The 57,671-nt window shown below is 40.9% G+C and carries 48 protein-coding genes (1 of these 48 cut by a window edge); 33 read left to right on the top strand and 15 right to left on the bottom strand.

The features are described 5' to 3' along the window. From HPC41_RS04910 to HPC41_RS25680, 4 genes are all read left to right on the top strand, one after another. Positions 1 to 376, top strand: partial view of a sterol desaturase family protein gene (locus HPC41_RS04910; RefSeq protein WP_172392876.1) — the 3' portion only. It extends 83 nt beyond the left edge of the window; only the last 376 of its 459 coding nucleotides appear in the window; its start codon lies beyond the left edge, outside the window; it ends in the stop codon at positions 374 to 376. After that, positions 376 to 1,107 (top strand): lycopene cyclase domain-containing protein, encoded by a 732-nt coding sequence (locus HPC41_RS04915; protein ID WP_216660660.1) that lies wholly within the window; start codon positions 376 to 378, stop codon positions 1,105 to 1,107. The genes HPC41_RS04910 and HPC41_RS04915 overlap by 1 nt, the downstream gene beginning before the upstream one ends. Positions 1,108 to 1,111: 4 nt before the next feature. Then, complete coding sequence (gene idi / locus HPC41_RS04920; protein ID WP_172392879.1) at positions 1,112 to 1,639, top strand: isopentenyl-diphosphate Delta-isomerase; 528 nt, start codon at positions 1,112 to 1,114, stop codon at positions 1,637 to 1,639. Positions 1,640 to 1,894: 255 nt separating this feature from the next. Beyond that, positions 1,895 to 2,935, top strand: a complete 1,041-nt coding sequence (locus HPC41_RS25680) for a sensor histidine kinase (RefSeq protein WP_343043788.1) — start codon at positions 1,895 to 1,897, stop codon at positions 2,933 to 2,935. 150 nt (positions 2,936 to 3,085) lie between these two features. Here the strand turns inward: HPC41_RS25680 and HPC41_RS04930 are convergent, their stop codons facing one another. Beyond that, positions 3,086 to 3,796 (bottom strand): NIPSNAP family protein, encoded by a 711-nt coding sequence (locus tag HPC41_RS04930; protein WP_246250395.1) that lies wholly within the window; start codon positions 3,794 to 3,796, stop codon positions 3,086 to 3,088. Positions 3,797 to 4,412: 616 nt separating this feature from the next. On the opposite strand from HPC41_RS04930, the gene HPC41_RS04935 reads away from it, so the two are divergent. Further along, positions 4,413 to 5,021: a hypothetical protein gene (locus tag HPC41_RS04935; RefSeq protein ID WP_172392882.1), complete on the top strand. Its 609-nt coding sequence runs from the start codon at positions 4,413 to 4,415 to the stop codon at positions 5,019 to 5,021. A gap of 278 nt (positions 5,022 to 5,299) precedes the next feature. Here HPC41_RS04935 and HPC41_RS04940 read toward each other — a convergent pair whose 3' ends face one another. The 8 genes from HPC41_RS04940 to HPC41_RS04975 form a co-directional block, all read right to left on the bottom strand. Continuing rightward, complete coding sequence (locus HPC41_RS04940; RefSeq protein ID WP_216660661.1) at positions 5,300 to 5,572, bottom strand: OsmC family protein; 273 nt, start codon at positions 5,570 to 5,572, stop codon at positions 5,300 to 5,302. A gap of 170 nt (positions 5,573 to 5,742) precedes the next feature. Continuing rightward, complete coding sequence (locus HPC41_RS04945) at positions 5,743 to 6,141, bottom strand: DoxX family protein (protein ID WP_172392884.1); 399 nt, start codon at positions 6,139 to 6,141, stop codon at positions 5,743 to 5,745. Positions 6,142 to 6,201: 60 nt separating this feature from the next. Next, a complete protein-coding gene (locus HPC41_RS04950; protein WP_172392885.1) occupies positions 6,202 to 6,975 on the bottom strand; it encodes a DUF1223 domain-containing protein in 774 nt (257 codons plus the stop codon). Between the two features lie 37 nt (positions 6,976 to 7,012). Beyond that, positions 7,013 to 7,471, bottom strand: coding sequence for a protein-disulfide reductase DsbD N-terminal domain-containing protein (locus tag HPC41_RS04955; protein WP_172392886.1), 459 nt, complete (start codon positions 7,469 to 7,471; stop codon positions 7,013 to 7,015). Between the two features lie 132 nt (positions 7,472 to 7,603). Then, positions 7,604 to 8,887: an epoxide hydrolase family protein gene (locus tag HPC41_RS04960; protein ID WP_172392888.1), complete on the bottom strand. Its 1,284-nt coding sequence runs from the start codon at positions 8,885 to 8,887 to the stop codon at positions 7,604 to 7,606. Positions 8,888 to 9,222: 335 nt separating this feature from the next. After that, positions 9,223 to 9,954, bottom strand: coding sequence for a PRC-barrel domain-containing protein (locus HPC41_RS04965; RefSeq protein ID WP_172392889.1), 732 nt, complete (start codon positions 9,952 to 9,954; stop codon positions 9,223 to 9,225). A 106-nt stretch (positions 9,955 to 10,060) separates the two neighbouring features. After that, positions 10,061 to 10,261, bottom strand: a complete 201-nt coding sequence (locus HPC41_RS04970) for a hypothetical protein (protein ID WP_172392891.1) — start codon at positions 10,259 to 10,261, stop codon at positions 10,061 to 10,063. A 316-nt stretch (positions 10,262 to 10,577) separates the two neighbouring features. Continuing rightward, entirely contained in the window at positions 10,578 to 11,039 is a 462-nt protein-coding gene (locus HPC41_RS04975) for a VOC family protein (RefSeq protein ID WP_172392893.1), read from the bottom strand. Between the two features lie 491 nt (positions 11,040 to 11,530). On the opposite strand from HPC41_RS04975, the gene HPC41_RS04980 reads away from it, so the two are divergent. Beyond that, on the top strand, positions 11,531 to 12,451 hold the full coding sequence (locus HPC41_RS04980) for a hypothetical protein (protein ID WP_172392894.1): 921 nt from the start codon (positions 11,531 to 11,533) through the stop codon (positions 12,449 to 12,451). On the opposite strand, the gene HPC41_RS04985 is transcribed toward HPC41_RS04980, so the two are convergent. Together HPC41_RS04985 and HPC41_RS04990 are read right to left on the bottom strand one after the other, a co-directional pair. Then, positions 12,443 to 12,739, bottom strand: coding sequence for a flavin reductase family protein (locus tag HPC41_RS04985; RefSeq protein ID WP_216660662.1), 297 nt, complete (start codon positions 12,737 to 12,739; stop codon positions 12,443 to 12,445). The two genes, HPC41_RS04980 and HPC41_RS04985, sit on opposite strands and share 9 nt — an antisense overlap. A gap of 175 nt (positions 12,740 to 12,914) precedes the next feature. Continuing rightward, entirely contained in the window at positions 12,915 to 13,268 is a 354-nt protein-coding gene (locus HPC41_RS04990) for a winged helix-turn-helix transcriptional regulator (protein WP_172392896.1), read from the bottom strand. Positions 13,269 to 13,407: 139 nt separating this feature from the next. On the opposite strand from HPC41_RS04990, the gene HPC41_RS04995 reads away from it, so the two are divergent. From HPC41_RS04995 to HPC41_RS05070, 16 genes are all read left to right on the top strand, one after another. Beyond that, the gene (locus HPC41_RS04995; RefSeq protein ID WP_172392897.1) at positions 13,408 to 14,142 is read left to right on the top strand and encodes an SDR family NAD(P)-dependent oxidoreductase; all 735 of its coding nucleotides are present in this window, start codon (positions 13,408 to 13,410) and stop codon (positions 14,140 to 14,142) included. A gap of 184 nt (positions 14,143 to 14,326) precedes the next feature. Continuing rightward, positions 14,327 to 15,079, top strand: a complete 753-nt coding sequence (locus tag HPC41_RS05000; protein WP_172392899.1) for an SDR family oxidoreductase — start codon at positions 14,327 to 14,329, stop codon at positions 15,077 to 15,079. Positions 15,080 to 15,155: 76 nt separating this feature from the next. Beyond that, positions 15,156 to 15,827, top strand: a complete 672-nt coding sequence (locus HPC41_RS05005) for a succinate dehydrogenase cytochrome b subunit (RefSeq protein WP_172392901.1) — start codon at positions 15,156 to 15,158, stop codon at positions 15,825 to 15,827. A 93-nt stretch (positions 15,828 to 15,920) separates the two neighbouring features. Beyond that, positions 15,921 to 18,554, top strand: a complete 2,634-nt coding sequence (locus HPC41_RS05010) for a sigma 54-interacting transcriptional regulator (RefSeq protein ID WP_172392902.1) — start codon at positions 15,921 to 15,923, stop codon at positions 18,552 to 18,554. Between the two features lie 31 nt (positions 18,555 to 18,585). Further along, the gene (locus HPC41_RS05015) at positions 18,586 to 19,593 is read left to right on the top strand and encodes a bestrophin family protein (protein ID WP_172392904.1); all 1,008 of its coding nucleotides are present in this window, start codon (positions 18,586 to 18,588) and stop codon (positions 19,591 to 19,593) included. Between the two features lie 289 nt (positions 19,594 to 19,882). Then, a complete protein-coding gene (locus HPC41_RS05020) occupies positions 19,883 to 20,443 on the top strand; it encodes a hypothetical protein (protein ID WP_172392905.1) in 561 nt (186 codons plus the stop codon). A 160-nt stretch (positions 20,444 to 20,603) separates the two neighbouring features. Further along, positions 20,604 to 21,284 (top strand): DUF421 domain-containing protein, encoded by a 681-nt coding sequence (locus HPC41_RS05025; RefSeq protein WP_172392907.1) that lies wholly within the window; start codon positions 20,604 to 20,606, stop codon positions 21,282 to 21,284. A gap of 337 nt (positions 21,285 to 21,621) precedes the next feature. Continuing rightward, positions 21,622 to 22,092, top strand: coding sequence for a (2Fe-2S)-binding protein (locus HPC41_RS05030; RefSeq protein WP_172392908.1), 471 nt, complete (start codon positions 21,622 to 21,624; stop codon positions 22,090 to 22,092). Between the two features lie 24 nt (positions 22,093 to 22,116). Beyond that, positions 22,117 to 22,773, top strand: a complete 657-nt coding sequence (locus HPC41_RS05035) for a hypothetical protein (protein ID WP_172392910.1) — start codon at positions 22,117 to 22,119, stop codon at positions 22,771 to 22,773. 53 nt (positions 22,774 to 22,826) lie between these two features. Then, positions 22,827 to 25,064, top strand: coding sequence for a xanthine dehydrogenase family protein molybdopterin-binding subunit (locus HPC41_RS05040; RefSeq protein ID WP_246250398.1), 2,238 nt, complete (start codon positions 22,827 to 22,829; stop codon positions 25,062 to 25,064). Between the two features lie 181 nt (positions 25,065 to 25,245). Continuing rightward, positions 25,246 to 25,806, top strand: a complete 561-nt coding sequence (locus HPC41_RS05045; RefSeq protein ID WP_172392913.1) for an RNA polymerase sigma factor — start codon at positions 25,246 to 25,248, stop codon at positions 25,804 to 25,806. 55 nt (positions 25,807 to 25,861) lie between these two features. Next, positions 25,862 to 26,854, top strand: coding sequence for a FecR family protein (locus HPC41_RS05050; RefSeq protein ID WP_172392914.1), 993 nt, complete (start codon positions 25,862 to 25,864; stop codon positions 26,852 to 26,854). 12 nt (positions 26,855 to 26,866) lie between these two features. After that, on the top strand, positions 26,867 to 29,890 hold the full coding sequence (locus HPC41_RS05055) for a TonB-dependent receptor domain-containing protein (protein WP_172392915.1): 3,024 nt from the start codon (positions 26,867 to 26,869) through the stop codon (positions 29,888 to 29,890). 4 nt (positions 29,891 to 29,894) lie between these two features. Beyond that, a complete protein-coding gene (locus tag HPC41_RS05060; protein WP_172392916.1) occupies positions 29,895 to 31,244 on the top strand; it encodes a DUF4876 domain-containing protein in 1,350 nt (449 codons plus the stop codon). Positions 31,245 to 31,254: 10 nt separating this feature from the next. Next, a complete protein-coding gene (locus HPC41_RS05065; protein ID WP_172392918.1) occupies positions 31,255 to 32,829 on the top strand; it encodes a DUF6850 family outer membrane beta-barrel protein in 1,575 nt (524 codons plus the stop codon). 13 nt (positions 32,830 to 32,842) lie between these two features. Continuing rightward, the gene (locus HPC41_RS05070; protein ID WP_172392920.1) at positions 32,843 to 33,988 is read left to right on the top strand and encodes a cytochrome-c peroxidase; all 1,146 of its coding nucleotides are present in this window, start codon (positions 32,843 to 32,845) and stop codon (positions 33,986 to 33,988) included. Between the two features lie 78 nt (positions 33,989 to 34,066). Here the strand turns inward: HPC41_RS05070 and HPC41_RS05075 are convergent, their stop codons facing one another. The 4 genes from HPC41_RS05075 to HPC41_RS05090 all read right to left on the bottom strand — a co-directional run bounded on the left by HPC41_RS05075 (position 34,067) and on the right by HPC41_RS05090 (position 38,832). Further along, complete coding sequence (locus HPC41_RS05075) at positions 34,067 to 34,972, bottom strand: hypothetical protein (RefSeq protein ID WP_172392922.1); 906 nt, start codon at positions 34,970 to 34,972, stop codon at positions 34,067 to 34,069. 23 nt (positions 34,973 to 34,995) lie between these two features. After that, positions 34,996 to 35,688 (bottom strand): hypothetical protein, encoded by a 693-nt coding sequence (locus tag HPC41_RS05080; RefSeq protein ID WP_172392924.1) that lies wholly within the window; start codon positions 35,686 to 35,688, stop codon positions 34,996 to 34,998. Between the two features lie 97 nt (positions 35,689 to 35,785). Beyond that, the gene (locus HPC41_RS05085) at positions 35,786 to 36,892 is read right to left on the bottom strand and encodes an AraC family transcriptional regulator (protein ID WP_172392926.1); all 1,107 of its coding nucleotides are present in this window, start codon (positions 36,890 to 36,892) and stop codon (positions 35,786 to 35,788) included. Between the two features lie 56 nt (positions 36,893 to 36,948). Continuing rightward, a complete protein-coding gene (locus HPC41_RS05090) occupies positions 36,949 to 38,832 on the bottom strand; it encodes a serine hydrolase domain-containing protein (RefSeq protein ID WP_172392928.1) in 1,884 nt (627 codons plus the stop codon). Between the two features lie 382 nt (positions 38,833 to 39,214). Here HPC41_RS05090 and HPC41_RS05095 point away from each other — a divergent pair, with 382 nt between their 5' ends. From HPC41_RS05095 to HPC41_RS05145, 11 genes are all read left to right on the top strand, one after another. Next, positions 39,215 to 40,342 carry a PepSY-associated TM helix domain-containing protein gene (locus HPC41_RS05095; RefSeq protein ID WP_172392929.1) on the top strand — a complete coding sequence of 376 codons (1,128 nt, stop codon included), beginning with the start codon at positions 39,215 to 39,217 and terminating at the stop codon, positions 40,340 to 40,342. Next, positions 40,339 to 40,503, top strand: coding sequence for a hypothetical protein (locus tag HPC41_RS05100; RefSeq protein ID WP_172392931.1), 165 nt, complete (start codon positions 40,339 to 40,341; stop codon positions 40,501 to 40,503). The genes HPC41_RS05095 and HPC41_RS05100 overlap by 4 nt, the downstream gene beginning before the upstream one ends. 13 nt (positions 40,504 to 40,516) lie before the next feature. Continuing rightward, positions 40,517 to 42,718: a TonB-dependent siderophore receptor gene (locus HPC41_RS05105; RefSeq protein ID WP_172392933.1), complete on the top strand. Its 2,202-nt coding sequence runs from the start codon at positions 40,517 to 40,519 to the stop codon at positions 42,716 to 42,718. A 283-nt stretch (positions 42,719 to 43,001) separates the two neighbouring features. Beyond that, the gene (locus HPC41_RS05110; protein WP_172392935.1) at positions 43,002 to 43,598 is read left to right on the top strand and encodes an RNA polymerase sigma factor; all 597 of its coding nucleotides are present in this window, start codon (positions 43,002 to 43,004) and stop codon (positions 43,596 to 43,598) included. A 173-nt stretch (positions 43,599 to 43,771) separates the two neighbouring features. Beyond that, a complete protein-coding gene (locus HPC41_RS05115) occupies positions 43,772 to 44,800 on the top strand; it encodes a FecR family protein (protein WP_172392937.1) in 1,029 nt (342 codons plus the stop codon). Positions 44,801 to 44,826: 26 nt separating this feature from the next. After that, on the top strand, positions 44,827 to 48,387 hold the full coding sequence (locus HPC41_RS05120) for a SusC/RagA family TonB-linked outer membrane protein (protein WP_172392938.1): 3,561 nt from the start codon (positions 44,827 to 44,829) through the stop codon (positions 48,385 to 48,387). A gap of 11 nt (positions 48,388 to 48,398) precedes the next feature. Continuing rightward, complete coding sequence (locus tag HPC41_RS05125; RefSeq protein ID WP_172392940.1) at positions 48,399 to 49,772, top strand: RagB/SusD family nutrient uptake outer membrane protein; 1,374 nt, start codon at positions 48,399 to 48,401, stop codon at positions 49,770 to 49,772. A 10-nt stretch (positions 49,773 to 49,782) separates the two neighbouring features. Continuing rightward, positions 49,783 to 51,786 (top strand): TlpA family protein disulfide reductase, encoded by a 2,004-nt coding sequence (locus tag HPC41_RS05130; protein WP_172392941.1) that lies wholly within the window; start codon positions 49,783 to 49,785, stop codon positions 51,784 to 51,786. Positions 51,787 to 51,809: 23 nt separating this feature from the next. Then, complete coding sequence (locus HPC41_RS05135) at positions 51,810 to 53,432, top strand: S41 family peptidase (protein ID WP_172392942.1); 1,623 nt, start codon at positions 51,810 to 51,812, stop codon at positions 53,430 to 53,432. A gap of 20 nt (positions 53,433 to 53,452) precedes the next feature. Beyond that, complete coding sequence (locus tag HPC41_RS05140; RefSeq protein WP_216660664.1) at positions 53,453 to 54,589, top strand: TlpA disulfide reductase family protein; 1,137 nt, start codon at positions 53,453 to 53,455, stop codon at positions 54,587 to 54,589. Positions 54,590 to 55,033: 444 nt separating this feature from the next. After that, positions 55,034 to 57,391, top strand: a complete 2,358-nt coding sequence (locus HPC41_RS05145; protein ID WP_172392945.1) for an ABC transporter permease — start codon at positions 55,034 to 55,036, stop codon at positions 57,389 to 57,391. Positions 57,392 to 57,671 lie beyond the last annotated feature (280 nt).

Here is a 57,671-nt window from a genome sequence, read left to right on the forward strand (position 1 = left end):
TCTTTGGATATTGCACAGGGATCATCATGACCATAGTAATGCGGGATTTTTGGAAAAGAATGATTACTTTTTTGTCATCTTTGCGCTTCCTACCATTGCATTAATGTATTTTGGATCGCTAAAGGGTTATAATTATCTGTTTTATATAGGTTTAGGGATTATGCTGTACGGTATGGCATACTTCTTTGTACATGATATTTTTATCCATCAACGGTTCAAATTGCTGAGCAAAACAAACAATCGTTACTTTTTGGCACTTCGTCGTGCTCACAAACAACATCATAAGCATCTAGGTAAGGAAGAAGGTGAATGTTTCGGCTTCTTATATGTTCCGATGAAATATTTTAAAATGTACAGTAATAATGAAAAGGCGTGATGGAATATACTTATTCACTTATCTTATTTTTTACGGTAATAATCTGTTTTGTCGCCTCCTTCGACAGGCGGCTTCGATTCGATCGTGAATTTATCCCATTTCTCAAGGCTTCAGCCCTCGTCGCGATATTTTTTATCGCCTGGGATATCTGGTTTACCAGTCGTGGTGTATGGTGGTTCGATACCCGTTATACGATAGGGGTAGTGATTGCAGGATTACCTCTGGAAGAATGGTTGTTTTTTATTTTTATTCCTTTTTCCTGTATCTTCACCTATTTCTGCATAAATAAGTTTTTCAGATTGGAGCAGCTCAGTGCATTTAATAATATATTGGTCTTCGTCAGTGTTATCGTTTGCGCTGTAGTGGCTCTCCGCTATGCAGACCGAATATATACAGTTGTCACTGCAGTGGTAACCATCCTGACGCTATTGATCTTCCATTTTGTATTACGTGTACAATGGATCACGCAGGCCTCTCTGGTGTTTACATTGCTTATGTTAGGATTTTTGCCTGTGAATGGCATACTGACAGGGACAGGGCTGGAATCGCCGATAGTCAATTATAATCCAGCAGATTTTATGGGGATTCGGATACTTACAATTCCGATTGAAGATGCGGTATACGGATATAGCCAATTTCTTTTGGTCCTGTATTTTTTCAAAAACTTTCAGAACAAACAATCAGAGCAAACCGGACAATTACAATTTATCAGTCGTCGCCCTAAAAAGTAAAATCATGAACAGAAATAATGTTGTGCTTGTAGATAAAAACGATCATGCACTTGGTCAGATGGATAAGTTATCCGCACACCAACAGGGCCTGTTACACCGCGCCTTTTCAATCTTTATTTTTAACGGCAGCGGGGAGTTGCTCCTTCAGCAACGTGCGTTTGATAAATATCATGGAGGTGGTCTTTGGACCAATACCTGCTGCTCACACCCCCAGCTTGGAGAGAATGTTTTGGATAGTGCTCAGGAGCGTTTGTTTTTCGAAATGGGTATTTCTTGTCAATTGACCTTTTCTTTTTCCTTTATTTATCATGCTGAAGTAGAGAATAACCTGATTGAGCACGAATACGATCATGTTTTTACGGGATATTTCAGTGCAGACCCTATACTCAATCCAGCAGAAGCTGCTGATTTTAGGTGGTGCCCGGTTGAGGAGGTTCTAACAGATATTTCCGTTCATCCAGCGCATTATACGTATTGGTTTAAGGCGGCTCTCCCGCAGGTGATAAATTGGATTAAACAACAGGGTATATAAAGTATATGTATTAACACATAAGCCATAAGCATGTCGAAAAAATGTTATCTCGATATTGATGCCTTAGAAGGAGTTGAAGCTATGGGACAATATTTTCTTGATCTGGTAATTATTGTTGCCGGAACCTAATCACTACATTCCATCTATTTGAGCCGTTAACTTTTATAGGCTTAAAACAATGTACCTTTATTCCTTGTTAAATAGTAACGAAAGTAAAATTTTAGCATAAATAAAAAAGAACAGATTGAGGAATTAATTCAGCTCAACGAAGACCTAGAAAATTATTTTAGTAATACCATTATTCCGCAATTATTTGTTGATGCAAATTTAATTTTAAGAAAGTTTACACCGCCAGCAATGAAACAGTTTGACCTCAAATCTGAATTCATCGGCATGCCATTAAAGAAAATTAAGGAAAATTTTAGATTTCCTACTTTTATCAATAATATCAATTCGGTGATCGCAACAGGAAAAATCCTGGAGAAGGAAATCCAGACCACAGATTTCAAGTGGTATCAAATGAATGTTCTCCCTTATCATGTGCGTCATGAGAATAGAACCAATGGTGTTATTATCACATTTGTCGATATCACTCCGAGGGTGAATGATCTCAAAGAGCAAGAAAAGCTTGTTGTGGAACACGAGTTGTTGCTCGATACCATTGCACATGATATCAAAAATCCCTTAGTGGGACTTAACCTTTCATTTCGTTTGATCAAAGATCTTAAAGACAAAAATTCCGATAAATTCTTGACCTTGATCAGCAATCACGAGAAGAGCTTACAAGAGATACAAAAGGTAATAAATGGCCTGGTCGAGAGCCGTTGGGAAAAACAGCGGTATCAGGCTGCTGTTGAATTAATCGATTTGCCAAATATTATCGAAGATGTACGCTTAAGTCTTTCGCAACAACTAATAGAAACCAATGCACGCATTACGCACGATTTAAAAGTTGGCGAACTGACCTTCGTTCGGCGAAAATTACGTAGTATGCTCTATAATTTGATCAGCAATGCCATAAAATATACACCGGCGTCGCGTTCTCCTGAAATTATAGTTAGATCCTATATGGAAGATGGCTATTTCGTCATCGCCGTCAAGGATAACGGTATAGGTATGCGATCCGAAGATCAGAAAACGATTTTCGATAAGTTTCAGCGGGCCTCTAAATCGGTCGATGGCCAAGGTGTGGGCCTCTATCTGGTTCAAACGATAGTTTCACAAGCGGATGGAAAAATCGATATAAATAGTGAACTCGATAAAGGTACCGAAATAAGAGTTTGGTTGAAATCCTAATGCTATTTTCTTCCGTTTAAAACAAGCTTCCAATCACAGAGAGTAATGAATTCCTACATTGCTACGAATAAGTTTGAAACATCGTGACATTCAAGATGCTCACGATTTAAAATACCATCCCGATTGTGTCAATTGAAGAGTCCTTTATTATTATATATCTGAGTAATCTGTTGGTCTACATAGGTTAGTTACGTTCTTAGAAACATTATTCTGGTATTGCGGCAGCTCGGCCATTGGTTTATATAAAGGCCCAAAAGCTTTCCAATGTGCATCGCGCGCTGTCATGTTTTCGAAAGTCGTAAGATAAATTAAATTCGGCATTGTGCTCCCTGCGATAACTTGACCATAAAAAACTGCATTAAAATTTAGTTTGTTGAAGATATCGATCTCACCATTATTAAACATGGCGATTTTGTTTGCAGATAACTTTTCTGTCGGACCTTCATAGCTCCTCAATTCGTAAACACGTTCTCTTTTATCAGCTTTTAGTTTTGGAATAGACAGAGATGGCATCCCCTCAAAAGCTTTCATTAAAATCGTTTCGACCCTTGAATATGGAGCGCGGTTATGTGCAGCATCTAGGTACTCCTTTCCGGACGCTAAATACTGTTTATCTTTTAAAATATCTACATCAAGACTTGCAAATTTTTCAAGATTAGACGATGAGCTTAGTACGTAAACCAACTTATCTGCTTTGTCCTTATTGTCAATTGGTTTAAAAACTCCAACGTCTTTAAATCCCAATTTATGCATTGCTGGCAGGTAGGCGTTTTCAAGAAAACGATCGATCACTTGTTCTTGTTCTGTCGTCTGGAAATGATAAACTTTCAATTGAAAATAAGTGGTTGTTGCATTGGCCAAACAGCTGTATTGACTACTGATAAAAATCAATATTATTAATATCCAATGTCCTGGATTTATAGATCTGATCATGTTTAATATTTAGTTTTATAGATTTAGATTATTATTTTTTTGTTTTCCTCTCATTAGGAAAATACAGATTAAAAATAGGTTTTTTTTGGAACAATATATAGCGCAAAATGTACCTTCATAATATTTATAGTATACTGATGGCAAAAATTACCAATCACCTAGAGCTTGAGGAAGAACCCAGGGCAGATTGTCAGTGTAGCTATTTCAGATTGGAAGCACGTGCAGAAAAGTTGGCTGTTGCTATGGGAAGGAAACTTTGCACGTTGCAAACTGTTCTTCCACTACACATGACGAAGCAGCAGATACGGCTTATTAGCAGCCAAAGGAAGACAAATACTATTATCTATCACTAAAATATCACGTGGAGTAAACTTATATACTAATGAAAATGAGTATCTTTAATCTGATCGTTTTGATCCTTATAATCACAACGGCAGGCTTTAAAAGCTTTAAAAGTAGTCTGTATAACAGGGAGACAAAAAAGAGGGTAAGACCGCAGCAAAAAAATAATAAAGATTAGCACTTATTCATAATGGAGCCAAACGTGAAGAATAAATCATGTAGTAGTCATTGGGAATTGTTGCCCGGCATTGGACTGGGAAACGTGACCTTTATGATGAGCAGGTTACAGGTCACTGCCTTTGATGATATCTTAGGTAAGATTACCTCAGAACATAATCCTGCAGATTTGAAAAATCATGTATGGGATACTTACGAGTTATTAAAAGATTTCATTACCGAATCGGAAATGAAAGAAATCATGGAAGCCATAGAGGCAGCAAATGCAGATGATCCACGTGGTGTTATCCTCATCCAGCATCGAATGGCAACTGGGCTGACATTGGAATATGAAGACGAACAGTTGACAGAAATCTGTGCCGATGACAGAGCAAAGCAGCTACACTTCAATCTGATCCCTATATTCTCAACTAGCCCGCTCAGTTTGGTCAAAAAAATGGCAACGGAGCTGAAGGAAAATCCTATCGTTAAGGATGATGAACTGGTATTTCCAAAAAATAATATTTTTCTATTTTCTTTCTTGAGAAAAGACCTGACAGAAGGCAACCCGCAAAACAGAACCATGATGTGGCGCGTAAAGCCACGGATTTTAGGAACAGATTTATCGGAGTATATACCGTTGAAAATAATATGAGCTACGTTATTACTTTTCCTATTTTTTTTACTTTTCTCGCCCGTGCCGGAAAGCAGATAGTCAATCTAGGAGTCTGTAAATGCCTTGGAAAATACTAGCGGGTAGACTATCGTTAGGGCAAGCTGTCCCACATTGCTGTGGGAACAGGCTTCCGTTATTACTGTTCCACCCTATGAATGGTCTACCAGAACTGACCATCGACAAAAGCACCATGGAGAAAGACGGTATTTTTGATTTTTGCACCGTTGTCTTTTTTCTTCGTCCTCACACCCGAAAGGCTACAAAATGCGGTTAACAAAACTAAGATTGAAAGGTAGATCTTTTTGATCCTTTGGCAGTACCGTCCCCAATTTTTTAGCAGCAAGGCCCAATGCTCCAATGTAACATGCTGACCATCCAGCTGCGAACAATTGTTCAGGATTTGTTCCTGCTCCGTTCAGTCCCGGAGGAGTCAAAAGGATGTCCAGTTTCTCGTCGCTGCTTTTAGCGCTTCCTTCTCTGCCCCCGGTAGTGCGGGTCTTTGCTGTGTAAAGTACTTTTTCGATTTCCATTTTTTTTGTTTTTTATTGTTAAGTAAAATTTTTATGTGTTCCACAAATTGCTTATTCCATTTTCTTCCTTTGTTCACCCTTTGTCCGCTGTTTGATGGTACAAATAGCGTATAAAATTTTTATGCTAACTGTTCAAAATAGCTTAACCGGACATATTTAGGAGTAAAACCTTATCTACCCAAGTCCTTGGCCGCATATATAATGTGGCATATACGGTTAAATGAAAAATAGGTAGCCGAAAGTATGGCAAGCGCAATCAGTGTATCGGCCACTGAATACGGACCCAGAACAGCGACTTTAGAACAGAAGGCGAAAATAATGTCGAAGAGCATGCCTGCAAACACCCATTCCTTGAGTCTGTTAAATTTATTCGGAATGAGTAATATGAATACGCCTACGATTTTGAAAACGCCGAGAATATAAATGAAATGTTCCGGATACCCCAATTTACGGGTGATATCCCAGACAGCAGGATTGCGGGTCAGTTCAAAGAATCCGCTCAGGCCAAACCATAAGGAGAGGAGGATACTTCCTGCGAGATAAACCTTTTTGTACGTTGAATTTTTCATGATATATAAGATGTGTATACGTTATGAGATAAAGGTCAAGAATGGCTTTTTGAAGTTGCGTTATAATCCAATACTTGTTGCGTCAATGATTTCCCCTGACTTCTTATCCTGTTCGAAGGCGATAATTTCCCATTGATTTGACGGGTCGGGCAGCCTAAAAGAAAAACTATCCTGTGTTTTTATACTGCGGCTCTGCAGTTCACGTACAACCTGAACATGTGAGAGGGCTTTACCTGCATTTTCGCCGGCTGATACCTGTGAAGAAGCGTGTTTTTGAACCAGTGCTATAAGTATGTCCGTGTTTTTTGCTTTCGAAGTTGATATATAGCTTACCTGTATATTTCTCCCTTCTTTCTGCTCCACTTTTAACCTAAGGTTTTCATGGTGTGTTTCCAGCATTGCGGATTGGATAGCCTGGAGTACTTTGCCCGTTTCTGAACCTACCATTTCTGTTTTGCCGTTGATGACCATCTGCGGGGTATAAAGTGTGCTGAGATTCATCCATGTCGCATACTGTTTTTGCCTTTCGGTAAATTTGCTGTTGCTAAATCGGTCCCTCCATCCCTGATGGTCCCAGTAATCAACATGAAGAGCCATGATAAAAAGTTTTTTGTTCTGATTGTCCTTTTCGAGTTTCCTAATCAGTTCATCTGCCGGGGGACAGCTCCAACAACCTTCCGAGGTGAAGAGCTCGACTACGGCAAAACTTTTGTCCGCATTACAGCTTTTGATATTTGCCAGTTTTTTGTCATCTGCAAATGCTTTGAAAGCCATGATCAGCAAAATGGCGAGCGGTAGGCTCAGGCAGTATAGAATTTCTTTTATTGATTTCATGATCTGAATTTTTGATGTGTATTTAACGTTGGGATAATTAATTGAATATTTTTAGGGCGAAACCAAAGTCTTGTGGTGGCACGCAGACCTGGTCACTGCACTGCATGAATTGGATCGTTCCCCTAATTGTACCGTTCTTACCCTTCAATTTGATCCGCTGTCCGAATTCAACCTCGTTTTCAAAATAGGTAACCTGCATTCCCAGTAGTTTTTCAAATTTGCTGAGCGGTGTGGGTTGAGTAACAGTACCGAGAAGCTGATATGAACTGTCAGGTTTGAATTTAAAGTTTGTTTTAATGGGACTGTTGCGACTGTTGCCCAGCGCATACATGTGCCATCCCGGAGCTATCCTGGCTTTCATGAGAATTTCCCCCTCATCGTGGGATTTCCGTTTAAGGGTACATTCCCACGTTATCTGGCCTGTTGAGGTCTGCCCTTTAGTATGTCCGCAGAACATCATAAAGACCGTCATTACTAAAATTGCTAATCTGTTCATTTCTTCGTTTGTAATTTGTTAAAGCGTAAGTTTTGTTAGACAAATAGACAGGAAATCTGCTGGGATTACGCCTTTTGCCAAGGCAGCTGCTATAAATTTCTTTTTCATAGTAACAACTGTCTATGTCATTATTTATCTGAGCGATCTGAACGCGGCTCTGAGTTCTTCTGTAAAGATCTGCGGCTGTTCCCATGCTGCAAAGTGACCGCCTTTCGGTGCCTTATGATAGTAATGTAGGGAAGGGTAAGCTGCCCTTGACCAGCTTTCAGGAGCTTGGTAGATTTCATGCGGGAATACTGATATGGCTACCGGAACTTTAATATCTCTGGTTTTCTGATGTTCCGAGCTAAAATTATTGTTGTTGTTTTCCCAGTAGAAACGCGATGATGAAGCTCCTGTATTGGTAAGCCAGTACAGTGTGATGTCATCAAGGATAGCATCGCGGCTGATTACTTTTTCAGGTTTGAGATCACTCTCAGACCATTCCGCAATTTTTTCATAGAGGAACGCAGCTAATGCAGTTGGTGAATCGGAAAGCAGGTATCCGGTGGTTTGTGGACGCGTTACCATCATTCCTCCATAGGCGGCGTTTCTGCCAAAAAAGGTGCTCATGGAATTATAAGCTTTGGTTTCGAATTCCGAAAGACCGGTCGGTGCAGGATCACCAGCATTAATTGGTTTCACAAGTTCCGTCGGGATGGTGGCGGGCATATTGATGTGAATACCCAAAAGTCCTGAAGGGGCCTGTCTTGCTAGTGCATCGGAAATAACCGAGCCATGGTCACCACCCTGAGAAACGTATTTTGTATAGCCGAGGCGTTTAACAAGCGTGTCCCAAGCTTTGGCAACACGATCAGGGTTCCAACCCAATTCTTTTGGAATCTCGGAGAAGCCATATCCTGGGATAGCAGGTATGATGACATCAAATGCATCTTCCGCCTTTCCACCATATTTAATAGGATCTGTCAATGGACCGATGGCATCAATGAACTCCAATGGTGAACCCGGCCAGCCATGGGTCAAGATAACAGGTAAGGCATTTTTTTCTTTTGAGCGTACATGGATAAACTGGATATCAAGTCCATCAATCTTGGTAATAAATTGCGGTAGGGCGTTAAGCTTATTCTCCGCTTTGCGCCAGTCATAGCCATTACTCCAATAGTCAATCAGTTCCTTTAACTGTGCAAGCTGGATACCCTGGGATTCGTCGTTAACTGTTTCTTTATCCGGGAAGCGAGTTTCTGCGATACGTCTTTTGAGTTCGTCAAGTTTAGACTGAGGAATATTGATCTTAAAAGGTCTGATGGCTCCATCAGATTTTGCGGATTCTGTTTTTGTAGCCTGTGCATGAGTAATTGTCGGAATACTTAATGCGAACGTCGCTAACATAAGGATGGTTGTCATTTTTGTTTTCATTGCTGTTTGATTTAGATTTTAGAATATCTTTCTTTCTGTTACAGCAAATGTATTGTGCGTACGGAGCGAATTAAATGGGAAACTAGTTCAATTGGACATATTCGGTGTTGAGTTGGAAAATATAAGGTGCAGAACAGATGGTTCTATTTAGCAAAATAGAATAAAAGGAAAGATGTGCTGAAAAAAAAGCTAATAAGTTTCTTTCAGAACAATGCTATGGGTGGAGGAAGGTAGTGTATTTTAACGATTAACTTCCCTAGTTTCAAGAGAATAAACAACAATCAGGCTTAGATAAGTTGTTTATTCTAAGCCTGATGATGAGAGCGCATGATTATTTAGACTTCATCATTATTGTCCAGCGTACCCGACTCACGGCCGTTGCCTTTGTCATATCTGGCAGCCACTCTACGGGTGCGTAGAGCTTGATCCGACGGAAGACTATTGGTCTGTTGCCCTCTGCTGTAGAAAGTATCTTCGCTAAAGTGATAATGATTGTAAAATTCAGTACTGTCATAGCTGCTAGCGCTCACAACAAAACCCACGTCGCCGGTGCCTTCAAAAACCTGTCGGATGGATAGTTCCGTCTCCGGGCCGACATGATCTTTTTGGTAATCCGGCAGTCGGATTAACTGATCTTCGTTGACGGATATAATTACGACTTCGCCATCATCAGCAGGATTATAAAGATAATCGGTTGCCGGTTCTTCTGTGGGAATTTCGTCAACAGTGAATATAACGCTATGATTAATTGGTTCGACAGGTGGAGTAACGTAGGTTTCATCATTGCTCGCCTGGATCCGTTTGCCATCATACAGCGATGCAAGACCTATAGGAACTAATATTTTCTTATTTTCTTCTACGACTAAATCTGTATCGTTGAGATCGACGATAAGATAACGGACTTGCTGGCTATGCGGATCGAAGAGCAGATCATCCACCTCGCCGATCAATTGACCAGCCTCGTTCTTTACTTTCCATCCTCTTATATCAGGTTCTCCGTCGACAATTTCATAATCGCTTCCACCTAGTTCGATCAAGTGATCATATTTTTTTTCTTCTAATGCCATAACTTCAATTTTTTATCAATTTTAATTTATTCCAAAAAACAACATTGGATACCCTTACCCTCATATTCGGATTTTAAGATTCAATGCTATTTACATCGATTGAATTCTAGTTAAAGGCCGTTGTCGCCAGGATATTTCCTTGAACTGCTGTTGAGTTTACGGTCGTATCAAGTGTAGACTCATTTACTCTTTCATCGCTGTAATTGCGTTTAACAAGAAATAGAATTAGTGCTAATGCGATAATTGCGAGCAGGAGCCAGAGCCACCAACTTGCTTTATTTTTAGGTTTTACTTCTAAATGTGCCATATACTTTTTCAGAAAGAACAACTTATGTATAGCTTCGTTTGGAAAAGTTTCTTTTGAATGGTGTCAATTAAAAAGATATGTTTTCAGATGAGATAATTGAGATACTATCGCGTATCTATTAAATTGCTGGAAAGATCACCCTTAGTATCCATAGGAAGGGGGAACCGGATGAATCCGGCAGGATTGACCTACTTAGAAATAAAATTGAGTAAATATTATCCGACAAAAATGCAGGAATTGGAGTTTCAATAATTAAAAAAATTGAAAGGAAACAATTCGCTATACGGGGAGCGGCGATCCCCCATACAAAGTGTATTTAGAAATCAGCAATAATGAACTTTTTCATTCCCATCATTTTTTTGAATGCGCCAGGCTTTTTGTTGAGCTCTTCCCAATTTTCGGGAGCAACTTGCCAGCTTAACCCGTATCTGTCTTTAAGCCAGCCACAAACACTTTCTTGTCCTCCATCCGACGTCAGTGCGCCCCAATAGTAGTCTATTTCAGTCTGGTTCTTGCAGGGGATCATCAGCGAAATAGCCTCGTTAAATTTGAATTCTGGTCCGGCATTGATCCCGATGAAACGCATTCCCAAAATCTCAAATTCAACGGTAAGCACTTTTCCAGCGAAATCCTTTTGGAAATCAGCCAGTCCTTCAGTTTCGGAATTGGGGTAATAAGTAATATTGATGATCTTGCCATCTTTAAAAACCGATGTGTAATATTCTGCGGCTTCCTGTGCGTTGCTGTCAAACCAAAGGTTTGGAATTATCTTTTGCATAGCTTTTATTTTTTTGTTTATTTCTTCTAAAGCCAAATCCGTTTATCCATCCTAACTTTTTTATTCATGCTATTCGAATAGTCAATTTGTGTACTTACAAATTTAAAAGATTTGTTCTGCGAGGAACTTTCCATAGGATAAGAAATAGAATACATTTTCATGGCGCTTCCAGACCGAAGCGAGGTTTTAGTCACAACTGTACCGGATTGGGATACTTCGCTTGCTATCATTTCAAAGACCTTTGTAGCGTAATCAAATTAAAAGAGTCGATGATAACAACTTGATACAAGGGCTTTTTTTAGTTCTTGTTGCGACAATCTATGGATTTTTTGAAGTTTACATTGTCAATAACGGACTGGTCATCTTCAATGAATCTTTGGAAGCAAGCTTTGAACATTAGTTGCTTAATCAAGCCAATGAATGATGTTGATGAACTACTCAAAACATTTTTAATGGACTGTTGTTATTGGGGCAAGATTTACGCCCAGATTATGAAAATATTTTTTTTCCTCAACTATTTACTTTGTTTTTCATCGCTGCTTCTGACTAGTTGTTCTTCCTTGATAAACACTGTTCAGGTACAGACGTTGACGAAAAACTATTGTGCACCAAACGTCACCTATCATTCGATCCCTGTTCAACAAATTTCACCTTCTGATAGTATCCTGTTGTTAAAATATTTCTCAGCCCATGATTTTGTGCTGATTAAATACCTTAATCTAGCACAACCAGCGCTTAACTATTTAAACAGTCCTAAATATGCTACACAGAGACTGTCGGCCAAACAAACGATGACTGAAAAATATATGTTATTCGAGTCAGAATTGAACGCGATTGCAGCTGAACTCGATTGCAATGGAGAACGCATTGATAAGCTCGCTGGATATATTGACGAGCTCAATGCAAAAAAGCAAACTAGACTTACAGTAGCTTCCATTCTTTTAGGCGCAGTAACTGCGGTTACTGCAACTACGGTCCAAAACAACGATCTTAACAACGGATTGAGCATTGCCGGTGGTTTGGGTACGGCAGTACTAGGATTTATGACGTTAAATCCAAAAGGAAAAAGGATTAAGATGAGCCTTCAGCGCAATATGCTTGAGAGTATCTGGTATCAAAACAACAGTTCACAAATTTATCCTAGTTCAATCTGGGGAATTTTATCTGAGAAGAGGTTTAGTAACTCATTAAACCTGTCCCTCGTGGAAACAATCCGGCAACGCTGGTTACAATATGGCTTGGACGACCAGCAGAATAGTCCCCTTGAGAAATTGTATTTCGGGGATGGTGGCGTCTTTGCGGTCGAAGACCTACATGATCTAGCTAATATGCACAATGAATTGCAGGCGACTATAAGATCCATACAACAGGATATGCGAAGCCTGATGCTAAGCATAACATCGTTAGATTGATTTCACCGAGGTGCTGCACCTGTCGGCCAAGGAACTCCACATGGTGCTGGACTTATTTTCCAAGATACCATGGTGCACGATATTGATGACACATTCAGGTACTTCCAATACGTTTTCAAGGGTATGTTTAGTACTATTATCCTGCGCTCTGGTTGTTGGCGAAAATACACATATTGGCGGATTGACACTTACCACATTAAAAAAACTGAAGGGACTTAGATTAACTGTGCCCTTTTTAGCTATAGTGGATGCAAAACATATCGGTCGAGGTGCAATGGCATCGTGCAAAATATTTGATTTTTTGTAAATTTTTATTGTGAATATCTTTTTTTGTTCACAAAAAAACGAAATGTCTAAACTATAGCAGATTTCATATTTTTGCAATGAATTTGATAAAGTTCAATTATTTGTTGACTTGACAGTTGATATTAAATGTGGATTATCAAAAAATGAACTGCTGGTATTACCGCTGATTGATATACGTTTTGCCCCATTTTTCTAAGGCTAGAAAAATTTCTTCAAGAGATTTACCTAAATCCGTTAATTGGTATTCCACTTTCGGCGGTACAACCGGAAATACTTCCCTAATGATCAGACTATCTTCCTCCATTTCACGAAGCTGTGCAGTTAAAGTCTTATCCGATATGGGATCCAGCCGGTCTTTGATATCTTTAAATCTTAATGGATGGCCCGCTCTCAAAACTTTATAGATTTTTAATTTCCATTTACCTCCCAGGATAGACAACGAAGCTTCGATGGTACAATCAACATTGGGATTGTTCTCACAGTTGATAGTGGATCTTCTGCTATAGCTCATTTTTTTTTATTTATTTTTTGTGATAACAATCTTTAAATCAATAATGCAAACCGTGTTCTTAGTTACTTACCTTATGGTAAGTTATTGTAATTCAGATTTTTGTATTTTAATTTTGGCCGTAGAAATTAATATATAATATATGAATAATAAAATTCTAATTGCCGGAGGTTCATCCGGTATCGGTTATGGTATAGCCAAACACTTTTATGAAAAAGGATGGGATGTCCTCATTACCGGCAGAAACAAAGATAAATTAAATTTGGCAAAAGCTACAATGCCTGGCATCCATACGTTGGTATATGACAGCGCGGATGAAGAACATCTAGCGGATCTGATCAACTTTATAGAAAGCAACTGGAATGGAAAGTTGGATATCTTAGTCAACAGTGCTGGCCATGTAGAGTTGGGAAGTTTAAAGGATATTTCAAAATCATCGCTGGAGGATATGTATCAGGCTCATTTGATTGGCCCGACTTTGCTGGCATCAAAATGTTTGAAATTCCTGGCTGCCACAAAAGGACATATTTTGAATATTACCAGTAGTCATGGCATAAAAGTGTATTCCGATTTGAGTGCATATGGTTCCGCAAAAGCAGGGTTAAATATGCTTACAAAAATCTGGGCACTCGAATTGGCTCCGATTGGTGTTAAAGTTAATGCCATTGCCCCTGGACCGACTAATACCGATATTTTGAAATCTGCTGGCTACGACGAAGAGACAATTCTAGCCATTCAGGACAGTGAAAAAAAACAGATTCCCTTGCAGCGTAGGGGAAATGTTGAAGACATTGTTTCTGTTGCCGTATCTATTTTGGATTCTGAATGGACTACAGGCATTATTATACCAGTGGATGGCGGAATCTCTATTTCTTAAACCGCAATCAAAAGGCGGAGTATCACTATATATAGTGATACTCCGCATGATATCACTTTATTTCATGAAGTGATAAATCGAAGTTGTTTTTTAAATATTTGATTATTAATTAGTTAATTCTTTTGGCCTCACTGTTGTTTCTTCGCCATTATACAAAGTATTGATAAACTTTAAAGTTAAAAACATGAAAATTTTAGTTATTGGAGGCACAGGATTGATCGGAACAAAAACTGTCGCTAAGTTAAGAGCACTGGGACATGAAGTTATTGCAGCATCACCAAATACCGGTATAAATACTATTACAGGCGAAGGTTTAGCAGAAGCTGTGAACGGAGCCGAAGTGGTTATTGATCTTGCCAATTCACCATCATTTGCAGACAAGGATGTGATGGAATTTTTTGAGAGTTCGGGGAAAAATTTGTTGGCAGCCGAAATTAATGCTGGTGTTAAACACCATATTGCGTTGTCTGTTGTTGGTACCAGCCGCCTCCAGGCAAGCGGATATTTTAGGGCAAAGCAAGTACAAGAAGATCTTATTGTCAAATCAGGCATTCCTTACACGATCATTCATTCCACGCAATTTTTAGAATTTTTAGGGGGCATCGTTGCTTCTGCACAGGATGGAGATATGATCAATCTGTCTACGGCTAAAATACAACCGATCGCAGCTGAGGATGTATCTTCTTTTGTTACCGAATTCGCACTTGGCCAACCTATAAACGGAATCGTGGAAATTGGCGGCCCCGAACAATTTGAACTTGCGGGCCTAGTGCAACAATATTTGGTCAAAACAGAAAACCCCAAGGAAGTTGTTGGAAGTAAAGAAGCCTTATATTTTGGTGCACCCTTGGAAGAATTAACTTTAGTGCCTTCTGTGGATGCAAAATTGGGTAAGTTAACCTTTGAAGAATGGTTTCGTCTTAATGCTCAAAAATAAATATATGCTGATCCAAGGGCAGATAATGTCCTTGGATTTTGAAGTCTATCTATCCCTTCTTAAAAAGATTATAATTATGAAGAGTTTTTATAACACCTTTACGAGCTCTTTGGGCCGAAAATTTACAATGGCATTGAGCGGAATGTTCCTCATCAGTTTTTTGCTGGTGCATATGTCGGTCAATGCACTCATATTTTATAATGATGGCGGAGCAACATTTACAATTGGTGCACATTTTATGGCCACAAATCCCGTGATCAGGACGTTGGAAATCGTTCTTATTGTTGGATTTGTTCTCCATATTGTGCAAGGACTTCTATTATGGAAAAAAAATAGGGATGCGCGCCCCATCAAATATGCCTATCCATTGGCTACGCCTAAGATAAAATGGTATAGCAAGAGCATGACCTTGCTGGGAACACTTTTGTTGCTGTTTTTAGTGATACACACTTCCAACTTTTGGATACCAAATCGTATTCATCAGTTTCGTTATGATGAGGAGCTGCCGCTTTATGAGCTGATGCTAGAGAAGTTTAGCAACCCGCTGGAAGTATTGGTTTATCTATTTGGTTGTGTCTCCCTGTTTTGGCATCTCTTGCATGGTTTTACCAGTGCTTTTACTTCGCTGGGCATATCGCATCGGCGGTACAATGGTTTTATAAAATGGATGGGCACCAGCTTTTCAGTAATTGTACCGCTCGTGTTATTTTTGATGCCGCTGTCCATTTATTTTAAGTGGATAAATTGATTAAACAGAATTGCGTATATTCGAACTATAGCCAACTGCATAAACGTATTAATAAAAACGTAAGGGTGCTGTTGTACTGCACTTCTGTATATCATGAAAGCAAATAAAACAACCAATCCTAAAAATGATGTGTCCAAGCCGAGCATCGCATATTACCAACAAGAGCGCGAGATCCTATTAGCATTAGGCAACGATCTGACTAAAGTTCGAGACAAAAACGATCTCATCCGCCTTTTTAAAGAAGGCATAAAAGGCTTATACTTTATTACCCATACCATTGTTACGACCATCGATTACAAAGACGATACCTACAGCCCCTTTCTTCTTGACAATGATGGGTCCCCGATTCGGGATCATCCGCGTTATGCGGAAATGATAAAAGCTCGTTTTCCCCTTAAAGGCCCATTTATTCAGGCTGTATTGGATTCAACCGAGCCAGTTTCATTTGTGTTATCGGATATTATGGACGATCCGGGAAGCCCAAAATTTCTGCGTGTCAATTATGAAAAAGGAGTACGTGAAATTTTAATGGCCAAATTGATGCGTGAAGGGCATGCCATTGGCTTCCTTCATATTTATACCGATAAAATTAATGGCTTTAGCCAGAATTTCAGAGATGTCATCGTGGGTATTATTCCCCAGATATCGAGTGCAGTTTCCAATATCGTAAAAAACCAAGAGCTACTCAAAAGGGAAAAGGAGAAGACTTTTCTGCTCGAATTCAGCAGCCGAATGGCCGCTGTTCGAACGAAGGAAGAGTTAACGGAGACTGTTCGCAATGTATTAAAGCAACTTAGTCCGACGGGAAGTTTTGTCATTCGGCGAATCTGCGGTGACACGAAATCTTTTACAGAACCCTATATTTATGATTTCGGAACGCATCCCGTACCGAAAACCAAAGTGGATTGGTTCCAACAATTGCCCCTCAATGATGGTTTACAGAATCGTATTTTAACGAGTGCCATTCCTTTGTTATTTAATGTAGACCGTGAGGTGCAGCGTGGTATTTCCTCAGGTTATCTCCATTATTGGAAGTCATTGGGGATAGCGACGTTTACAGGGATACGCTTGCGGAATGGTGAGACCAATTTAGGCCTGTTGTTATTGGAGACTGCCGAAATCAATATCCCCTTACTCCAGAGCATTTGTGCGCAGATCTCAACAGCTATTTCCAATACGTTGGCTAATGAACAGCTGGTTAAAAAGCAGCAAGAGCAATCTTTTTTATTAGATTTCAGCAATGATATTACCCAATTGAGGACAAAGCAAGACCTTCAGTCAGCCATCAGTCGGGTTCTAGACAAAACCCTGTCTACAAGATTGTCCATGATTCGTGTGATCGAAGCCGATGGCATCCACTTATCTCCTTTTATGTATGATGCCGCACTGTTTGCCGACGCAAAAACCGATTTTGATAAATTGGCAAGTAATCTTATTACAATCAATGAACTATATACTGCCCAAGTATTGGCTAGCAAAGAGGGGCTTGTGTTCAATGTTGAGGAGGAAATTAAAAAAGGAAACGATTATGCCCGATTATGGAAGACCACAGGGCGAAGGAATATGTATGGCCTGCCTTTGCGGATCGGTGACAAGAATATCGGTACGATATGGTTGCTGGCGGATCAGCTCAATAAAATGCTTATTAAAGGCATTTGTTCACAGATTTCAATTGCCATTGATAATATTCGTGCCAATGAGCAACTATTGGCCTATAAAAAGAATCTGGAAATAGAGAATGATTACTTAAAAGAGCAGATCAAAACTATTTACAATTTTTCGGAAATAATCGGCAGTGGGGAGGCCATGCAGCAGGTATATCACCTGATGTCGCTCGTGGCAAGTACTGACACTACCGTTTTGATTACGGGTGAAACCGGGACTGGAAAAGAGTTGGTCGCCCGGGGTATTCATATATCCTCGGATCGAAAAGATAAAGTCATGGTCAAGGTAAATTGCGCAGCTTTGCCTGCGCATCTGATCGAAAGCGAATTATTTGGACACGAAAAAGGCGCATTTACAGGCGCCTTGGAGCGCCGTATCGGTAAATTTGAACTGGCACATCAAAGCACAGTTTTCTTGGATGAGATCGGAGAACTTCCCCTCGAAGCACAATCAAAATTGTTGCGGATTATTCAGGAACGCGAACTGGAAAGGATCGGTGGGCAGCAGACCATAAAAATTGATGTCCGGCTGATTGCGGCTACCAATCGCAATTTGGAAGAAGAGGTAAAGGCAGGACGTTTTCGGGCCGACCTGTATTTCCGGCTCAATGTATTTCCGATACACCTACCGCCACTACGTGAGCGGCTGGAAGATATCCCCCAGCTTACCGACTTTTTTATGCAGAAATACAGTCGCAATACAGGGCGTAAAATGAAGAAAATAGGATCAAAAGTAATTCAGCAATTGCGTAGCTATAGCTGGCCCGGAAATGTACGCGAACTCGAACATTTGATTGAAAGGACAATTCTTTTGACCACAACTGCAGAGATTGACTATGTTTATCTTCCTAAGGTGCATGCTGAATCTGGGCAGGAAGAGCTGCAGTATCTAAATTATTCACTCGATGAATTGGAACGCAATTATATTATCCAGGTTTTAAAGCGCAGTGCCGGAAAGATTTCGGGACCAGGAAGTGCATCTGAAATTCTGCAAATTCCTGGCAATACCCTACACTCAAAAATAAAAAAACTACATATTCGAAAGAGCGAATATTTTACCTGATTGATTATCATTTTTTATAAGATATTGAACGATGTACATTGGAAGAACCTATAAAATTACCGAATTTCTTTTCTGGACGCGACGGAATCTGTTTTTGTTGCTCTTGATCAGTATTGTTCCAGTTTTGTTATATGAATTATTGGGCCTCCAATGGTTGGTAGTACCCTGGCCCATAGTTGCTTTTTTAGGAACAGCAACAGCCTTTGTCGTGGGATTTAAAAATCAGCAGACGTATAATAGGACGTGGGAAGCACGTGACATTTGGGGGCTGAAGATTGGCATGAGCAGGGCTTGGGCAATAATGTGTCGCGATTTTATCAAAGACCGCGATATTGCACGTGAGATTGCATTTCGCCATTTGGCATGGCTTACAGTGCTGCGGTATGCGTTACGCTCCAAGCGGGCTTGGGAAAATATTGATAAGTCTTATAATCGCGAATATGCTAGCCTATACACGATTCCAGAGCGGGAAATAGCCCTGTCAACAGTACTGCAAAAATATATGCGTGAGGAAGAACTTGAAAAAGTAATTGCTGCCAGTAATCCCCTGACACAGCTGATAAGTCTACAAAGCGCCGCACTGGCGAGGTTGTCTGATACCGGTGCGCTTGATAATGCACGTTTTTTCGAATTGCATAAATATTTACGTGAATTTTCAACCCTACAAGCTAGAAGTGAAAAAATAAAAAATTTTCCTTATCCCAGGCAATATGCTACAGTTAATCGGATATTTGTTTGGCTTTTTTGTCTTCTGTTGCCTTTTGCTATGTTAAAAGAGTTTAATTCATTCAATGAATTTACAACTGGATGGATGAAGGGCCACATGGTGTGGCTTGTCATACCTTTCAGCATGATAATATCCTGGGTATATACATCATTAGATCAAGTGGGCGAGAGTACTGAAAATCCTTTTGAAGGCAGCCCCAATGATATCCCGATTTCTCACATTTGTTATACGATTGAAAATGAGATAAGAGATATATGGGGAGATGCGAGACCTGCCCAGACCATTTTTAATCCAAATAATATTATTATGTAATAGGAACAGAAGATCTTCATACCCTAAAAATTTAAATTCAGAAACGATTGATTTAATCAAGTTGAATTTGTTAGAAAATCTTGTGAAAACGAACCTCAACAATTGAATTCATTTATGAATTATCGGTTTCATTTACGAAGCGCTTATACGTTTGCTCGTAACAAATAATAAACTAGCCACAGCGAAGTGTAACTGCCCGGACAATAATGCTTAAAAAGTACTTATTTTAGTGAAAAGGATGCGTCGGATTACAGCCTAAAGCTTGTCGATGAAATTTAATGATTAATAGATGATGAATAGACTATTCCCAATATTAGTTTCCGCGATTTTATTTTCAAATTGTCACAACGATTCGAAACCTACGCCTGATAGGATAAGCGTATCGGAACAGCAAGCTGTTTTAGATGCGTTAGGCAGTCACATGCATCCTGGTATTACCGATCTTACCGAAGCAAAGCGTATTCCGGCAAATCAGTTTTTATTGGCGAGCTATTATCCATTGACTCCAGCGGAAACTAAAGCCATGGAGCTCGCATCTAAGCAACAAGGGAGCTTTGCAACGGATTTAGCGGATAGAATACATTGCACGCTCACACATGCTGAGCTTAGGAATGAAAAAAACGAAGAAGTGAATTTGATTGATACTGTTCAAAATCCATTGTATTTGCAACGTTTTGGTCTTTGGGACTATGATCATAAAAGTTGTCAAAATGTAGGTATAACGATACAAACCAGACAATTTTTTTCTAAATTAAAAGGTTCGGTACAGCTCAAATTACAAATTGATCAAGGGCCTGAAAAGCTTATTGATATCCCAATAGAAATCAGTATAAACGATACCATAAAGTAGCTCCTACGGTGGACGTAAATTTTTCAATTCGATTGCGGCCATTGGCGAAAACGTCGAACCATGAAGTCTGCAATGGTGGTGATCTTTTCAAAACAAACTATAGCTGCGCGTGGTTTTAATGTAAAAGCCGAGTATTAATCGGAACAAGATTGCTTTAAGAATGATAGATTTCGAGAAAATTTTTGCTGACGGCGTAGATTTTTCCTTTCTGGTTGAAATTGGCGCAAGGACCATTATTATGTTCCTTTTGATATTAATTATCTTAAGACTGTCAGGGCGGCGAGGTGTACGTCAGCTGACCGTTTTTGAGGTCGCGATCATCATTAGTTTGGGGTCAGCCGCCGGAGACCCTATGTTTCAGGAGGATCTCCCTATATTCTACTCAGTAGTTGTATTTATTTGTGTAATTTTAGTCTATAAATCGATTACTTGGCTTGCTTCTCGTTCTGAAAGCATTACACAGTTGTTGGAAGGGAAAGTACTGCCTGTTGTAAAAGATGGCGTATTCGATATTCAACATGAAAACGATAACAATTTTTCGAGGATGGAATTTTTTGCTGAATTGAGGAATTTAAATGTTGAACATTTAGGTCAGGTTAGAGAGGGCGTGTTAGAGATTGATGGTACTTTAAGTGTTTTGTTTTACGCCGATAGCGACGTACGGTATGGATTGCCATTGTTCCCTTCAGCCTATAAAGCAGTGACAATGGTAGAATCCTTGGTACCATATGCCTGTATGTACTGCGGACAGGTACTATTTAATCTTGAACATGATTCAACATTATGCCCCAGATGTAAAAGTAAAAAGTGGTGCAAAGCTTTAAATAATAAAAGGGTTTAAATCCCCTTTTAAGATCTGGGCCGCATATTTCACAGGCCCAAACTGCATCTCTAAATCTTCCACTTCGACAAATATTTTCATTTGCTCCAAAATGAACTCTTTTGAATTTTCAAGCATAAGCCCTGGATAAATTCAGACAATATCACTGCATCTTAAAACATTCTGGTACGAATTATACTTCTAACTGTAATATTGGTAGTTAATTCAGTAATTTATATACAGAGAACAAATTTTTTTAAAGCATATTTGTATAATGTTGATTAAAAAAGGAAGATAACGATCCCTAAATAATTCCTTTTATAAGCGAAAAAGTTATGACACTTATTTAAAAATAATCATGGCAACTATAAATCTAAAAATCAACGGCAATAAACATAGGTTGGATGTCGATCCATCGACACCTTTATTATGGGTTTTACGTGAGCATTTAAATCTTGTCGGTACCAAATACGGTTGTGGAGTAGCAGCCTGTGGTGCCTGTGTTGTGCATCTGGATGGTGAAGCTGTACGTTCATGTGTGACGAAGATAAACCGGGCGGCGGATAAAGAGGTGGTCACAATCGAAGGTATTTCTGAAAAGGGAGATCATCCTTTGCAACAAGCATGGGAACAGATTGATGTCCCACAATGTGGGTACTGTCAGTCCGGTCAGATCATGTCTGCGGCCGTCCTGTTACGGGAAATTCCCAATCCAACAGACGAAGATATTGATCTGGCAATGTCCGGTAATATCTGTCGATGCGGTACCTATCTCCGGATCCGTAAGGCCATACATTTGGCTGCAGAGATCCAGCAGGGGACGAAGTAGAAACTTGAGCAAAATATTCTGGTTATGAGATATAACACCCGACATAAAAAAGAAAAGCGACCCTATAACATAGTGGCTGCATTAGCTGTTTTGGCGATTATAATGACATTCATGGTTACGATCGCTGCAAATTCCAGATCAACAGCATTACGTGCAACAGAGGACGAGATCATTGATGACGCTGTTAAACGTGACAGCGTGAAATCCGTTGCGGCATTTTCCAAAGTTTACAGCGTATTGATCAGTCCCCGATGTGTAAATTGTCATCCGGCAGGCGATGTGCCTTTACAGGGCGATGACAGTCATTTACACACGATGTTTCCACAGCGAGGGAAGGACGGGAAAGGAATCCTGACAATGAAATGTACCAATTGTCATCAGCCTGAAAATACGCCAGGTACGCATACCCCTCCAGGTAGCCCTAATTGGCACCTTCCTCCAGCAGACATGAAAATGGTCTTCGAGGGAAAGAGCCCAAGGGAGCTCGCAAAACAAATCATGGATCCAACGAAAAACGGAAATAAAGATATGAAGGCGTTAATAGCCCATGCCGACGACGAGCTTGTAAAATGGGGCTGGCAACCAGGGGAAGGGCGGACATTACCACCATTAAGCCATAGAGAGTTTAAGGAAGCCTGGATTACCTGGCTAAAAAATGGTGCTTATGCACCTACGAATTAATTTTTCAATGTTGCAGATTAGAAAGGTAAGATATGACCAGCGCTAATAATAATATGGGAAGAAGATCCTTCCTGAAAGCCGCCCTACTTGCTGGAGGCGGTATGATCCTGCATTTTCATTGGCCAGCCGCTGCAAAAGCTACAGGCGCAGAGGCCGGCGCTATAGCAGAAGAATCGTACGAATTAAATAGTTATATCAAGATCAGCAAAGACGGCATAGTCACCTTGTTAAATCCCAATCCAGAATTTGGGCAGAATGTAAAAACCTCCATGCCCATGATCCTGGCAGAAGAGCTTGATATCGCATGGGATCAGGTTGTCGTCGAACAGGCCGATTTTTATCCCGAACGATTCAGAAGGCAATTTACCGGCGGTAGTCAGTCGATACGGCAGGGCTGGTCGCCATTGCGTACGGCAGGCGCCACAGCCAGGCAGATGCTTATCTTAGCGGCAGCAGCACAATGGAATGTCCCATCCGATGAAATTACTACGGAGCAAGGGGTTTTGCATCATCAACAGACAGGGAAAAAGGGGAGCTATGCAGAATTTGCTTCCGCTGCAGCCAAGATTCCGGTGCCCGAAAACGTAAAATTAAAGGCAGTGAAAGATTTCAGCATTGTCGGTACCTCCAAGAAAAACGTTGAGTTGAACAACATACTGACAGGCAAACCGCTGTTCGGTATGGATTATAACACTGAGGGGATGCTGATCGCCATGATAGTGCATCCACCGGCATTTGGCCTACAGCTAAAATCATTGGATGATCGCGTGGCTAAGTCAATGCCCGGAATCAAATCAATTTTTGTGATTGACTCCCTCACAGGAGCTATCGTACAGAACTCTTTTGATACGACCAGTTTTACGCGTTTTGCTGTTGTCGTAGGCAATAGTACCTGGGAAGTCATGCAAGCCAAGAAAGCATTGAAGCTGGAATGGGCAGAAGAACCCGGACGTACTTTTAAAATAGGAAGTCCGGGGCAAGCAAATGCAAAAACGACCGACGCGACTTACCCTGCAGGTTTAGAGAGCAGTGATGTGCACCGCAGGCAAATGGAAGAGTTTTCTAAAAAGCCCGGCAAAATACTCCGAAAAGATGGCGATCCCGAGGGAGCGTTTAAAATTGCTTTCAGGATCATCGAGCGCACCTATACAGCACCGTTCCTAGCACATAATACCATGGAACCCGTCAACTGCTTTGCCCATGTCACTTCAGACAGCGCTATATTGTATGGCCCCTTGCAGGCTCCTGAGTTTACGGTCGGTACATTATCCAAGCGTCTTGGTTTGCCAAAAGATAAGATACGGATCAATCTTGCACGCATGGGCGGAGGTTTTGGCCGCCGCGCGTATGGACATCATTTTATAGAGGCGGCTGTAATCTCCAAACATCTCAATGCGCCGATCAAGCTTGTTTATACACGCGAAGATGAAATGACAGCTGGAATATATCGCCCTACATATAGTGCGACCTATCGAGCAGCTTTGGATAAAGACAATAAATTGCTAGCGCTTCACATTAAGGCAGGTGGGATCCCCGAGACGCCCATACATGCGGATCGTTTTCCGGCAGGTGCAATCGAAAATTACCTCGCTGAAGGCTGGCAGATCCCGTCTAATATCACCATAGGTGCATTCCGTGCCCCGCGCTCGAATTTTATTGCTGCCGCTGAGCAATCTTTTCTCGATGAACTCGCCATGGAAATGAAAAAAGACCCCATTGATTTTCGACTCGAATTATTGGAAAGGGCGAAAACGAATCCGGTGGGCAAACGCAATGACTACGACGCCAGCCGTTACGCTGGGGTTCTGGAACTGGTTCGTGAAAAATCGAACTGGGGTAAAACAGCGCAAGGTGTTCATCGCGGTGTGTCCGCTTATTTTTGCCACAACTCGTATGTTGCGGAGGTTGTGGACCTTGTCGTTAGCAATAATGAACCAAAGGTCGAAAAGGTGGTGGCTGCTATAGATTGTGGAATTGTAGTGAACAGAGATGCGGCGACCAACATGGCCGAAGGCGCTATTATTGACGGGATCGGAAATGCGCTTTATGGCGAGCTTCCGTTTAAAGATGGCGTTCCACAGAAGAATAACTTTACAACCTATCGGCTCATACGGATGAATGAAGCTCCGCAGCAAATTGAAGTACATTTTGTAGAAAATGAACAGGATCCAACCGGATTGGGCGAACCACCGTTTCCGCCCACATTTGGGGCAGTAGCCAATGCATTATACCAAGCTACAGGAAAACGTTTTTACAATCAGCCGTTCATTAATCAGTTGACGTCAGTATAGGGTAGACATTTTACGGAACGATGCCTTATCAATATCAAAGCTGCACCCTCTACTTTTAAAAGTCCTGTTGTCGGAGAAGCTAGGGCATAAATAGAGAGGTCATATTCAAAGTGAAAAAGATGGCGTATTAAAGGTTTAATATTATTTGGAATAAATCTAAATAATTATTTATTTTGCGCACTTGGATGCACTAAAAACATGGAACTCGATTAAAACTGGCGATAGCAACAGTTTTTTGGCCTTATATGACGCGTTATATACAGCTCTGTTCCGCTACGGATTGAAAATTAATGCCGACCGTGAAGTTGTAAAAGAATCCATCCATGTCTTATTCTGCGAGCTATGGGAAAAGCGGGAAAAATTACCCATGCTAACGACAGATCCAAAATATTATCTCTTTGTATGGCTAAAACGCGTGATCTACAAACAGCGTACTTACCAAAATATACCACTGGAAGACCTGTTGCACACACCGATAGAAGATTCGATCGAATCGCAAAAAATCGCAATTGAAGAAACATTGGAACGAGATCAGGCGCTGCGTGCGGCAATGGACAACCTGACGAAAAAACAGCATCGCTATATTGAGCTAAAGTTTTTTCATAATAAGAGTTATGAGGAAATTGCGGATATGGAAAATGCAGCACTGAGAACTGTTTACAACGTTGTTTATGAAGCGATCAAAAAATTAAAAGGCTCACTATCAGTTATTATTGTGGTTATTTTAAATTTTTCCAAATAAAAATAGGTAAAAAATGAGCCTTTATTGCACTATTGTATAAACGCAATATCGAGCAATGGAACAACCTACTTTGGAAAAACTGATCTGTGATGAATCCTTTATCAATTATTGTCTACAAGCCAGGCTTGAGGATATGGAATATTGGAAACAATGGGTTGAGGCAAATCCGCAGCACCGGCAGCTTGTAAAAGATGCGAAAGGATTAGTCTCACTGCTACAGGCTGGTTCAGGTCAGACCGAGATAGCGGAGGAACGTGCCCGACTTCAGGCCTTTATCCATAAAAATGACACTCCCGTACATCGTTTACGGAATTACAGGTGGATTGGCTATACCGCTGCGAGTCTCCTATTCGTATCCATGGGTTTTCTGTTCTTAAAACGACAGTTGCCGCTAGCGGAAAATGCCACTCAAACTGAATTTGTTAGCCAATTGGTACCGACCGGTAAGTATATGAATGTCCTTTTGAGCGATAGTACCAAAGTGAAGCTCGGCCCAACGTCTACACTGCGATATCCAAAGCACTTCCATGGAGATAAACGGATAGTTAGCCTCAATGGTGAAGGCTATTTTGAGGTCACTCATGACAGCCATAAGCCTTTTGTTATTCAAACAGGTGAACTTGAAATCAAAGTGTTGGGGACATCTTTTAACGTACACGCTTTTGAAAATGATGAACTGTCAAAAATAGCATTGTTTACGGGGAAAGTGGAGGTTTCGAAGGGAGCCCAGAGATTACAGCTAAATCGAGGTCAGGCTATTATATATAATAAAAACAAAGCAACCTTTGTGGTAGAATCCTTTGATTCAGCTAAAGAAAAGGAAAATATGGCGGGAGTTTTGCATTTTGAGAAGGCTACTTTCAGCGAAATAGCCAAACACCTAAACCGAAAATATGGAATCATCGTGCATGACCGACCGGATATCGAACTGATGTATTCGGGCACCATAGGACATGAACCGTTGGAAATGGTGCTTGAAAAACTCTCCATGACAACAGCATATCGATTCAACATCGAATCCAATACACTTATCGTTCGTAAAAAATAACATCATATATCTATGTCTTCTAAATCCATCAATAGAAGCGCCCTGCTTCTTGGTGTACTTCTTTCTTTTCAGGTCTTAGTTGTAGATGCACAGCAACTGAAGATTGAAAGTAAAAATCAACCACTAAGGTCTGTTTTGAAGCAGATTGAAGAAAAATCGGGTTACAGTTTTCTCTATGACGAATCTCAGATCAATGTGGAGCGACGTATTACTATCGAGGTAAATGGAGCCCTCCCACAGGTTTTAAATCAGCTGGAACAGTTAACTTATCTCAAACTGCAGGTCTCAGGTAAGAATATTCTGATCAGTAAGGCTTCTTTGGGTGTTCTATCGGGTAGAGTTGTCGATGAGAATGGGAAAGGAATACCATCGGTAACCGTACATCTTAAAGAACTGAACCAGTATTATTTTACGGATAATAATGGCTCGTTTAAATTCCAGTTTCCGGCCCACCGGCTAAAGTCAGCAAACTTACAGTTTTCCATGATCGGAAGACAAGGGACTTCCCTTACAACTGTTTTAAATGGAACAAATAATGCCATTGCCGACATCACATTACCAACGTTGAGTGTAGGGCTCGAAGAAATAGCTGTCACTCCCCGGACCAACAGGCGACTGGAAAGCAATAGTTCACTGTATATCAACCGCGAAGTGATCGAACAGTCGGGTGCATTAAGTCTTAATGATTTATTGAGCCTTATTCCTGGACAAAAGATCGCCGCTCCCTCTTTACAACAGGTCCAGCAAGCTAATTTGAGAAGCGCAACATTGGGCACAAATTCTTTTTCCAACAAAGATCCATTTGCACTCAATAATTCTTTTGGTGTAGCGCTGATCATGGATGGGATCGCATTGTCCAACAATGCTAATATGCAGACCTTAAATGCGGGAATCTACGGTATGGGTAATTCCTACGTCAATGGCAAGATATCTGGGCTGAGTGGCAGTGATGCTGGCACGGATAATTATACCGGGGATTATACTTTTGGAGGTACCGATCTCCGCCAGATTGCCACAGACAATATCGAAAGTATAGAAATTGCCGCCGGCGTACCTTCTGTAAAGTATGGAGATATGACAAATGGTGCGATTATCATCAATCGTATTGCAGGAAAAACTCCGCTCAATTTTAATGTTCAACTCCGCGATAATGCAACCGTTTACGGAATGAGTAAAGGCTTTGATACCCGTAAGTTTGGAGCGATCACGGTTGGTGGAAATTTCACGCGCTCCTTTGAAGACAACAGGGATAAGATGAAATCCTACGATCGTGTTGGCGGAAATATCATGTGGAGCACTTTCGCCGGAAAAGAAAAAGCTTTCACCAATACCTTATCCATAGATTATGGCCGCAACATGGATAAAGTCCGTCGTGATAGCGATGATCCAACGGCTGCGGTCATGCGCTTCAAATCATATAATTTCGCTATCGGAAGCCGCGCCAACTATCGGATCGACCGAGGTTTTCTTTCCAATATCGGGTTGAATGTCCGTTATAGCGAAACTTATCAGAATACATACAAGGAACAGGACGTCAACGGTACTTATATTATCTACTCAGATGCCACCGAAACGGGCATTCATCAAGGCCAATATGCAAGCGGGATCTACCAAGCTGTAACCAATATTGAGGGTAAGCCCATCGATTTAACAGCACGCCTGGATCTGACAGGCACATTTCAGACGGGCGACCTACTGCATCAAGTGAATTTTGGGTCATTTTTCAATTACTCAAAAAATATAGGAAAAGGACAGATTGTGGACCCATCCAGACCACGCAATAATACCATCGCAGCAAATGCTGATCTTCGCAAAGAACGCTATTATGATGTCTCCCGTATTCATGGACAAAAACAACTGGGATTTTATGCGGAGGACCTTTTTACAGCGAGAATTGCTGAGCGTGACCTGAACGTACGTATTGGTACACGGTTGGACAAATTTGAAAAATATCTTACATTTTCACCACGTACGAATATTAACTATGCCATTACCCCAGCGCTGACAGTGGGGGTAGCGTATGGCTGGGCTAGCAAGGCCCCCGCCTTGGCGCAATTGTATCCAGGACCGGTATTTTATGAGATTCCCTTATTTCAGTATACCGCCTTTAATGGGGGAAGTGTCGATGAGGCAAATAGCCTCTACCTGATGTATGTAGATAAATTTACACCGGATAACAGCAAGCTTAAGCCTTCGTTGTCCGAACAGCTTGAATTTTCAGCCACCTATGAATATAAAGATTTTAAATTGGGGATGAACCTTTATAATAAAAGGAATTATAGCGAAGTCGTTACCGTCAACAGTTTTGAGAAAATCGTGCTGGACAAATACGACGATAATCCGGATCCCAATGCGGAAGTCCCCTATATTATTGATGGGACAAAACAATATAGGCTATCGCGCTATGAATTTATGAATGCTGGCGACAAAAGAACTCAAGGGATCGAACTCATGCTATCTACCCCAAAATGGATGGCCATGGCTACCTCATTTAATCTAAGGGCAGGATTGACCAAATCAGCCTATAGACCCTTGCAGAACATGGCGACATTTACCAACAACACCGACAACCCCAATCGTGCAGAGTCTGCAATATATCCAACACAGCGCAGGACGACTACGGTAAGCAATGCCGCAATTACTTCCAGTACGCATATTCCTAAGGCCAAACTGTTGATCAATTTCACGACCGAACTTAACCTCATGAATAAAACCAATACCAATGCGTCCGACGGCGTACCTATCGGTTATTATACGCAGGATGGAACCTATCATGCCATAGAAAATTTTGATCGCGACAATGTCAATTATGCGCATACGCTAAGGCCAATAGAGGAAATCAACAATCAGAACCAGCCTGCTGTCTATACAAATTTCCACTTAAATGTATCGAAAGAAATCAGCAAACGGCTAAGCTTGGCTTTCCATGTCTATAACGTATTTAATTATCGTCCACAATATAAACGTTCTGATAATTCCATGATCATTCCGAATGGTAAACCGACTTATGGTGCGCAACTCAGACTTAAACTATAATGCCATGAAAATCATCATTAAACTTATACTTTTAATCTTTGGCTCCAGCTATCTTTTTAGCGGTTGTCAAAAAGATAGCTATGCCGAAAATGGATCGGTTGACATCTCGTTGAGTACGTCTTACGAAAGTGAAACCTATGCCAATAAATTGCCGTTGGGGGATATTACTTTAAATCTCTATACCCTGAAAGGGAAGCTGTTGATGACGGTGAAATCGGATGAACATGGTGTAATAAAATTTGTGGATCTGGCGCCGAATACCTATAATGTTCAGGTCGTGAAAAAATTCAGTGCGGCAGAATTTAATCAGCTGACCGGACAGCGTGAAGACAGTGAGGTTACCTTTAGTTCGGTGATCCGCCGGATCGAAGTCGTCAAAGGGTCAGCGGCGACACATTGGGATCTTTCTCTCCTGACCGGTAATGGTAATGAGGAAGGCTTGGTTATCAAGCAGATTTATTACGCAGGTTCAGACGCCAATCAAGGCGCTAGTTTTAGGGATCAATTTATCGAAATTTATAACAATTCCGATAAGGTCCGCTATGCGGACAGTCTCTATATAGCCGAAGCTTTTGGTACGACAAATGCGAGTACGACCTATGTATACCAGCCCAATAGTGGACAGTATGATTGGAGCAAGTCGTATCGTATGCCACAGGATATTGACGCCAATAATGATTATGTCTACGCTCATCTGATCATCCAGCTTCCGGGCAGTGGAAAAGACTATCCAATTCTGCCGGGCGAGAGTATTGTTGTTGCCTCAACAGCAGCCAATCATCAGTCGCCCTATATAGGAGCTGATGGGGTTGCGATCTCCGTAAAGAATCCGAGCCTCACCATTGACCTCAGCAAGGCAGATTTTGAAGCTTATTATGTACCCTATCTTGGAAGTACCAAACCTTTGGCATCCGACATCGATAATCCAAATGTTCCCAATATAAGCCTGATCAACCGGGGTAATGGTGCTGACATGATTATGAATCAGGCAGGCCAACGCAGCTGGATCATCTTCCGTGATCAAAATATGGGGCCGGTAATCGATTGGAAGGGCTTTATGCCGCCTTATGCTGATGGGCGGGAAAATTTGGGGACAGATTACCTCCAGATTCCAATAGTTAATATTTTGGATGGCGTGGAAATTCAGTCCTCAACCTCTACACAATATCCGAAACGATTTACGGCAAAAATCGATGCTGGATCTATCGCGGTAGACGGAGGTGCGCGTTCCTCAAATTCAGTTATTAGGAAAACAAAAGAGATTATCAATGGACGAAGAATACTGGAAGATTCTAATAACTCAAGTGATGATTTTGTGTCAATGAAGGCAAATCCAAAGGGATTTATTGATTAAGCGAAGAAAAATGAAAAATTATATTCAAGTTACCTTATGCCTATTTGTTGGGGCGCTGTCCCAACTTCCGGCCAAAGCGATAGCAAGACAAGATACCATACCCTATATTCAATATATTGACCAGGATAGCATGCAATTGCGTTTACGACAGTATGCTGTCGATAACCCGATGTGGCTGGAAAAGAAGGTGCCGCAGCGTTACAGTTTGATTCGTATGGGATACAATTCCACCTCGGGTGATTATCACCGTGCCCAGGACGCACAGCGGGCAAATACGCTGAATTTTAGTTCAGAGGGAGCCGTCACCATAAAGGATGTGCGCTTATGGGGGCGTTTCAATTATACGCGATCTGTCGAGGATAGTACGCGGTTTGCCCATCAGACCAGAGAAAACACCTCTTCACCCTGGTATTTTGGTTCCTACGGTTACAATCATTATGAACGAACAACCTATCGTATCCAGACGCGGGGTCAACGATATTTTGCAGACAGAAAATACGCTGTCTTTGGGGGATTCGATTACCAGGTAGCAAATCATTTTAGCAATAATGACCCGAGAGGTAGCATCCGCGTAGCACAACTTAACGGTACAGTGGGCGGTAGTATGCGTGTAGTCAAAAACGTTGATATTGGTGTCGAAGGGAAGTATGGTTATGGACAGGAGGACTTTGAAATAGCTTATAAAAATGGAAATACGGCCACAAGCGCTGTGGAGTCGCCCTACATGAACTATATTATCAGAGGATACGGTTGGAAGGTCAGTGACTGGCTCCTAGAGCAGAAGATGTTCTATCAGAATGACATGAAGCGCTTTGGTGGTAAGATTTACTTCTCATGGAATTCTTCAATAGGGGACTTTTATGGCAATGCAGCTTATTTGCGTGAAGAACAGAAGTATCGACAAACACTGCGCAACGAGTCTCGCATCAATGAACTCAGTCAGTATAATTTAAATCGTTTAGACTACAATTTAGTATGGCAGCTGTCCAAAGGAATTCATTCTTATATGGCATCGCTTGATTTGTCCAGCACACGTGGAAAGGATCGAGTAACGGAGAGTGGCAACGCACAGAATTATGTTTACCAGAATGATAATGGCGCATTGAATTTATCTTATATGCTAGCGAAGAAGAAGTGGCGACACTATTACGGCGGGAAAATTAGTGTATTCAATGAAATCAGAAGGGATGGCGGCACTGGCACAAGTCTGGACTACGATCATTTAAACTATCAACTCCATGGAGCATGGACCTATATAACCGCTACGAATCAAGAAATAGAAGTTGGTCTCACAGGTTCCCTTCGCCAAAATATAGGTACATCCTGGTCGCTACCACGAATCAATGAAAATGTATTTCATCAATATGTTTTTTATCATGATGTCCTTTACAATCGTGCAAATTTATATGGAGGAAAAGTAAAATTGGGTTTCAAACAGCGCTTAAGAAAGGGAAATTTCATTCACTTGATCGCAGACTACAATTATCAAAAAGCAGGACGTATATCTGATCTGGATCGCGTTAATCTAGCCCCTATCGGGACCACCCGGAAACAAGTGAATTTAATGGTAGCATATGGATTTTAAAAGGCTGACCTTGATGAAAAAGAATACACTGATTATTATCGTAATCCTTATTGCACCTTTGTTGATTTCGGCGTTTGCAAATCGTGCTGAGGAGCAGGAAGATCTACAGGTATTGCGCCAACGCTACAGTAGCGGACGCCAGGAACTATGGCCCAAACCACATATCGACTCAGCTGTGAGACCTGGTTTTATGGATCTCGGGGTATTGCCCGAGGTAAGCTATCCGGCTGATAATCCTTATAGCAAGGAAAAATCACTGCTCGGAAAGTTATTGTTTTTTGACCCCAGACTTTCGGCATCGAAGCAAATCTCCTGCGCAAGCTGTCATGATCCACAATTGGGATTTGGAGATGGGAAAAGCCTAGCGCATGGGCATGGAAGGCGAGAGGGGAAAAGAAATGCGATGACGCTTTACAACGTCGCATTTTACAAATCTTTTATGTGGGACGGCCGTGCTAAGAGCCTGGAAGATCAGGTCTTGTTGCCGACACAGGACCATTTGGAAATGAATACACCGTTGGATACTTTAATAGCACATGTAAAAGCTGTGCCCGGCTATGCGGCATACTTCGAACAGGCTTTTGGAGATAAAGAGGTTACGCTGCTCCGAATACAACAGGCACTTGCCACCTTTGAACGTGGTATCGTAAGCTATCCGACAAAATTTGACCGATTTGTGCGGGGGCAGGCCGATGCACTGAACGATCAGGAACTTACCGGACTACATTTGTTTCGTACAAAGGCACGTTGTATAAATTGCCACAATACACCTTTGTTCTCGGATAATCTTTTTCATAATGATGGACAGACACTGTACGGAAGCAAACAGCAGGATTTTGGCCACTACCATCTCACAGGAGATCAAAAAGATATTGGCGCATTCCGTACACCATCGCTACGAAATATAGCACTGACAGGACCCTGGATGCATCATGGTAACTTTCCAACGTTGCGCGATGTAGTCGAACTCTATAATCTGGGCAATCCCGCACCTATACAAAGGCATGTGAAAATTGATGAAAAGACAAGACCTATACATTCACCGTTGTTAAAAAGATTGAATTTATCGCGACAAGAAGTTGATGCTGTGATCGCTTTTCTACAGGCTTTAAGTACATCAACGCAACGCCGGATTGCTATGCCAGAACTTCCGGAATAAAAGGTCAAAATCAGCGTGTCAATATACGTGCTGATATGAAGTTTTTCAACAATAGTGCTACTGGAATTTGCTGATCGTTCATTGGTCGAGCCAATGAACGATATTAAGCAAAAATTGTGCATTTTGGTGAGCAGAAGGATGATTCATTCCCCTTTTTTCACTTTTGATGCCATGGAGCTGTGCCGAAAAAGGAGCACCGTCCCCGAATATCACCATTTTTCCTTTCCCAAACCGAAGATAAGCACCATTTGCAAATCCTTTGCCCGATATCCGGGGGGTATAATCTGGAATGGGCCTTTTTATCTGATTAGCATCGCTTGGAAGATAAATCTCATATTCTTCGTTCAACAATGAAATAATATGTGCGGTTGCTGGGACTGTAAATCCCGTACCGCCCCAGCACATTATACTGTCTATTTCTTTACCTGATCCAGCTGTGATTTCATTGGGCAAAAGTGTTTTGCTATCTCTTGAAAAAATTTCAGGCTGCCCATCTTTGCGTAGTGCAAAGCCATTAATAACATGAATGCCGAATACGGCGGCAAGAGCTTGTATAGAACCACCACAGGGCATGTGATCTGTGACCAGAAATAAGTTTCCGCCGTCAAATACCCATTGACGAAGGAGATCGATTTCCTTATCAGTAAAAGCAGAACGAGCCGGTAGGCTCCAGTTTTCTGGATCATATAGCGCATTTACACTGATGAATATTTTTGCAGCCTTCAATCCCTCAAAACTAATTTTCTCTTTGGTACTCCGGAGGTTATACCCGTCCGCTTGCAAGAGGTCAGAAAAGGCCGCATAAGTTCCTCGTAAAGTAACTGGATTGTTGTGTGCTTCGTCAAACAGGAGCAGAGGCCCATTACCGACCCGATGGTGCGGCTCGGTGATGGGATAATGAAACTCTTCGTCTGCCACCTGTTGGGCGCTTAGTTGAGCTATACCCAGTAGCAGAATAGATAAGCAGGCAATAATTCTGTTCATATTATTTTTCTTGAATAGGATTATTAATCAGCCCTCAGCCAAAGATCTTTTTCAAAGCATATCATCTGCTCCACCTTTCCATTAGAAACAGAAAATGTCAAAGGAAAGGTACCATCTTCGTTGAGAAAGAAAAGTTCCGAGCGTGGGCTAAATGAAACTGTTTTGTTGTCCCACAATTGTTTAAGGGTAATGCCTTGTGCCGAAGGTTCTATGGTAATTTTTAAATTGTTGTCGGTGGCCATTAGGTAAGTTCCGGAAAGCTGTTTCAGTTGAGATGCGGTCAGACTCGCAATTTTATTGGGGTCAAACGGTACACGTTCACATACAATTCTTCCCAGGATCTTGGCTTGGCTAAAATCTCCAGCGCTATTTTTTAAGAACTCTATCGCATAGCCTTCGTTTTTGGATTCAAAATGCGTATCATCTTTACGGACGAGCTGATATCTTTTTTTCTGATCCCATAGCTGTGTAGCATGTAGCGCATTATCTTGCTCGTCGAAAGCAATGAAAGCTACTTTATTGGGGAGCTGGTAGTAGCCCTGAAATGTTTTCAGAGAAGTCTGATTTTGCTGGTGGGAGGCACTTGGGGAGCTGGTCTGCGCAAACGTATCATAGGAAGCTAAAAAGCAACATGCTCCCACTAGTAGACCGAAGGTTGCTTTAGAAATTTGGCGTATTGTTTTCGAGCGAACGCCTGGTTTAATTTGTTGTATCATAATTTTTTTTGTTGATATGATACAAGAATAGCTCATTTAGATAGGCTAAACGTCCGAATGGATGCAATCGAACAAACTCCACTTTCCCTCCTTAAGTTTATTTTTTACCATGGACTTTCATATATTCTGTCGGCGTAATTCCGGTAGCCTTTTTAAAGCTGTTATAAAAAGTTGTTCTTGAATTGAAGCCTGCACTTATCGCAATCCCAAACATATCGAGGCGCTTTGACTCTGCCGATAATAGCAGCGTTTTGGCTTCCTCCGTACGGAGCTCATTGATAAATTGGTAGAAGTTTTTTCTCAATCCATTGTTTATAATATAGGAAAGATCATGCGGATTGATGCCGATATGGTCCGCGAGGGACGAGAGTGTTAATCCCGGATCGAGATATAGCTTTTCAGCCGATGTTTTCTGTAATAGTTTCTCTTTTAATGTGTCTACCTGTTGTTCTGTCAACCGCTCTTCGCTTTTAATTTTCTTTGTTTTATCACTTTCATCAATCAGATTATCGGTGGATTCAACAGTATATATTGACCGCTGTGTTAAAGTTGCGTACCCAAGTGCCACTGTACCCATAAAATATAGGAATGGTGCAACGGAGTTAAAGGCGAAATGAGCCAACGCCAGTAAACGGACAACGATCATAAATAATAGGGCGATCAATAGGTATTTCAACCAGATCATGTTGATCTTCTCCGTATAAGAAGATAACTGTCGAATGTTACTCTGATGTGTTTTAAAGAGCCTGTAACAGGCAAGCCAGTAAAAGATACATTGTGCAAAGAAGAAATATGTAATGGCAAATATGATCCACTGCGGTAATTGAGGCGGATGGATGTGACTATTAAAAAGCCCGGGTATCAAGTAAATAACAGAAAGAAGCAGAAAAGCCAGGAAAGGAACAAAATGTAAACCCCAGTACCGAATCGGTGTCGTCGGTTTGACCATGTAATGAACCGCAAGATAAAAGCAGGGGAGGGTGGCCCAGCGGGGTAGTTCAAGGACATGGATCAACGCTTCGTTGTCGATATGAAAACCTTCGAGAAAGAGCTGGGTAAATAAACATGCCAACAGAAAATAATATGTGCCCAGCCATCGGTCAGCCTGCAGACCTGTTTTGTTGACCCCCATAAAGATTAAAGTCCCGAGCAACCAAAGTGCACCAGCTGAAAAAGCGTGAAAAGTATAGAGTATGTTGACCATGGTTTATATTAACCTATCTTTGTACTGTGAATTTAAATATAATTAATCAAAAGGAGCTACATCATCCAGATCGGCACACCAATCCAGCCGTTTATAAACAGTAGTGCAACCAGGTAGCATAAAAAGAAATTACAGAGCGCTAAGGGCAGACGCAACCATCTCGGGGTTAGTTGAAACCAACGCTTATAGAGGAGCAAACTACTGACGATAACTAATATTGCAAATAAGAGCATCCCCAGGAAAATGGAAAAACTTGTTGCATTACAAGAAGTAAACAGCTCCTTGTGACTGGCGTCTGTCAATCCCATGAGACGATAGGCCGCAATAAAACAACAGGTTCCTACTGTTGGCAATAAAGGAATGCCGAGGTCCATCAGGTTCATTTTTCGAAAAAGTGTAAGCACTATTCCCACCAGACTAAAGATCATATAAATCGAAATGGCACAAAAACCTAGATAGATAGGGATTTTCTGTACGAGTATGGAAACCCAGGGAACTTTTCGATAGAAGCTATTGCCATATCCCTGAAAGAAAGGTTGGCCATTGGAATCTTTGGCTAATACAAAGGAAGGAATAATATCCTCTTTTGCGCGGAATATGCCATTGCCGATGTGGATCAGTGAATCCACCTGTCCGTTCTCTTTTTTGACGAGGAGTCGATCTCTGCTGATCTCCCTTAATTCAATACCGCCAAATATCCGCCTATAGAATTCCCAACGGTCATTTTTGGGATTCATAAATTGGTAGTAACCTAATAGCGGTTTTATTTTTTGTTCATCTATCGGTAAGCTGGTCAGTTTTGGTGCCGAGATCTTTTTAGTTAGAAAGTCTTCGATTGCTTGCGATATTGGCCACATATTGACTACACTGTTCGCTGCTATCGCATAAGCTATACCAGCTTCACGATTAAAAAATAGCCAGGATACAAAACCTTCCCCTTTGCCGTTGTGGCCTCGCAGGCTAACCTTTTTATTATTCGGGAATAGATCATTTCCCAGGGCATAGCCAGTCTGTAATCCCGCCTGGCTGGCTAAGGTGCTGTGGATAGTCTCCATCTCATTTAGATTGGCATTATTTAGTAGTGTGCTGTCAGCACTGCCATTGAGCAGATAAAGCATGAATTTAGCCATATCATGGGCATTTGATACCAGTGCACTTCCAGCTCCGTTGCTACCTGGCTGATAGAATGGCATTGGCCTGAATTTACCATCTTGAAAATCATAACCTATGGCGAAGTTAGGCCTACGTGCTCCATTACGATCAAATAAGCTATTACTCATATTCAGTGGTGAAAAAATCTGCTCTTGTAGATACTTATCCCAAGGCATGTCCGTCACTTTTTCAATGATATAACCGAGTAGATTGTAACCCGGGTTGGAGTAGGACATCATCGTTCCTGGCTTCCAGCGGACGGTTAGTGAATTGCTGACAGCTTTGACCGCTTCGATACCAAGTAATGGTTTTTCACCGATATTTACCATACTGTTGAGCTGTACATCATCAAATCCAGCGGTGTGCTCCAAAAGGTGAACCAGCCTTACCGGGTCTGTATCTTCCCAACGATTGTTAAAAGGTATTTCGGGCGCTATATCACGAATGCGGTCGCTGAGTTTAAGCCTTCCCTTGGCGACTAATTGCTGGATCCCCATCGCTACGAAAAATTTGGTGACGGAGGCAAAGTGAAATTGGGTGAACTGATCTACGGGACGGTGTTTCTGAAGGTCAGCATAGCCCAGTCCACCTGAATAAAGAATACTATCATTTTTAACAATCGCGACCATCAGACCCGGGATATTTTCCTTTTGTATAACGGTTTCGAGCTGTTTATGCAGTTGGGCTATGGTGGTATTGGAATTTGTTTTGGAGTTTACCTGTGCTGCTACCGTAAAATAACTTACCGCAATGAGTATTGCGATATAGAAGGTTTTTAAGTTGATCATAAGCTTTTTCTTTTCTGCAAATTAGCAATGATCTTTCCTGAACCTGTCCGTCTCCATCCAGACGGATTGATGAATTAGCGCAAATCATCACCAAAGACATCAATAGCCGTATTATGCCCTTCTACAATGCTTGTAAAGCAGACTGTTCACCGCTTCTTAACGATTCCCGCAATTGTATTCTCGTAGGTCGCGATCCTTGATCATGAATATCTTATATCCTATAACATTATGGCTATATAAAACGACGTTATTTTAAAAATGAGCTGTTACAATTCAATCGGTTGGTGGGTTATTTTTTCTCTTCCTAGCGGAGGAATATAAAAAATATTGTTTTTTACTATTTAGATTAATTAAAAACAATACATTTGCAAAAAAACTACCGATGAAACTGAAAACTGCTAAACGTTGGTTCAACTGGCACAAATGGACAAGCCTGATCTGTACCATTTTCCTGTTATACCTCTGTGTGACAGGACTGCCGCTAATCTTTCATGAAGAGATCGAGCATCTTTTGGAAGAAAATAAAGAAGCGGTCGCTACACCACAGAAATTGAGCTTAGATAAGCTTGCGCAGATTGCAGAATCCAAGTATCCCAACGAAAAGGTACGGTATGCCTTCTGGGATGAAAATGAAAAGAACAAAATCCTTTTTGATGTTGCAGATAGACCTGATGCACCCTATGAAAAAAGCAAATATCTGGTTTTGAAAGAGTATACAGGAGAAATTTTGGGTGCGCCAAAAACGGATGGACTTATGCATATCATTCTTAAACTCCATACAGATATGTTTTTGGGGATTCCCGGTAAATTGTTCTTGGGAGTAATGGGGATACTATTTATGATTTCCATTATCTCGGGGATCGTCTTATACGGTCCGATCATGAAAAAATATGATTTTGGCATGGTCCGGAAGAACAAGTCCAAAAGGCTTCAATGGTTGGATACGCATAATTTATTGGGTATCGCCTTGACGGCCTGGATGGTTGTGGTAGGGTTTACAGGAGTGATTAATACGCTATCGGACGTTATCCTAGGGCTCTGGCAGCAAGGGCAGCTTGCCGAAATGACTGCCCCTTATAAGAATCAGCAACCCCTAACGGGCAATTTCAGTTCACTGGAGGAAGCTAAGAAGGCGGCGGAACGTACCATCACGGATATGAAGGTGTCGGTTATTGCTTATCCGGGTACGCCATTTACGAGTAAACATCATTACGCAGTCTTCATGCGAGGAAACACAGAACTAACATCCAAGCTGCTGAAGCCCGTATTGATTGACGCCAAAAGCGGATCGGTGACGGATACGCGTGAAATGCCTTGGTACGTCAATACCCTTTTTCTTTCTGAACCGCTTCACTTCGGAAATTATGGTGGTCCAATTCTAAAAATTGTATGGGCTGTTTTTGATGTTTTTACCATTATCGTTCTTATTACAGGGCTATACCTATGGTTAGCTAGACGTCGAGCGGAGAAACAACAGCAGCTACTCATCACTAAAGAACCCTTATCATGAAAAAATCTTTCCAAAAGCTTTGGGGGATGCCCATCCTGCTGGCCTTGTTGTCTCTTTTTGGACTTATTGCCGCGTTGTTAGGAGAGGGGTTATGGGATTGGTTAGGCTGGTTCGCGCTATCGGTCCCTTTATTCCTTGTTATCAAACATTATTACAACTAAATTTACTATAACCATGAAGAAGTTAATACTAAGTGCTTCTGTATTATCAAGTATTACCGCCTTTGGGCAACAAAAGGATTCTGTTAAAACACAGCGGATTGATCAGGTGATCATCGATGCATACATCAAAAAAGACGGTGTATCAACGAATAAAATGCCGCTCAGGGCAATTGAAAATCCTCAGGTCTATTCATCTATTGATCGGGTAGCGCTAGAAAATCAACTTATATTTACGGTGGACGATGCCTACCGGAATGTCACTGGTTTACAAAAGATGTGGAATGCAACCGGACGTGCCGGTGACGGTGGGGCCTTTGTCAATCTGCGGGGCTTTATTTCGAACAATTCCCTTCGAAATGGGCTAGTTGCACCTGTGAGTGGTACGGTTGATGCTGTCAATATTGAAAAAATAGAGGTGCTGAAAGGACCTTCTGCGACTTTGTACGGAAGTAATGTGACTTCTTATGGCGGTGTGATCAATCGGGTTACAAAAAAACCATATGACAGCTTAGCCGCTAATGTACTGCTGTCGGCTGGGAGCTATAATTTTTACCGGGCACAGGCCGATGTCAATGCGCCTTTGACAAAGGACAAAAGTGTCTTGTTCCGTGTGAATACCGCTTATACCACAGAAGGAAATTTCCAGAATTCGAAAGTGCACAACAACTATTTTGCAATTACGCCCAGTCTGAGCTGGAAGGTCAACGATAAAGTGGATGTGAACGTCGAATATGAGCTATTTGATAATAAAGCGCAAGCTGAACAGAACTTTTTTCTCATGGGACCACTTTCACAATTTGGTTATTCGGGTATAAAAGATCTGGAGAATGCGGGCCTCGATTATAAAAAATCTTATGTGGGATCGGGGCTTTATAATAAGGGACGTACCAATAATCTTTTTGGACAGGTCAATTATAAGATCAATGAACATATCCGATCATCGACAGCTGTCAACAGTGCCCACAGTTACTCCAATGGCTTTAATCCCTATTTCTACATCACCACAAAATCTTATGGTGCCGACGCGAACGACAAGGAGGTCGGTCTGTATAGAGGAGATCAATCCACCGAAGACAGCAAACAGCGTTACCTGCAAGTGCAGCAAAACTTCAACTTCGATTTCCATATCGCTGGCATGCGCAACCGCACAGTTGTCGGCGGGGACTACCTGCGTACGCGTAATGATCAGTTCTTCTATTTTGGGGTAATTGATTTTGTCCCTTTTACAGGTGACATGGATTATACAAATTTTAATGCCGATTATGTAACGAAGTACTATAATTCGATTCGCAATACGCCCGCTTGGGATGGCTCGATATGGCCATTGAAAAATAAATCGAATACCTATAGTGCTTATGTCTCCAATGTTATTACTCCGATCGCCGGGCTCAATATCATGACGGCGATGCGGTATGAAAGTATTCAGTTTAAAGGAGGGGTAAAGGGGGCCAATGAGACACCAGCGTATACACAGAGCGCTTGGTCGCCGAAATTGGGGCTGGTGTATGAACTTATTAAAGATAAGCTCTCTGTATTTGGTAACTACCAGAACAGTTTCATGAGTAACGGGTATTTTGTTTCCGACACGGCTTCTAATCTTTCACTTTCTGATCCGGAGAAAGCAAATCAATTGGAGGGCGGATTTAAGGCAGATTTGTGGCATGGAAAAGTCAATGCTACCGTCAATTACTATAATATTGATGTAAAAAATACGCTCCAGACCATCGGCTATACAACACAGGGAAGAGCAGTGGAACAGCAAATGGGGAAACGAAACAGCCGTGGGGTTGAACTTGAAGTCAATGCCTATCTCGTCAAGGGGTTTTCATTGATCGCGGGACTGAGTTACAATGACTCCAAATTTACAGAAACAACCGATGCCACTGTCTTAGGTAAAAGGCCGAATACGGCGTCTTCACCCTGGTTGGCAAACTTCAACGCGACCTATCAGTTCGTCGATGGTAACCTAAAAGGACTAGGCTTGGGCTTGGGCGGAAACTACGCCAGTGCCAATAAGATTATTAATACAACGGTTGGAACTTTTGAATTGCCCCAATATTTTGTCTTAAATGCCAATGCATTTTACGATAAACGGAAATTTAGAATTGGGCTGAAAGCGGACAACTTGACCAATGAGCACTATTGGATCGGCTATACCACGGCAAATGCACAGCGTTTGCTGAATGTGGTCGGAAGCTTTAGCTATAAATTTTAATCTATTTCTGTCGCATACAAAAGGCCTCAGTTTATAAGAACTGAGGCCTTTTGTATATTTTTCTATTCAATCATCGCGATACGTTTAATGCCAACAAATTTATTCATATTATCCTGAACAAATGGTTGAATTCATGTCAAGACGAATATATTTTTTAACAAATTACAGGCTTGATTTTTTTAATAAGGAATAAAATACTGCGCATAATTTGCTTTGTACAAAAGATCATTCCTATATTTATAGCTCTACTTACGCAAAACTAACAATAAGAGTCGTATTGAAAATGAATTCTGATCTACAGATTTGGCAGAAGTTTCAGGTTGGACATGAGGCGTCGTTCAAAATTCTTTTTGAACGATACAACCAGCTTTTATTCAATTATGGCTTTAAGTTTACTCAGGACGAATCAATTATTGAAGACAGTATACAGGAGCTATTTGTTAAGTTGTGGTGCAACCGAGACAATTTAAGTATCGATGTTATTGTTAAGAATTATCTGTATCAAGCTTTTCGCCGCGTATTAGTACGAAAAATAGAACAATCGGCCCGTCGGATAAGCATTGCTAACTCTTCTATTGATTATCTGCCATTTACTATTGAGCTTCCGCATGACCTCAGTATGATTCGTCAGGAACGTGCTATGGAAATTCGGGATAAGCTCGATCAGGCCCTGCAGCAGATGACTGCCCGTCAGCGTGAAATTATACATCTACGTTTTTTTGAAGAATTGTCCTACACTGATATAGCGGAAATTATGGGATTGTCCACCAAAGATACCTATAAACTGTTTTACCGTGCGCTAGACAGTTTGAAAAAACACTTTGGTAGGTTCGGTCTTTTGGTTTTACTCTATTTACTGCAGCAACTACGCCCCCATTAAATCCGAATTCCACAGCAAGTTTCTTCACTATTTAAAATAACCCATTGTAAACCATCATAAGCGATGCATGCATTGTTTTTATGATGATTTGAATGGTATTTACTTTTTTTTGAAAAAAATAAAATTTGTTGGGGTAAAATTTAAAATAAAGGTGTTTATAATAAGAAAGAAACATGAACTCTCGGTTATCAAAATATAAAGATTATAAGGCAGTAGATTTTTTTGCCGATGAGGACTTTGTTACGTCCAGTCATTTAGATGGTACTTTTCAGCGGGATTTTTGGTCTGAACTTGTTGACCAATATCCCAATTTATTGGCTGAAATGGAAACAGCCCGCGTGTGGGTATTATTGATTAAAGGCCAGCAACAGGTCCAAAGCAGTTTGAGTACTAATCAACGCTGGGAGAATATTCAGGCTCAAATTCCGCGTTATGAAAAGCAACAGCAGCAGAGGCTATTTATCCATAGAACATTACGATGGTCAGCATCGGCGGCGGCACTGTTGCTTTTGGGAATGTTGATCTATGAAATCAATCAATTCGGAACGAAGGAAACAAATACGGCTTTTGGGGAAAGACGTGAACTTGCACTTCCAGATTCTTCTATCATCAAATTAAACAGCAATTCTAGCTTGTCCTATGTACGTAACTGGAAAACGGATAAACCGAGGGAAGTTTGGCTCGAGGGAGAGGGTATGTTTGAGGTAAAGCATACTGCCATCAAAAATCGTTTGCGTGAAAATGACCTCTTTGTGGTGCATGTAGGGGATCTCTCATTGACGGTTCTTGGAACTAAATTTAACGTAAAAGATCGACGTGGACGTATTGAAGTGTCCTTGTTTGAAGGTAGTGTCCGGATTCAGAGCGAAAATGGACTCAATCGTATTCTAGCGCCTGGAGAGACTTTTATTTATGATGAATCTGCAAAAGCTGATCAGACAGTCAAAAGTGATACAGACAAAGCCATGGCTTGGACCCATGGTGAGCTTAGCATCGAACATAGCAACTTAGCCAATATTGTAAGTGTATTGGAAGATAATTATGGTTATCAGGTGGTGGTTCAGGACTCGGCATTGCTCAATAAACGATTTACAGGTGTGATACCGGTAAAAGGAATTGATGATATCCTCTTCGTGATCAAGCACACGATGAATGTAGCTATTGAAGTGAAAAACAAACAAATAATAATAAAACCTAACTAGAAACTAACACTAATCAATCAAAATTTATGAAAACTAAACTTCTTGTGCCTCTTGTCTGCCTGATGAGCACTACAGGTAGCTTTGCACAAAAAAGGGCCAGTCTCAGCCAGGCTCTTAGTGAGGTAACTCGAATTTATGGGACCAAATTTTCCTATGAAGAGGGGCTCATCCGCGATGCTTTTGTGAACAGTGACATGATTCCAAAAAACAAAAGGCTTCCGGTAGAAACAGTATTAAAGGAATTGCTTTATCCCAATAATTATCTTTTCCTATACGTACAAAACAATTATTTTACGATTATTCGCGACAGCCGTGGCAAAAAAGACAATGATGGCGATGATCGTTTTTGGAAAATCATCTCCGGTAGCGTAAAAGATAATAAAGGCACACCATTGGTTGGGGTGACTGTCATGTCTGATGGTCATGCTACACGTACCGGTGTGACATCAAGCAGCGACGGTAGTTATACACTTCGACTGACTGATCCTGCGGATGCGCTAATTTTCTCGTACATGGGTATGGAGCCACAGCGTCGCGTAATCGGAAGCAGTAACCAGATCAATGTGACAATGGAGCAGGTTGTCAATGTGTTGGATGATGTTGAAGTGGTGTCGATGGGGTACACGAAGATTCCTAAAGACAGAGCTACGGGGGCATTTGGAACAGTAACAGCGAAACAAATTCAGGAAACACCGGCTATCAATGTGATGGAGCGTATACAGGGGCTAGTACCGGGCATGTATGTAGATCCGAGAACAAATAAGATAGAGATACGCGGGATAAACAGTTATGGTACTGGCGGCGCACCCAGAGATCCGCTTATCGTGATTGATGGATTTCCAATGGCCGAAAATGACGACAACCGTTTTACGTTGACGAATAAAGGGAATACCCAGAGTTCGGGTGGTGCAATCCTAAGTAGGATCAACCCGAATGATATCGAAAGTATCACGGTATTGAAGGACGCCGCGGCTTCTTCCATTTGGGGTGCAAAGGCTGCAAATGGGGTAATTGTCATCGAAACAAAAAAAGGTCGGAATACTCCTCCTTCAATCAATTTCAGTACCTCGTTGAGCATCGCATCGCCAGCTGATCTCAACAAAATGGACCGGATGTCTTCAGCGCAATATATTGACTTTGAAAAGCAATTAGTTGATGAGGGCGTTATTGGAGATAATATCGAAAAAAATAGCTGGGATCCTTTCAATACAAGTAGGCCAAATTCCGAATCAATGGAGTGGATCTTCCGGGAAAAACGTGGTACTGCGACGGTAGAGGAACGAGATGCAGCACTTGAAAAGCTCGCCGCAACTGACAATAGGCAGCAAATCAAAGATTATTTATTGCAAAACGCAACTTCACAACAGCACAATCTATCTCTTTCAGGAGGCGCAAATAAGAGTACTTATTTTGTGTCGGCAAATTATAGCAAGGATGTCCCGGTATTCCGCGCAAATAAGGCCGAAAGTTTCAACCTCACAACTAACCTAACTAACATGATGTTTAACGATCGCGTGAGGTTGGCTACAGGTATTAACTACAATTATGGTAATTCCATTGGAAATTCAGCAGCAATCAATGCCTTATCTTCAAATATTAGTTCAGGCGGTCTTCTTCCTTATGACCTGTTGAAAGATGAAAACGGAAATAACATACGCCGCTATATTCAATTTAGACCTGAGGTTTCCCAGGATTTTGAAAATAAAGGTTACCTGGACTGGGCTTATAATCCTATTGAAGAACTTTCTGCTGCTAATTATAATGATCAGTCTCATGCTATACGCATGCATATGGACGTCAATACCAAGCTGACGAGCTGGGCAGATCTCTCGGTCATGGGGCAATGGCAGCGGCAATTGAACAATACGGAAAATATTGATGGTGTAAATAGTTATGGCCAGCGTAATCAGATTAACATTGGTACTACGTTCAACGACAATGGTAATTATGTTTATGGTTATCCATTGGGTGGAAGGTTAGGCATAAGCAATTATAATGGCTCGCAATATGTGTTCCGAACCCAACTGAATATCGATAAAGCGTTTGGTCAATCTTCGCAGCATAATCTTAATTTCCTTGCCGGGGCCGAATGGAAGCAGAATAGCCGCCGTTCTTCAAGTGATGCTTACTTGGGATTTATCGAGGATACCTATTCTTATGCCGTTATAAATCCAAGAGGAAGTTATAACACCATCTATGGCTGGGATAATTATTTTAGCTCCAATGGGTCTATTGCCAAAAATAGGGACCGGGCGCTTTCCTACTATTCCAATGCTGCATTTTCGGCTTTTAACGGCAAATATGTGCTTTCGGGTAGTATACGTTTCGACGATTTTACGTTGGTTGGGGCGTCGCGGGGCGAACGCGGAAAGCCACTATGGTCTATCGGCGGAAAATGGGATGCCAAGAAGGAAAAATTCTTAAAGGATGCAACTTGGGCTGATGCGCTCGGTTTACGGTTGACCTATGGCGTGAACGGAATATTACCTAAAAGTGTTGGCCGAGTTGTGGTCATAAATACCAGTACCGACAATATCTCAAATGAAGTCACAGCGGACATCGCCTATCCGGCCAATAAGCAGATTACTTGGGAAAAGGTGAAATCATTGAATGTGGGCTTAGACTACGCAATTTGGAACAACCGTCTTCAGCTAAATGTAGATTATTACACCAAGAAATCTTCCGATATTGTTTATTCGTTCCCTTTTAATGGCACCTATGGCTGGACTCTTCTTCAATTCAACAGTGCTACCCTGGAAGGACATGGTATTGACATTGGGCTTAGAGCAGCTTGGCTTCAATCTACGGTTAAATGGAATACCTTATTTAATTTTGGCTATAATACCAATAAGGTTACAGATTCCAGATTCACCGATCCTGTAAACGTAATAAATTATACCAATGCATCAACACCTATCTTAGGTCATCCGACAGATTATTTATATGCGTACCGTTGGGCGGGATTGGATAATCAGGGACGTTCACAGGTCTATAAGAAGAATGGGGATATCGTCAATGCTGATGCTCCTGCAAACGCGCTCGTGGCGGAAGATTTGGTTGAAATGGGAAGAACTACCCCACCTTATGTCGGAGGTCTCTTTAATACATTCTCCTTTAAAGATTTTACACTGGGTGTTCGTGTAACATACGAAATGGGGCATGTGTTGAGACGGTTATCCGTACAGAACTATCCGGACTATGCAGGATATTCTGGCGCAATAGGAATGCAGTCCGATCTGGCAAAGAGATGGCGCCAACCTGGAGATGAAGCTTTCACAAACGTACCCGGACTAAGTACGCAAGGTTACCAGTACAATAGTCTGTCCCGGTATGCTAATTCGGATGCTTTGGTCATCAGTGGTAGCAATATCCGTCTGCAACAGATTGACCTTGGCTATAATTTTCCGTTCAAAACCTTGGAACATACCCCGTTTAAATCGGTTAATGTAAATGCCAGTGTGAGAAATTTAGGGCTTATATGGCGCAAAAATAAAGATGGTGTAGACCCGAGTTACAGAACGTTGAATAGTTATTCAAATCTTCCGCCGTCGCCGACCTATTTTTTAAGTCTTAATGTTTCCTTTTAATAATCTGCATCATGAAAATACAAAGTATCCTAATCTATAGTTTCGTTGCGTCAGCTACATTATTGGGCTCCGCTTGTCGAAAGTATGTTGAAATAGAACAGAATGATAGACGTACATTAAAAACAACAGACGATTACCGCTATCTCCTAAATAATAAAGGCAACTTTGAAACATCTTACTTATTGCCACTGGTAACAAGTGATAATATAGCACCTGAGGTTGCCAGCACGGCTGCAAGTGTTTGGGGTGGTAGTACGCAATTGGCCTATATATGGTCAGCTCAATTCTTTACGGGCGACCAGCAAGACGGAGGCTGGAATAATTTGTACAAACATATTTACGTTGCCAATGAGATTTTGGACGGTGTGATGGATAGCCAAAATGGAACTCCGGCGCAAAAGCTGGCTGTAGCGGCTGAAGCCCGTGTTCACCGCGCATTTGCCTATTATTCATTGGCCAATCAATATGCGCCTGTCTACGATCCTACGAAAGCGGAGAGTCAACAAGGATTGCCTTTGCTGCTAACAGTAGACCTTTTTCAGAACTTGAGCCGTGTATCTCTGACACAGGTATATGAACAGATAATAACAGATTTGACTACCGCAATAAACAATTTGCCAAACTATCCGAGCTTTAATTACCACCCGTCAAAAGTATCCGCTTACGCTTTAATGTCTAGGGTGTATTTGACCATGCGCAATTTTGAGGAAGCTGGCAGATATGCGGATCTGGCGCTAGCATTGGACCCGACAATTTATAATTTGGAAGACTTTACTGGAGATGAAACATTTCCGCGTCTCATCGACGATAAAGAGGTTTTGCTATCTAAGACGAGTGCAGGTTATATGATAGGACCGCTTAATCCGGAGCTTATTTCTTTGTATAAAGAAGGTGACCTTAGGCTTAAACTATTTATTGACAATGAACCCGGGACATATAAAGGATATATATATAAGAAGCCAGTCTTTAATAGCAGCGGCAATTATTATAATGCTTCCTATGTGGGTCTGAGCAGTCCTGAAGTCCTACTCAACCGTGCAGAAGTATACGCGCGCCAAAACAATGCTGCTAAAGTGGTGGAGCTTTTGAACCTATTGCGCAAGAAGCGTTTTTCGGCAGATAAATATGTGGAGCTTACGACTGCTGATGTAAATAGCGATCTTTTACAGTCTGTTATTGATGAACGCCGTCGCGAATTTGTTGGAACGGACTTACGGTGGTACGATATGCGTCGCCTTACACTGGATGGTGGGTATTTTAAGACTATTACCCGGACTTTCAATGGGCAGACCTATAGCCTAAACGCTGGTAGTCCAAGATTGGTTTATCCTATCAACGAACGAGTGCTATCTTTTAACCCTGAAATTGGCCAGAACCCTAGATAATTTATATAAGATGAAAAAACAGACGATTTTTTTAGTGTTGTTGTTTGTCCAGGCTGTGTTATATGCGCAGCCTCGATTTGACAGCAGCGTTTTCAAGCCGGCAAAACCAAAAACGACAGACCTTGTTCAATTGGTTTACAATGCCAAAGACAAAGATCTGGAATTTAGCGATGCCATACATGCCGCATGCTTCCTCTTCGAAGATTTTGAATGGAGACAGATGAACCTTTCCCTGCAGAAAAATGCGACAGGACTATGGACCGTAACGGTACCAGTTAAACCGACGACAGCTTTTATTGGCGTTAAATTTTATCAGGGAGATGCCGATCATCCGGATGCCTTGGATAATAATCAGGACCTTGGTTACGCTATTGCACTGAGTGATGCAAAAGGAAAACCGGTACAAGGTGCTTATTTGGGAGAAGCTGCTTTTCAGGCGCCAATGATTGCAGGCGGTGGCATTTTTGCGTATTATAACAATCAGCCCAAAAGTTTGCCAGCAGAATATCTGAAGGGTTTAGCCGATAAGGAGTTTGCATTATCAGGTAAACGCTATCTGGATTATTTTCAATCCTTGATGAACTTACAAAAATTGGCTTTGGGTGATGGTTTTCCTGCCTATGCCAAAAAGCTGTTGATCGATGGATTAAAACAAAAAGACTTGTCTGACCAGGTTCTCAACCAGTTCTATACATTCGCTAGTGGACGTCTTCAAGATCAGGAGTTGACTCAGTTGGTTGAAAAAAGAGTAAATGCTGACTTTCCGAACGGTGCTACTGCACGCTTTATTGCTTATAGTAATACCAAAGGAAGCAGTGCAGACAAGAATGAAGTCATCGCTTCGTACGAGAACTTCCTAAAGCTTTTTCCAGTACAACAATGGCGCCAACGCCCAAATGCGCAGGGTTTTATCTACTACGCTGTATACCGCGGTCTTGGATCGGCTTACTTTGACTCCAAACAGTTTGATAAATTTACTAAGCTGTATGACGATATCGATTTTCGAACAGGCAATGAGTTGATGCGTTGGAACATTATGCGCGCTTATATGTTCAAACTGGTCGGTAAAGATAGCCTTTATCAGGTGTCAGAAGCGATTTTGCCCAAATTGATCGCACGTAAGGGAGACAACTCTTATAAAGAAGATTTTGACCGTCAGGCACAGGCTGATTCCAATGTGGTTAAAAATTTGGATGACCGTTTGTTTACCCACATTTCTTTATTAAATGATCTCAAAAAATATGAGGAAGCTAGAAAATATTTCTTATTGCTATCTGAAGACGGTAAATATAACAATGCTGAACTAAACGAGATCAACCTACAGGTATTAGAGGGGCTGGGCGATGATAAGCAGATCTTACCCATGCTTGAAATGAGCTTAAGGTATAATGCGATGACACCACGCATGTTTGACAAGTTAAAAGCGATTTACTTGAAAGGACACGCTGGGGATGGAAGCGGTTATCAAGCTTATCTAGATGGACTAAAATCTGATGAAGAAAAAGCAGAAATGAAAGCCTATGTGGATCATAATTGGGTAGATCACCCTATGCCTGATTTCCGTTTAGAAACTGCTGATGGTCTGTTTATTACACCGGATGACTGGAAAGGTAAGATTGTGGTTGTGGATTTTTGGGCAACCTGGTGTCGTCCATGCATTATGGCATTTCCAGGTATGCAATTGTTGATAGACAAATATGCCCAGGATAAGCATGTTGCCGTCTATATGTTGGGAACGATGCAGACAGGAGATTATAAAAGTAAATCAGTGAACTATGTACGTGGTGAAGGTTTCCGATTCAACTTGTTACATGATGCTGTCAATCCAAAAACCAACGAACAGGACTTGGTATTCAAACAGCTTGTTCCTTTATTCGGCGACTCATCCATTCCCCGTAAGATTATCGTAAAAGATGGCCGTGTACGCTATTGCTCTGGTGGGTATTCAGGAAGCCCAAGTAAGTTGATGGATGAGTTGTCATTGGCAATTGAAATTCTCAAAAACGAAAAATAAAAAGACTAAATCACTACTACATTATGAATAGGAAAGCAACGAGCTTGCTCGTCGGGATGATCGGTCTGAGTATGTCTTTACAGGCTCAGATGAACCCTAAATATAAATTTGAGGAGGCATTGAAGCTTATTCAGCAGAATTACGTCGATCAGGTGAATGAAGAACATTTGGTAGATGCTGCAATCAAAGCGATGATCGCAGATTTAGATCCACATTCACGTTATACAAGCCGTGAAGAGGCTGAGCAGATGCGCGTGGCTATGAGTGGAAGTTTTGCGGGGATAGGCATTCAATTTTTAAAAAATAATCATCAGATTTTTATCACCAAGGTCAACCCAGATGGTCCGGCCATGCGTGCTGGAGTACGTGTAGGGGATCAAATTCTCGCTATAGACGGTGACAGTATTACAGCGAAGGAATGGGGCAACCGGGAGATTATGGAAAAATTGCGCGGCGAAAAAGATGTTCCTGTGGTATTAGCAATCTTATCGCCGGGAAATACGGAAATTAAAAATGTAAAAATTGTCCGGGAAAATATATTAGAAAAGTCAGTTCGTGAAAGCTATATGGTGGACAATGAAATTGGCTATATTTCATTATCAATTTTCAACAGAACGACCCGCCAAGAAATCGATGCCGCTTTGAAAAGTCTGAAAGAACAAGGGATGAAAAAATTGATTCTTGACTTACAGAGCAACGGTGGGGGATATGTTGAGTCGGCTATTGGTGTAGCTGACGAATTCCTGCCCAAAGAAAAAATTGTTTTCTATTCTGTACCGAATGAAGGGGGGAAGGATTATTATTTTACAGGAGGTTATGGCCAGTTTTATGACGGTCAATTGGTTGTCCTGATTGATGAATCTACCGCATCCTCCAGTGAGATTGTAACTGGAGCGCTTCAGGATTGGGATCGTGCTGTTGTGATCGGCAGACGAAGTTTTGGAAAAGGACTGATGCAAAAGCCCGTTCCCCTTTCGGATGGCTCAGAAATGCAGCTTACAGGTGCTCGATATTACACACCATCGGGCCGATCGATTCAAAAGCCATATACGAAAGGCAAGGAAGATTATTTCGAAGATTTTAACCGTCGGATGGCATCCAAAGAATTGATGGAGGAAGGGCATGTTTCCTTTCCCGATTCTTTAAAATATACAACACTGGGTAGCAAAAGAACAGTGTATGGTGGTGGTGGAATCATGCCAGACCGTTTTGTTCCTATCGACACGAATGAATATAGCACATGGATGGCACAACTCATGAATAATGGATTAGTGGCTAAAGGTGGTTTTGAATTTGTACAACAAAATCGCGAAGCACTTCTCAGTGCTTATCCTGACTTTAAAGCCTTTAATCTAAAATTCAAGGTGCCCAAACAAGTGCACCAACAGCTGGTCAGCGCAGCGCGTGTCCAGTCTATTGCAATACCTCCGGATGAGCAGGTTGGAGCTCATGCTGCCATTGATGTTGAATTTAAAGCACAGGTAGGATCACTGCTTTATACAGGTGGTGATTATATGACCCGCGTCCGCAATGAATCTAACCAAAGCTTTAAGGAAGCACTTTCAGTGTTGCGCGACGAAAAACTTTATAAGCAATTGCTACAAGGGGGTACTGTAGGAGAGCTAAATAAAAAAAAGACAAAATAAAAAAGTAAAAAAATATGAGAATGATGAAGTGGGCGTTAGCCTTAGCGTGTGTGTTACCGGCAATGGGATATGCACAGCAAAACTATACATTACAAGGAACAGTTGGCAAATTAGATAAGCCTGCGAAAGCCTATCTTCGTTTAAATTACGAAGGGAAAGAGCGTATTGACTCTGTCGAAATGAAAAATGGCAAGTTTGAATTTAAGGGAAGCATTCCTTCGCCAATGGAGGCGCATTTACGTATTATCCATGATAATGCCCCTTTTGATCCAGCCAAACCTCCGAAGCAAGATATATTGCCTTTTCTTATTGAAGGAGCCACGATTAAATTTGTTGCTGCTGACTCCATCAAACAGGCTAAAATCTCGGGTTCGCCTTTAAATGTAGAAAACGAGCGGGTAAATGCGATGTTGAAGCCCATCTACGATCAATATGAGGCTTTAAATAATGAATATAAATCCAAATCCCTTGCTGATCAACAGGATCCAAAATATATCCAGTCACTGGAAGAGCGCGCCAATGCGATACAACAACAGACCATTGACGCAAAATTGGACTATGTAGCCAAAAATCCTAAAAGCTATATGGCCCTAATGGCTTTCAATTCGACTTTACCGCCTGAATTTGATGCCCCTAAAGCCGAGAAGATATTTGCTTCATTGGATGTGAGTCTACAGACTTCCGTTCTTGGAAAAGACTTAGCAAAGCGTATTGCACTTGTTAAGAAAACAAGCGAGGGTGTAGAAGCGCAGGATTTTACGCAACCTGATGTCGAAGGTAAACCAGTGAAACTCTCAGACTATCGAGGTAAATACGTCCTGATTGACTTTTGGGCATCTTGGTGCGCACCGTGCCGACGTGAGAATCCGAATTTAGTAAAATCATATGCTAAGTATCAAAAAGATGGATTTGAGATTTTGGGTGTATCGATGGATAAAGCCTCAGATAAAGCGAAATGGTTAAAAGCAATTCAGGATGACGGACTTACCTGGAAGCAGGTTGGTGATCTCAAAGGATGGGACAACGAAGCCGGAGTGATGTATGACGTAAAGGCTATTCCAATGAATTTCTTAGTAGATCCAAACGGCAAAATCATTGCGAAATATTTACGTGGCGAAGAATTGGATAAAAAATTGGCCGAAATTTTTGCAAAATAGATTTCATTAGCATTGGATCGTTCCTTTCCAGTGCTGACATTCATTTGAAATAAGAAAGAAGGCTGTCCCTGAGTACAGCCTTCTTCTTTTTAGGCAGAGCTCATAATATTTATCGCAGATATATAGATTAATCAGTCTTTGTGTCCCCAGTGGTTGTAGGCCCAGTTATGAAGCGTATACTTTATGTTTTGAAATTTGTATTCTAGTAGAAATTCGCCAATTTTCAATTCGATAGCAATGAAATATTGTAATTTTCAATGAAATAATAGCAGGTCTATAAAATGGAACGCTATAGGTCTCTGTTCAATTTTGAACAAAAAAAATGTTCGAAATTGAACAATTCTATTTATTATGAACTTTTATTGTACTGATAGTAAGGTGTTTGAGAAATTGGCAGACGAATTGAAACATCATAATGAATACTAGAAATTTCAATTTTACCTTATGTTGACCAACTACATAAAAATTGCCTTCCGTAATCTTCAGAAGAATAAGGGCTTTACGACGATAAATATTATAGGATTGGCCATTGGGATGGTTTCATCTTTTCTCATTATGCTTTGGGCATACAATCAAATAAGTTATGATCGTATTTATAAAAAAACGGATCAACTTTACGTTGTTGGGAATAAAGGCATATTAGATGGCATTACAAGAGTCTATTTTTCTACTCCTAAGCCTTTTGGTCCTGCAGCTTCGGGAGCATTTCCAGAGATTGCTAGTATTTCACGATTAGAATTTAGCAAGAACTTTTTGATGACCGTTGATGACAAGAAATTTAAGCCGGGTCATGGTGCATTTGTTGATCAGTCGTTTATTGAGATGTTTGATCTTCCTCTTTTATCAGGAGATAAAACAACTATACTAAAAAGCCCTTCTGAAATTGTGCTTACCGAAAAACTAGCAAAGTCAATATTTGGATCAACCGATGTTGTAGGTAGAATGATTAGAATTGATAGCACAGAGATGCTTTCAGTTTCAGGAGTTTTAAAGGATATTCCATCGAATTCAAGATTTAGAGATCATAATTACTTTCTGTCATGGAAATTTCTTGAGAAAATAGGCTGGTCAGACAAGAATTGGGGAAACAATTCGACACAAACCTTTATCGAACTTAATGAAGGAGTAAATTTTATAGACTTTCAAAACAAAATAAAGGGGTTTTATCAGCAACACGGAGATACTAAAAATGAGGTTTATCTGCAAGCAATTTCCCAAAGCTGGTTATATAATAAATTTGATAATGGAATTGCAATTGGAGGGAGGGTTGATCTAGTCATTATTTTTTTATCTATAGCAGGTATTATCCTACTAATTGCATGTATTAACTTCATGAATCTGAGTACTGCTCAAAGTGAGAAAAGAGCAAAAGAAGTAGGGGTAAGGAAGGTAGTGGGAGCGACTAAAAGCAGTTTGGTAACCCAATTTTTAATGGAGGCTTTAATCATGTCTTTTATTGCAAGTTTTATAGCAGTAATCTTACTTCTAATAATACTTCCATATTTTAATGACTTGATTGGCACTGAGCTGAATTTTAATTTAAAATCCCCTTATTTATGGATTTCTCTTTTTTTATTCTCATTATTTACTGGGGTACTCGCTGGTAGTTACCCAGCATTTTTTCTGTCTTCTTTTAAACCTACTAGGATTTTAAAGGGAGGTTTTCAAAAAATTGCTGGCGGGATGAATGCTCGAAAAATATTAGTGGTTTTCCAATTTACGATGGCCATCGTTTTCATTCTCATTTCAATTATTGCAGCAAAACAAATTCAACATGGCCTACATCGAGAATCAGGATTTGACAAAGAAAAACTTATTTATATCAATGATGATGGAGATTTGAAAAAGAACTATTCCAGAATAAAAAAGGAGTTAATAGATCAAGGCATAGCTACATCCGTATCTCGGAGTAAAAGCCCCATTACTGAAAATTGGAGTGGAAATATAATGGAGTGGGAAGGCAAACCAATTGATAATACGACCCAATTTAATCGAATTTCTACGGATGAAGATTTCATCACAACCTTTGGTCTTACCCTAATTAATGGGCGCGATTTTGATCTTCAAAAATTCCCAACCGACTCCTCTGCGATGATTCTTAATGAATCTGCGGCAAAAGAAATGAATTTTAAGGATCCCATTGGAAAGATGGTTCACGACGAAGGTAGAGATTGGCATATCATCGGTGTCATTAAGGATTATATTCAAGAGTCCCCATTTGGTTCAATAACTCCTATGGTTATTGAAGGAGCTTATGGTTGGTCAGCATTTACTAATATTAAGTTCCACCCTCAGCTACCTACTCAAGAGGCTTTGAGGAAGACAGAGGATATATTTAAAAAATATAATCCTGATTACCCTTTTGAATTCAAATTTGTTGATGAAGCCTATGCGCAGAAATTTGAGGAGACGAAAACATTAGGATTATTAGCAAATCTATTCACAGGATTAACAATATTTATTTCCTGTTTAGGATTATTTGGTTTATCGGCATACATGGCTGAAAATAGAACCAAAGAAATTGGAATCCGAAAGGTATTAGGAGCCTCCATATTATCTGTAACAAACCTATTGTCCAAAGAATTTATTTATTTAATTCTGATTTCTTGTGTTGTAGCCTTTCCAATTGCTTATTGGTTGATGGATAAATTTTTATCAAAGTTTGATTATAAGACAAACATAAGTTGGAATATATTTTTTATCACAGGGTTGGGTGCAATTTTTATAGCCATTTTATCAGTTAGTTATAAGTCGATAAAAGCGGCTTTGGCAAATCCAGTGAATAGCTTGAGGGATGAGTAAATAAGGCTTTGGATACGATACGAATTACATAGGTGTTTTCTACCCAGTAATTTGGAGTCATTATAAAGCTATTAGACCAGCTTGTTTTCTAAAACCTTCGAATTCGACGGGTTTAGAGTTGGCCATGCAGGGAGAATAGCCTTATTTTAATTTGACTATAAATGATAAATTATTGAATTGTCCTTTTGAAAATTGACCGAAATTTCGGGATACACACATTTCATTTTGAAATAACCTTGCATTTATATAGATTTAATATGAGTTTTGTTGCTTAGACCAA

Origin of the sequence: Sphingobacterium prati, from assembly GCF_013167215.1 — a bacterium.
Lineage (GTDB): Bacteria > Bacteroidota > Bacteroidia > Sphingobacteriales > Sphingobacteriaceae > Sphingobacterium > Sphingobacterium prati.

Bases quoted from the DNA above. Each gene is read 5' to 3' on its own strand.
- HPC41_RS04915 (WP_216660660.1), top strand. From the start codon at position 376: ATGGAATATACTTATTCACTTATCTTATTTTTTACGGTAATAATCTGT.
- HPC41_RS05090 (WP_172392928.1), bottom strand. From the start codon at position 38,832: ATGATCAACTTAAAAACCTTCTATATCGCAATACTCATTGCGGTAAGT.
- HPC41_RS05055 (WP_172392915.1), top strand. From the start codon at position 26,867: ATGTCTTCTAAATCCATCAATAGAAGCGCCCTGCTTCTTGGTGTACTT.
- HPC41_RS05130 (WP_172392941.1), top strand. From the start codon at position 49,783: ATGAAAAAACAGACGATTTTTTTAGTGTTGTTGTTTGTCCAGGCTGTG.
- HPC41_RS05125 (WP_172392940.1), top strand. From the start codon at position 48,399: ATGAAAATACAAAGTATCCTAATCTATAGTTTCGTTGCGTCAGCTACA.
- HPC41_RS04965 (WP_172392889.1), bottom strand. From the start codon at position 9,954: ATGGCATTAGAAGAAAAAAAATATGATCACTTGATCGAACTAGGTGGA.
- HPC41_RS05135 (WP_172392942.1), top strand. From the start codon at position 51,810: ATGAATAGGAAAGCAACGAGCTTGCTCGTCGGGATGATCGGTCTGAGT.
- HPC41_RS05140 (WP_216660664.1), top strand. From the start codon at position 53,453: ATGATGAAGTGGGCGTTAGCCTTAGCGTGTGTGTTACCGGCAATGGGA.
- HPC41_RS05075 (WP_172392922.1), bottom strand. From the start codon at position 34,972: ATGAACAGAATTATTGCCTGCTTATCTATTCTGCTACTGGGTATAGCT.
- HPC41_RS04990 (WP_172392896.1), bottom strand. From the start codon at position 13,268: ATGAGCTATAGCAGAAGATCCACTATCAACTGTGAGAACAATCCCAAT.
- HPC41_RS05085 (WP_172392926.1), bottom strand. From the start codon at position 36,892: ATGGTCAACATACTCTATACTTTTCACGCTTTTTCAGCTGGTGCACTT.
- HPC41_RS05145 (WP_172392945.1), top strand. From the start codon at position 55,034: ATGTTGACCAACTACATAAAAATTGCCTTCCGTAATCTTCAGAAGAAT.
- HPC41_RS05020 (WP_172392905.1), top strand. From the start codon at position 19,883: ATGATGAATAGACTATTCCCAATATTAGTTTCCGCGATTTTATTTTCA.
- HPC41_RS05010 (WP_172392902.1), top strand. From the start codon at position 15,921: ATGAAAGCAAATAAAACAACCAATCCTAAAAATGATGTGTCCAAGCCG.
- HPC41_RS05050 (WP_172392914.1), top strand. From the start codon at position 25,862: ATGGAACAACCTACTTTGGAAAAACTGATCTGTGATGAATCCTTTATC.
- HPC41_RS04960 (WP_172392888.1), bottom strand. From the start codon at position 8,887: ATGAAAACAAAAATGACAACCATCCTTATGTTAGCGACGTTCGCATTA.
- HPC41_RS05065 (WP_172392918.1), top strand. From the start codon at position 31,255: ATGAAAAATTATATTCAAGTTACCTTATGCCTATTTGTTGGGGCGCTG.
- HPC41_RS04945 (WP_172392884.1), bottom strand. From the start codon at position 6,141: ATGAAAAATTCAACGTACAAAAAGGTTTATCTCGCAGGAAGTATCCTC.
- HPC41_RS04940 (WP_216660661.1), bottom strand. From the start codon at position 5,572: ATGGAAATCGAAAAAGTACTTTACACAGCAAAGACCCGCACTACCGGG.
- HPC41_RS05060 (WP_172392916.1), top strand. From the start codon at position 29,895: ATGAAAATCATCATTAAACTTATACTTTTAATCTTTGGCTCCAGCTAT.
- HPC41_RS05035 (WP_172392910.1), top strand. From the start codon at position 22,117: ATGAGATATAACACCCGACATAAAAAAGAAAAGCGACCCTATAACATA.
- HPC41_RS05115 (WP_172392937.1), top strand. From the start codon at position 43,772: ATGAACTCTCGGTTATCAAAATATAAAGATTATAAGGCAGTAGATTTT.
- HPC41_RS05025 (WP_172392907.1), top strand. From the start codon at position 20,604: ATGATAGATTTCGAGAAAATTTTTGCTGACGGCGTAGATTTTTCCTTT.
- HPC41_RS05040 (WP_246250398.1), top strand. From the start codon at position 22,827: ATGGGAAGAAGATCCTTCCTGAAAGCCGCCCTACTTGCTGGAGGCGGT.
- HPC41_RS05120 (WP_172392938.1), top strand. From the start codon at position 44,827: ATGAAAACTAAACTTCTTGTGCCTCTTGTCTGCCTGATGAGCACTACA.
- HPC41_RS05100 (WP_172392931.1), top strand. From the start codon at position 40,339: ATGAAAAAATCTTTCCAAAAGCTTTGGGGGATGCCCATCCTGCTGGCC.
- HPC41_RS05000 (WP_172392899.1), top strand. From the start codon at position 14,327: ATGAAAATTTTAGTTATTGGAGGCACAGGATTGATCGGAACAAAAACT.
- HPC41_RS04955 (WP_172392886.1), bottom strand. From the start codon at position 7,471: ATGAACAGATTAGCAATTTTAGTAATGACGGTCTTTATGATGTTCTGC.
- HPC41_RS05005 (WP_172392901.1), top strand. From the start codon at position 15,156: ATGAAGAGTTTTTATAACACCTTTACGAGCTCTTTGGGCCGAAAATTT.
- HPC41_RS04950 (WP_172392885.1), bottom strand. From the start codon at position 6,975: ATGAAATCAATAAAAGAAATTCTATACTGCCTGAGCCTACCGCTCGCC.
- HPC41_RS04975 (WP_172392893.1), bottom strand. From the start codon at position 11,039: ATGCAAAAGATAATTCCAAACCTTTGGTTTGACAGCAACGCACAGGAA.
- HPC41_RS05080 (WP_172392924.1), bottom strand. From the start codon at position 35,688: ATGATACAACAAATTAAACCAGGCGTTCGCTCGAAAACAATACGCCAA.
- HPC41_RS05030 (WP_172392908.1), top strand. From the start codon at position 21,622: ATGGCAACTATAAATCTAAAAATCAACGGCAATAAACATAGGTTGGAT.
- HPC41_RS04970 (WP_172392891.1), bottom strand. From the start codon at position 10,261: ATGGCACATTTAGAAGTAAAACCTAAAAATAAAGCAAGTTGGTGGCTC.
- HPC41_RS05105 (WP_172392933.1), top strand. From the start codon at position 40,517: ATGAAGAAGTTAATACTAAGTGCTTCTGTATTATCAAGTATTACCGCC.
- HPC41_RS05110 (WP_172392935.1), top strand. From the start codon at position 43,002: ATGAATTCTGATCTACAGATTTGGCAGAAGTTTCAGGTTGGACATGAG.
- HPC41_RS05095 (WP_172392929.1), top strand. From the start codon at position 39,215: ATGAAACTGAAAACTGCTAAACGTTGGTTCAACTGGCACAAATGGACA.
- HPC41_RS04980 (WP_172392894.1), top strand. From the start codon at position 11,531: ATGAAAATATTTTTTTTCCTCAACTATTTACTTTGTTTTTCATCGCTG.
- HPC41_RS05070 (WP_172392920.1), top strand. From the start codon at position 32,843: ATGAAAAAGAATACACTGATTATTATCGTAATCCTTATTGCACCTTTG.
- HPC41_RS05015 (WP_172392904.1), top strand. From the start codon at position 18,586: ATGTACATTGGAAGAACCTATAAAATTACCGAATTTCTTTTCTGGACG.
- HPC41_RS04995 (WP_172392897.1), top strand. From the start codon at position 13,408: ATGAATAATAAAATTCTAATTGCCGGAGGTTCATCCGGTATCGGTTAT.
- idi (WP_172392879.1), top strand. From the start codon at position 1,112: ATGAACAGAAATAATGTTGTGCTTGTAGATAAAAACGATCATGCACTT.